The sequence below is a fragment of the Streptomyces brevispora genome, from assembly GCF_007829885.1.
Lineage (GTDB): Bacteria > Actinomycetota > Actinomycetes > Streptomycetales > Streptomycetaceae > Streptomyces > Streptomyces brevispora.
Window position 1 is genome coordinate 2,226,217 of the sequence record NZ_VIWW01000001.1, and the last position, 57,671, is coordinate 2,283,887.

Below are 57,671 nucleotides of genomic sequence, written 5' to 3' on the forward strand. Positions count from 1 at the left end.
CTTCTCGGGCACGCCCACATCGGCGTCACCGCCGGCGTCTACGCCCACGTCCGACTCCGCCTCCAACGCCAAGCCATCGACACCCTGGGCAGCGTCCTCAACCTGAGCTCCGACGGCCCCGATAACCCACCCGCCACAGCCGCCGTCCGCTGACGTTGCCGTCAGCGTTGCCGTCAAAACACCAAGGGCCCCCTCCGCAACAGAATTGCGGAGGGGGCCCTTAAATGCGCGGCTGAATGAATCTGCCTACCAGGTCCCTGCGACTAGATCATGCCGGACCTAATTAATCGAACCGCAAGGAACAAGCCGCGCGAGGAACTCGCCAAACGACTGAGCTACTCGCCGAGGGATTCGGTCTTCATCGATGTATGCGACGGCAGGTTCACCCTCGGGACCACACTCGGAATAGTCGAGCATTACGGTGTCGTGGCCTGCGGAAGGCGTATCGCAAATCACTACACCGATATCTGGATACTTCCACTCGGAGATCAAGTAGGAGCTTCCCCTGCCGGATGATGAGTCGATACCCCACGTCCCCCCGATTCCCCGAATCCCACTGATCTCGAAATGATCGTCAGCCCAGGATGTCGGAAACAGTGTGGGATAGCAGAGATTTCGCGGGGTTCCGCCGTTCCGTAGGAGCAGTACGTCGACGTAGCTGCGGGGCAGGCGGACGCCGAGATTCTCCTCCGCTCGACGAATCATGTCGTCATCGAGCGCAGGCCCCGTGTAGTAGTCGCTATCTTCGAATAGTTCTGCCATCAGAATCCTCCGGTATGCCCGGTGTCGGCATGTGCCTGCCTCTGGATGAGCTGCATAAGCCCAGGGTCCTGATGATGATGCCACGTGTAGCCCTGCGGAGTGGAAGGCAACCCTGCGGCCTGATTGGCTAGCCTGAAGTCCTTCGATCTGCTGCCGGTGAGCTGAATTCGAACATCCGGCACCTGCGGGTGTCGCCACCCAGAGAAATCCGGGAATCCATTGGCGTCGAATGGAACATTCGTCTTCGGATGGACGTCTCCGGCGAGCTTGCCGTTGCGCACCTTGGGTATCCCGCCATTGGCGCAATCGCATGTCGTCGGGTGGCCCTGAACGGCTCCACCGCAATTGTGAACGAGGATCGGAGTTGCCCCCGCCAGCACATAGTACGTGTGCAAGCCCTCGATGCTGAGGTCGTACGTCGCGAGGGTTGCAGTGTAGGCCTTGGTGTCGATCACCACCGTGGGGCCGCCGGTGTCGTTCTGGAGCTTCTGGCCGGCCTTGAGGTTGGCGGCCTGGGTCCAGGCGTTCTTGGTGGCTTCGTAGAACTGGTGGTGCTTGGTGGTCTGGATCGTCTTTCGGCCGGACTTCGTGTCAACGACGACATCGACGTAGCCACGGTCCGTCTTGGTGACGAAGACCTCCTTGACCTTGTGCTTCTCCTGCTTCTTCTTGCCCGGTTCGGCCGTCAGGACGTAGTCCCCGACCTTCACCTCGGAGATCGGCTTGGTCGTGCCGTTCGCCAGCAGCACCCCGGTCAGGCCGGTGAAGCTGTGAGGAACGCGAACGCGGCAGCTGCCACCCGGAGAGGACGGCTGGCCGTCCGGCTCCTGCTTCGCCGTCGACTTGCGGCCGAACTTGCTGGCCGCCGCGCCGAACACACCACCCGTTGCCGCGCCCACCGCCGTGGCCTTCGCCGCGCCGCTGGCGCTGCACCCTTCCTCACTGGTCACGCAGGAGACGCCGTAACCGACCGCGCCTTCCGCAGCGCCCATCGCCGCACCGTTCAGCGCCTTGCCGCCGACACCGGCGAGCAGACGGCCCACCGCACCCGACGCCGCGCCGCCGACCGCGCCGCCGAGGGCGCCGGTCACGGCTCCCACACCGACCGCTCGCTGCCTCACACAGACCAGGCAGCCGCTTCGACACGTGCGGCGGATCTCAGCCCTGGAGGCTGAGCTGCGGCGGGTGTGTGAAGTCCGCCTGGCAGAGGAAGACGTTCATGGAGCCCCAGCGGCCCACGGTGACTTGGGTGGGCGTGTTGGCGTCCATATCCTGCGACGCCGCCCGGTCCTCCGACGGAATCCAGCTGCGGCTGCCGCCGTCCCACTCCTTGCTCGCCACCGTCACCAGAAGGTCCGTCCGAGCCCCGCACGAGCAGAGCACGTCGGCGCGGCCCGTCCCGTGCCAGGATGCGAACCCTCCGGCCTTCCAGCCCGGCGCGACCGACAGATCCGACCGGTAGAGGACCGAGTCCTCGTCCAGGTCTTCCTCGTCGCCCTCCCACGCGTCGATGCGCTCCCGCAGGCCGTCCGGGAGCACCTCGATGTCCGGATGCTCGACGACCTGCTCGGGGTCGAGCGTGCACGACGCGGGCACGTATCCCTCGGAGCCGACCACTTCGGGTTCCGGCTGAACGGCCAGGACGCCACCGGCCTCGGAAGACCGGCGCCAGACCAGAGTGACAGCGGGCTCATGGCGGCCGTGATGCCCATCGAACGGGCACCACAGGATCTGAAGCAGATCGTGATCGGTCGGCCCGCCGAGGTCGAGTACGTCCCGCCGGAACAACTGGGCCACCGCAAGGAGGGGAGTCGGGTCCGTGTCTCCGAGCGAGGGGGCATGGCGCCCACGCTTGAGTGATCGGAGCAGGTCGCCCTCCTCGTCCGTGGGGCCAGGACGCTGCCCCGGAGCGGGAACCCGGCTCCACGCCTCGGCGAGGATGCGACGGCGCAGCCGCACGTCCGCCGTCCGCTCCCCGTACCCCCGCCGGTGCCGCTCCCTACAGACAGGCCACAGCTCATCCGCCGGCCAGAGGAGCAGCCCGCCCACTGAGCTGTCTCCGGCCTCTGGCGCTCCCGGGCGTGGGTGCAGTCGCGTCGCAGTGCGGCGATAAACGGCGAGGTCCGGGAAGACCCTCTCGATGTCGATCGGACGTGAGGGGGTGGTGCGGGACATACGTCTCCTTGAACGACCGGGGGACCAGAGGCTACTGCCTGTGGTCCCCCGGATTCATGCGTAGTTACGGCAGTTCGTCACCGGCCGGTTCGCACCCCCGAGGCCGGATTTTCGAACCACCCGCTGAGCTCGAACCCCCTGTTCCCGTGAGCCGAGAACTTCGGCGCGATGGGAATCGGATTTCCGCCGGGTGCGCAGACAGGTGTTGTCGAGTACTGCACCGTTTCGCCTGCCTTGACGGCTTTGCAGATCGGCCCCACGTGCGTGGCGTGCTCATGACTGTGAGGACTTCGCCGAACCGTAGAACTGAGTGCTACGGCACCGCGGCCGGCACCTGTCCCACGACACCTACCGGGAGATCATCGCGCGGCCCTGCCGAGGGCCAGGCGGCAGACGCGACGCGCGGCACTCACCGCGGCACCGTGCAGGGAGTGCTGAACGGATGGGTCCGGGCGGGGGCCGGCAGAGGGCAGCCAGTTGGTCGCTGTTTTCCACATCGTCTAGCGTTTGACGCACTGGCGAGGGCCCTCAGGAGGACGGACGATGGCACTGACCTTGGAAAACGCGATCATTCAGCTGAGCGACAGAGCATCGGCGAAACGTCGTTCGGCCGCGAAGCGACTACGTAAACTGGCGGACGAAACGGCGGGCCCTGCGCTGCTCCACTCGCTCCAAGGCGAAATCGGCGACCGCCGCACCTGGGAAACCCAGTATGAAATGATCATGGCTCTTGGGGCATGCGGTTACCGGCCCGCCGTCGGGTTCCTGGCTGAACTGGCCAAGCAACCCACGGACGACACCGCACTGCACCTGGCCCTGGGTGACTCAATCGTGAGGCTGCGAAGCCCTCAAGAAGGTTTCGCAGCCCCACTGGAATGGTGTCTGGATCGTGGAGATCCATCGCTTGTCGACGGTGCCCTGCGCGCCGTCGCTGCACTGCGCGCGGTCCTGGACGCCGGGACCGTCGACCGCGTCCTGGACTTCCTCGATCCGCTGGATCCCTATGACGGACTACGCTTCTGGGCCGCAGTAGCGGCCACAGAATGGCCCGGTGAACGAGTCCACACGTTCCTGGAGTCCTGTGTGGCAGGCCCAAGGGCGGACGTGGCCGACGCAGCGGCCACGTCCCTGGAAAGCCGGTATCAGAGCTAAAGGAGCAGCCCTGAAATCACCGTCTCCTCCGACGCCTCATGCGTCAGGTTGTGTCCTCCCACCAGGCAAGAGGCTCTCCCCGCTCGTCAAACACGTTTCCATACTCCCACTCCACCCCAGCCTCGGGAAGCGCGGCCAGGAGTGACTCGATCGCTGGAAAGCCGACCTTGACCGGAAACGTCAGAACCACGAGCGAATCGAGCTCACCATCGACCCGTCCTCCGATCTCCGTCGCTTTCTCCTTAAGAAATTCGATGACATCGCCAGGAATTCCCGCGTGAAACACTTGGACGGCGACGTTCCCACCCCGCTCGACTACCTTCGCGCTTTTGCTGCGCTCGTCGTACGCGATCACATCACCAGCTGCGATGCCCCTGAAGAATCCAGGTGACAGACAGACAAGGTAGTGACCATCGCTCACTGGGGTGACAGCCACCACTTCATCGGCAGTGGCCCCGTGCTGGGACTCCACCTTGAGTGGAATCCCAGCGAAGCTACTGCGGTTAGTCCCATCTTCTGAAGCCGGCACCACAGCCTCCTCTCTCAGCACATGACTTCCCCTTGGAGGGAGCACCTCGGTTCTGGGCGCTGCTATTGCACGCTGCGCCCTCTATACACAGGTTCTCCGGCTCCAGGTTGCCGCCCTTACTCCTGGGCACGTTGACATGGCCTATCTGGACGTTGTCCGGGTTGGTGGTTGTCATTCCGCAACGCCAGCACTGCAGAGTACCGTCACCCTCTGCCTGCGCTTTGGCAACCATCGCATCTCGAATCGAACTGGGGACGTTCTTCTTCGCCGTCGGTCCGCCACGACTCGCAGCCATCTTGCTCGGCGAAGCGACTTCTCCGTCTCGCAGCACGAACAGCGGAAGCTGACAGGCTTGTGGTGCGCCCGCGTTGTTGTTGTGAACCAGGACAGGGATTGACCCCGCCACCACGTAGTACGTGTGGAGGCCGTCGATGCTGAGGTCGTACGTCGTGCGGCTGGCGGTGTAGGCCTTGGTGTCGATCACCACCGTGGGCCCGCCGGTGTCGTTCTGGAGTTTCTGGCCGGCCTTGAGGTCGGCCGCCTGGGTCCAGGCGTCCTTGGTGGACTCGTAGAACTGGTGGTGCTTGGTGGTCTGGATCGCCTTCGGGCCGGACTTCGTGGACACGACCACGTCCACGAACTCGCGGTCCGTCTTAGTGACGATGACCGCCTTGACCTTGTGCTTCTCCTGCTTCTTCTTGCCGGGTTCGGCCGTCAGGACGTAGTCCCCGACCTTGATCTCGGAGATCGGCTTGGTCGTGGCGTTCGCCAGCAGCACCGGAGTCGCACCGGTGAAGCTGTGCGGGGTGCAGCCCTTGCGGCCGAACCTGCTCGCCGCCGCGCCGAACACCCCACCGGTCACCGCGCCCACCGCCGAGGCCTTCGCCGCGCCGGAGACGCTGCAGCCTTCCTCGCTGGTCACGCAGGAGACGCCGTAACCGACCGCGCCTTCCGCCGCGCCGCCCGCAGCGCCCATCGCCGCACCGTTCAGCGCCTTGCCGCCGACATTGGCGAGCAGACGGCCCACCGCACCCGACACCTGGGCACCGGCCGCGCCGCCGAGGGCGCCGGTCACGGCTCCCACGCCGACCGCGGTCGCGAAACCGGCCAGGGACTTGGGACCGTCGCTCAAGGCGTAGCCGACCGCGTTGGCGGCGGCACCCGCGAGGATGCCGCAACCGACCGCTCCGACACCCCACGTCGCCGCCGTGCAACCCGCGAAGACCGCCAGACCGGTGGCCACCGCCGCGATCGTCGACGCGTGTTGCTTCACGAAGTTGGCTGTCGCCTTCGCCGCCTTCTTGACGGCCTTGCCGACCTTCTTGGCAGCCTTCACCACCTTCTTCGCCACATGCACGGCGGCCTTGGCCACCTTGTGGACCGTCTTCTTGACCTGCTTGACGACCTTGTGGACGTATTTCTTCACACGCTTGTACGTGCGTTTGACGTATCTCTTGACCTTTTTGACACTGTCCGCCACATAGTGCACGGCCTTGCGCACCACATGCGTCGCCTTCTTGACGACCTTCTTGACCGCCTTCTTCACCTTCTTCGCGGCGGCCTTGACCTTCTTCGCGACCTTCTTGACGGCCGTCTTGGTCTTCTTCCAGGCCGTCTTGACGACCTTCTTGACCTTCTTCTTGACCTTCTTGATGGCCTTGTCGACGAAGCTCGGCCAGTGACCCGTCGGGTCCGTCGCCGTCATCGGGTTCTGGTCCGCGTACGCGTAACGGTTCGCGGACACCGATGTCGGCAGCGGGTTCATGCCCACCGTGTCGCGGCTGTTGAACTGGCCGGTCTCCGGCGAGTACCAGCGCGCCGCCATATTGACCTTGGCGGTCTCCGGATCCGTCCACCCCGACTGGTAGCCGAGACGGCCCACCATGCCCTCGGACTGCTCGACCTTCCCGAACGGGGAGTACGTCGTCGACCCGGACAACGCCTCGCCGCCCGCGGTGAACTGACCCACCACGTCGTCGTGGATGTCGGTCAGCGCGAGCACCGAGCCGATCGCCGACTTGATGCCGAGCAGCGAACCGTCGACGTTGCGGCTGTAGGCCGTACCGCCGTCGGACGCCACGTCGTTCCCGGCCCCGCTGTACGCGAAGTCGTACACCGAACCGCCCTGGGCATCCGTCGCCTTGAGCGTCCGGTCCAGACCGTCGTACGAGTACGTCCGATCACCCTCGCTGATCACCCGGTTGAAGGCGTCCGCCTTCACCGACGTCTGCACCCCGGCCTCGTCGGTGACCGAACTCATCGTGCCGCGCGCGGTGTACCTGTACGTGCTCTGCCCGTCCGAGGTGAGGCGGTTACGGGCGTCGTAGGTGTAGGTGTCACCGCCCACACGGGTCCGGTTGCCGGACGCGTCATAGCCGTACTGCTCGGTCGCACTCCCGTTGTTCCAGGACGACAGGCGGTTCGCCCAGTCGTAGGTGTACGTGTTCGTGCCCGCCCCGGCGACACCGGCCGTCGCCTTCGACGTCTCGTTGCCGTTCAGGTCGTAGCCGTAGGAGAACGACGCCAGCGACTTGCCGGTCGGCGAAGTCAGCCTGTCGGTGGTCAGCTGCCCCAGGGAGTCGTAGGAGAAGGCCCGTTTCCCCTTCCCCTGGCCGTAGTCGATCGACGTCACGTTGGACTCGATGTCGTACCCGTACGTCATCGACGTGCCGGACGCCCCGTCCACGGCCGTCTTCAGCCGGCCCGCCGTGTCGTACCCGAAGGTCGATGTGCCCGACGCGTCCTTGCGCGAGGTCATCGCCCCGTTGCCGTCGTAGGCGAAGGACGAGGTCCCGGACGGGCCGTTGGCGGAGAGGAGCAGACCGCGGTCGTCGTAGGAGAAGGTGTCCTTCTCCTCGCCCGCACCCGTCACCGAGGTGACCTGGTCGTCCTGGTCATAGGTGTAGGTGTGGTCGGTGGTCTCCGCCTCCGCTCCCGTGCCGTGCTGGCGGACCAGCCGGCTCCGGTCGTCGTACTCGTTGCTGACGACGGTCCCGCCCGGGGAGCGCTGCTCGCTGGGACGGCCCGCGGCGTCGTAGACCATCGTGAACGTGCGGTCCACGAGGTCCGGATGGGCCGGGGTGGACGGTTCGATCTCCTTCTCCGCCATGCCCCACGCGTTGTACGTGGTGAGGAAGGCGTTGCCGCGCCCGTCGGTGAAGCGCGTGCGGTTGCCCGCCGCGTCGTAGCCGAAGGTCGTGGTGATCGACTCGGTCGCCGAGACCGGCTGGACCGCCTTGGTGATCAGGCCCGTCGCGTCACTGGTGAGCGTGACGGTGTGGCCCCGGTAGTCGGTCACCGACGTCGGGTTGCCCGCACGGTCGTAGGTGGAGCTGCTGGTGCGCAGCACCTTGCCCGTCGCGTCCAGGTCCTTCGTGGCGGTCAGCTGGCCGTAGCCGTCGTAGGTGTTGGCGGTACTGGTGCCGTCGGCGTCCACCGACGTGAGCGGGCGGCCGTCCATGTCGTACGTGAAGCGGCTGGTGGCGCCCGCGGAGTCGGTCACCTCGGTCGTCTCGCCGAGGACGTTGTACTTGTAGGACTCGCTCACCCCGGTCGGGCTGACCGTCCGGGAGAGTTCACCTCCCGGGGCCTTGTACTCGTTGATGGAGGTGTACGCCCGCTCGGTCGGCTGGCGCACGATGTCGGTGTCCGTGACCGGGCGTCCCAGGTAGTCCCAGGTGGTCTCCTGGCGGGCGCCGCCGGGCCGTACGGCCGACAGCTGGTCGCCGTTGGCGGTGTACGTGTAGCGCGTCGTCGCCCCACCGGGTTCCCGGACCGAGGCCAGGTCGCCGAGCTGGGTGTAGGTGTACTCGGTGCGCTTGCCCAGCGGGTCGACCTCTGCGGTGACCTGACCGAGCTTGTTGTACTCGTTCCAGGTCGCCGCCGTGATCGGGGCCGAGGCGCCCGGCGGGGTGTAGTTCGGCATCGTCGTCGAGGACTCCTGGCCCTCGGCGTCGTACGCCGTCGTCACCACGTTGCCGAGCGGGTCGGAGGACTCGGTGTCCTCGCCGAACGTGTTGTAGCCGGTCATCGAGACCGGCCGCACGCTCACCGGGGTGCCGCCCCCGGTCTCACTGCTGACGGCGGGCTCGGTGACGCTGGTCTGCTGACCGGCCTCGTCGTAGCCGTAGTCGGTCGTGACACCGTTCTCGTCGGTCATCGCCAGCGGCAGGCCGCGCTGGTCCAGCTTCCAGCTGCTGGTGCGGACGGAACTGCCCGCCGCCGGCAGGGTGCCGCCCTTGAGCGCGGTCACCTGGGACGCGGTCAGCGCCTCACCGTAGACCTGAATGTCGCTGAGCGCGCCGTTGGTGTTCTCCTTGTCGGCGACCCTGCGGCCGATCTGGAGCGGGCCCGTGGCATCCCAGGGGGTGGCGAACGCCGTCGAGGTGCCGGCCTGGACGCCGTTGACGTACAAGCGGATCTGAGCCGCTTCCTGGTCGTACACACCGGTCAGATGGGTCCAGGTACCCGTGGTCACCGCGGCGGTGCCGGAGCTGGCCCGTACGATGACCGGTCCCGACATGTCCGCGCTGTGCCGGTTGAACGTCCAGCCGTACGCCGTGGAGTAGTACAGCTGGAAACCGCTGGCGGATTTCCCGGCCTGGGCCAGGAAGGTGTTGTTGGCCGCGGTGGAGTTCAGCTTGACCCACGTGGAGACGGTGAAGGAGCCGCCCGTGTTGACCACCGCGCCCTGCGTCTGGCCGTAGGCGTTCGCCGTGCCGTCGAAGACGGCGGCGCCACCGTGCTCGGTGGAGTGGGTGACTCCGCTGCCGAAGGTGACGGTCCGGTTCCCGCCGGACGAGTCAGCGGCCGAAGCGCCACTGGTCTCGGCCAGTTTCCAGCGGGCCACCGGTGCGGTGGTGCCGTCGTGGAGGGTGGATCCGGTGACGTTGCCCAGTTTGTCGTAGAGGGTGTCCTCGGTGCTGGTACGGCCGTTGGCCGGGTCGAGGTCGCTCTCCGACACGACGTTGTCGTCCGGGTCGTAGCTCACCTTCGTGGTCCGGGCGAGCCCGCCCGGGTCCAGGACCGACGACGTGGTGCGGTCGGACGCGTCCACGGTGAACGTGGAGACGGTCTGGCCATCGTTGGTGACCTGCTTGATCAGGTTGCCGGCCGCGTCGTAGGTGTTGGCCTCCTCGGTGAAGGAGAGGCCGTTGGCCGGGTCCTTGCGCGTCACCGAGGCGGCGAGCCCGTCGTCGGTGTACGTGTACGCGGTAACGTGCCCCATCGCGTCGGCGATCGACGCGAGCCTGCCAGCCGGGTCGTAGGCCCGGGACTCCTGCACGAGGGTCGTGGCCGGCGAGGGGTTCGCCGGGTCGCCCGTGTAGTTCAGCAGGTTGGTGGTGAGGGGCCTGCCCTCGCCGTCGAAGGTGTACGTGTTGACGTTGCCGGCCGGGTCGGTCTCCTTGACCTTGTTGCCGTACACGTCGTACTCGAACGACGTGGTGTCGCCGCCCGGATCGGTCCTCGACGCCATGCGGTTGTACGCGTCGTACGTGATCGAGGTGGCGCGGGACGCGTCACCTCCGGTCAGGTCGGCGACCGTCTGCGAGGAGACGTTGCCGTCGGCGTCGTACACCGTGGTCGTCCGCCCGGTGTGGACTGCGCCGGTGACCCGGTTGGTGACCGGCGGGTCGGTCTCGGTGACGACCTGGTCGTCCTTGTCGTACGTCAGCGTCGTGGTGAGACCGCCCGGCTGGGCGTCGGACACCTCCGTCCTGGTCAGCTGACGGCCGAGGCTGTCGTAGGTGCTCGTCTCCTTGGCACCGTTGGCGTCGGTCACCTCGGCGAGATCACCGCTGGCGAAGTAGGAGTACGCGGTCCTCCTGCCGCCGGGAGTGACCACTTCGGCGACCAGCCCCGCGGGCGCTTTCGCGGTGCCGCCCCCGGCCGCCGGGGTGGCGGCGGTCGTGTACGTGGTGGTGGCGGTCCGACCGCCCGGATGGCCCGGCACCGGCGGCGTCGTCACCGCGGTGAGGTTGCCCGCCGCGTCGTAGACGTAGCTGGTCAGGTAGGTGTTGTCCGCCGGCCCCGAGGAACGGCCGTCGCGCTCGGTGAGCACCAGGTCGTTGCGCGGGTCCATCGGCGGGAACGCGCTGGTCGAGTCCGGGTAGTACGTGTAGTAGTCGGTGGCGCACTTGCCGGCCGCGGTGTCCTGGCACATGGTCTGGGAGACCGTGTTGCCGCGGATGTCATGGCCGGTGACCGACCGGTTGCCGTTGGCGTCGGTCACGGTGTGCAGGAAGCCCGCCGTGTCGTAGCCGTACGTGGTCCGCTTGCCGTTGGTGTCGATCGCGGTGAGCAGCCGGTTGCCCATCTCCGCGTCGTACACGTACGTCAGCGTCTTCTCCGTGGGATCGGTGAGCTTCACCGTCCGCACCGGGGCGACGCCCGCGGAGGCCTTGTACGCGGACCAGTGCTGCTCGACCTGCTCCTCGGTGAGCCCGCCCGCGTGCGCGGCGACCTCGGCGATGGAGCCGGTGAAGTAGCTGACGTCGGCGGGGGCGTTGTTCCAGCCCTTGGCGAAGCCCGCACCGATGAAGGTCCGGGTGTTCGTCTGGTCGTTGGGCGCCCCGGTGAAGTCGGCCTGCTTGACGCCGTCCACGTACAGGGTCTGCTTGGTGCCGGTCGCGGAGAGCACCGCGTGGTGCCAGGCGTTGTTGTCGACCTTGGCCTTGGACCCGAAGTCCGTGGCGGCCGAACCGGACACGCTGTACCAGTGCCCGCGGAGCTTTCCGTCGGCACCGACGTACAGGACGGGGTTGATGGGACCACTCGCACCGGCCGCGTCGTTCACGGCCTTTGCCTGGTCGGCGACCAGCACACCGGGCTTGGCGGTCTTGAACCACAGCTCGACGGAACGGTCGCCCTTCCCGTGCCAGGACGCGTACGGGACCTCCGCGTACGAGGTGGTGCCGTTGAACTGCGCCGCCGTGACGTCACCGGCGCCGAACGGCCCCGCCACGCCCTGGGTGACGCTGTTGTACGTACCGAAGCCGGAGTGCAGTTCGTTGGCGGCCTGCGCGGCGCCCTGGGTGTCGTCCAGGCGCCAGTATCCGGCCGGGGCCGAGCCCATCACCGCTGAGCGGTAGACCTGGGACGAACCGGTGACCGTGGCCGGGTTCAGCTTCCAGGTGCCGCCGTCGCCGTCCGTGGCCTGGAGGACCAGGTCGTCCGTGGTGCCGTAGGTGACGGCGGACTGCGTCTTGCCGTTCGGCGTGGTGATCTTGTTGAGCAGACCTGCGGACCGGTTGGCCGCCTGGTACTGCGCGGTGATGACCGACGGGTCGAGCGCTTCGGTGTAGACGGCGACCTCGGCGAGCTGCCCGGTGTAGTGCCCCAGTTTGTCGGAGGCGTTCATGGCGGGCCAGCCGTCGGTGTTCACCCCGGCGCCGAAGGAGATGTAGGGCTGCTCCCAGTCGTTGATGGTGCCGGCGAGACTGCCCTGCTTGGCACCGTCGAGGTAGAGCGTCTGGGTGGTGGCCGCGCCGGTGAGGGCGACGTTGTGCCACTTGCCGTCGGTGACGGTGGCCGTGGAGGCCGTCGTGGTCATGCACCCCGGTGACATGGCGAGGCAGCCGCGGAGCTTGCCGTCCGTGCCGACGTACACGGCAGGGGTGTTCTTCTTCGTGTTCGCGACCGGGTCGGCGTCGCTGAGCGGCTTGTCCCCGTAGTAGAAGAGGACACCGCCCGCCTTCGTGGTCTTGAACCAGAGCGAAACCGTCGTGTACGAGGGCGTCGCGCCGGGGGCGCTGGGTATCTCGACGTACGACGTGGTGCCGTTGAAGGTGGCGGCCTTCTGCGTGGAGCCAGTCAACGGGCCCGTACCGCCGAGGCTCACGTTGCGGTAGAGGCCGTTGAACTTGCCCTGGTTGAGGTCGATCGTGTCGGTGGCGACCGAACCGCTGGTCTCCCCGAGCCGCCAGTACGCGAACGGGTCAGCGTCCATGACGGTGGTGCGGTAGTGGTTGCCCGTCGCATAGCCGTAGACCGTGCACTTGGTGGCGTCGGCGGGCGGACAGACCTTGGTGAGCTGGTCACCGGTGTAGCCGTAACTCCAGACCTGGGCGGTGCTCGCATCGCCCGCCTTGGCGGCGTCGGTGGTCACCGTGGCCACGTGCGGCGCGGTGGCCCCGGCCGGTGTCTGCCAGGCGAAGGCCAGCGACCGGTTGGAGGTGGTGTTGGTGACCTTGCTGAGCTTGCCGCCGGTGTAGGTGAAGGTCTCCGCACGGTTCGCGTAGTCCTTGATCGAGGAAATCGCGAACGTGCCGGCCCGTCCCGTCACCGCCTGCTGGAAGCTGTAGGCGGTGAAGTCCTTGTCGGTCAGCGTGTAACCGCCGCCCGACGCGGCCGGTGCCAGCCGTGCGTACCGGCCCATCGGCGGCACGAACGTGCCGTCGCCGTTGCGGCCGAAGGCGACCTGCTCGCCGCCCGGGTAGGTGACCACGACGCTGGTGATCGTGCCGGAGCCGTCCTTCACCTCGGCGGCCGTCATGTCGGTGACCGTCGCCCAGCCGGCGCCGAAGGCCCCGTCCGTGCGCGGGTCACGGCTGTTGTACGAGCGCTCCACGGACAGCGAGGGGCCGACGACCTCGACCTCGGCGTCGGTGTCCTCGGTGGTGTAGTTGGCATCGCTCGGGTCGAACTCGTGGCCGTCGGTGTTCTGGGCGAGGCCCGAGGTGACCGGCGGCTGCGGTACGGCGGTGGCGAAGCGGCTCGCCGAGTACATCACCGAGTCGTATCCGTCGGTGACGCTGACGTACCAGGCGTAGTTCTTGCTCCACTTGAGCTTGCCGGCGGGTATCTTCCAGCTGCTCTTGGTGATGACGCCGGAGGTGGCGACGGGCGTGGCGCTGTCGGTGTCCGCGTCGTACACCTCGAAGGCGTACGTGAGCGCCGGCATCGGCCACTTGTCGGCGTCGCTCGCGTAGACGAGCAGTTCCGGCTGGAGGGTGTTCGACTGGTGGTTCTCCGGCGGGTACTGGGCGTTGATCTGCGGCGCCTTGTTGGGCGTGTACGTCAGATCCAGCGCGGGCCTGAAGGCCGCCTTGGTGCTGTTGTCGGAGTGGAACTTCTTCCAGTGCAGCCCGTCACCGGTCGGTGCGGTCAGGGCCAGGCCGTAGTTGGCACTGCCGGTGGCGACGCCGTCGAACCATCCGGTGGACAGCTTCACCGGCATCTTCACGCCGACGTTCAGATCGTTGGTACCGCCCGCGTTGTTGCTGCAGGAGGCTCCTGGGGCGACGGTGGCGGTGCCGATCGCGGCGCCGTACGCCGGGCCGGGGTACGAGGTGACACCGGACGGGGTCCAGGACTTGGTCACCGGGCTCACCGAGAACGGCTCGGCGGTGCAGGTCGCGGACCAGATCGCGTACACGTTCAGGGTGGCGGCTGAGACCCGCTGGCCCTTGAGCGTGGTGCCCAGCGAGGAGAACTGGAGGAACGAGTTCGCCTTGTTGGTGCCGGAGTCGTAGCTGCCGACCTTGATCTGATTCTCGGTGGAGTGGTCACCGCCGATGGTGTTCTGCGCGTACGTCGAGTTGCCGGCGGCGATGGTCGGGTCGACGGTGACCGGGTAGGCCCGGGCGGGGTCGTCCAGCCAGTCGCGGTCGGCGGTCAGCCTCAGGGCGGGCCTGCCGTCGGCGGTGGTCAGTTCGTAGGTCAGGGACCGGGACATCGCTGCGTCCCCGGAGCGGGGGTCGGTCCTGGAGTCCTCCATGAAGGCGTGGGGGATGGTGGCCGTCACCTCCCCGTCCCCGTCGGTGAAGCGGACGTCGCCGTTGTCGGCGACGCTCGGGGTGAGGCCCTTGAGGTCGAGGGGGAACAGCCAGGAGTTGGGCGCGTCGGCCGACCGCAGGACCAGCCGCTCCTTGAGGCCGTCGGCGAGCGGGGAGAGCAGCAGGTCGGTGTCCGGCAGGACATCGCTGTACGTCGCCGTGTTGTCGGCGTCGACCGTGGGGGTGGCCTTCCTCGCGCCGCGCAGTGCGTACGCGATGCTGCGACCCGACCCGAAGTCGACGGAGGCCAGTTGCTGGTCGGTGGCGTCGGGCGCGAACTCGACGTCGAGCGAGTTGGCGCTCTGCCGGAGCCTGCCGTCCGCCGCGTTGCGGGTCAGTTCGGTGTCGATCGGCTTCCAGGTGCCGTCGTCGGCCTTGAAGTTGGTCCGGCTCGCGTAGTGCCGGACCGTGGTCGACCCGTCCTTGTTGACGTAGAAGTCGGAGGTGGCGGTGGACTTCTTCGCGTTCCGCTCGCTGGTCTTCGCGTCGAAGCTCTTGGCGCCGCCGGCGGCGGTGCCGGTGACAGTCGTGCCGGGGCGGTCGTCAGCCCGGCGGTAGGCGCCGAGTTCACCCTTGCCCTTGCCCGCCCGGTGACCCACGCCGAGTCGGCTGCGCGTCTGGTCGGCGGTGGCGGTGTGACTCCTGCCGCGGGCGGTGCCGCCCTGCTGCTCGGGGGTGTGCAGGGGTGACTCGTCCAGCCACTTCCAGAGACCGGACAGGGACACCTGGGGCATCGAGAGCGCCGGAAGGGACTCGCCGGTGGCGGACGCCGTCTCGGTGGTGAGCATGCACGAGAACGACACGAGTACGGCAATTGCCGTACCGCGCGCCCTGCGACGCCCGACCGGGCCCGGGGGGAACAATGATGATGGTCTTCGCCATCCAGTACGCATCGGGGCAGCTTTCTCTACACAAGACCTACATATGGCCTCGCGAGATTGCCCCACTCACTTGCACAAGATCTACTTATTCCCGAATGATCTTGTGCGATCTTTATCTCACTGTGCTCATACAGGCGTATCGCCTACTGCTGTACGGACTTGACGGCCCGACGGACAGCTTCGGCGACCTCGTCCGCCAGCCCGTCGCCCGGCGCGACCACGGTGAGGTTGCCGGCCCCACCGTCCCGGCCCCCGGTCGCGGGTCCGACGACCACGAACCGCACCCGGGGATGGCCGCTCGCCGCCTTGCGCACGGTCTCCGTCTGGGCCGGGCCGGTGGCCAGCACGACTTCGCAGTCCCGCTGGATCAGTCCGTTCAGATGCGGCAGCGCGTTCACCGCCGACTGCTCGCCCATGACCGGGACATGAGTGACCCGGATCCGCTTGTCACCGGAGGCGCGCTGCATGCCCTGCCAGACGGCGGCGGGGGTCCCGGCCGCTATGCCGTCCTCCCCGGTGAGCAGGCAGGCGTCGAAGTCGCGGTACTGCCGCGCCCTGGCGTCCGGCGGACTCGCGGCCTCGTCGCCGCCGCCGAACAGCCACGCGGAGACGACGGCGCAGACCACGAGCACCGCCCCGGCCCCCGCCCAAGCGCCCCGTCGCCCACGCAGGAGTCCCGCCGACCCGTCGAGCAACCGCCGCATCCCGGACCGGCCTCCCGGCGGCTGCGGCCTGACGCGCCGCCAGGTGCGCCGGGTCTTCACTTGACGCCCGCGGCGACAGGGCCGGACGTGCGCCGCCCGGACCCGGCGAACAGGGCGTGCGCCGCCGCCCCGAGCGTGGTGAGCAGCACCAGCAGCAGATCCGCCGCGAACTCCGCACCCCGTGTCTCGGCCGGGGTCAGGGCGGCCCAGATCACCCAGGCCACGTTGGCAGCCGTGAACCCGGCGCACACCAGCCAGTCGGAGGCCCGTCGTCGCCGCGCGGCGACGACGAGGGACGGCACGAAGGACAGCATGCCGAGCGTGACCACGGGCACCGCGGCCAGCAGGACGCGGGGCGTCGCCGCCATCACCACCGCCACCACCGAACGGGGGCCCACCTCGGCGGCCACGGGCACAGCAGACTCCACGCTCTGTTCCTTACGTGAGGGACGCGGGCGCGCCCGCCCGCAACGGCCGGGGCCGTTCGCACAGACGCCCGACGGATTCGGACGCCGTACGGTACACCGTTCCTTCACAGGTCCGACACGGCGGGCGCCCCAACCGGCGGGCTCCGCCCACCCGCGCGGTCAGCCGCCGCACAGCTCCAGCATGATCTTCTTGTCCGGTGCGGTGACCGGGAGTTGGTACTTCAGCGAGACCTGGGCGAACCGGACCGCGTACGCGCACCGGACCGGCTTGTACGGCGGCAGCCAGGTCGCGGGGCCCGAGTCGCGCTTGGCGTTGTTGGCCGGGCCGTCCACCGGGAGCAGGTTGAGCGGGTCGTTGGCGATCTGCTGCCGCTTGGCCTCGTTCCAGCGGGCGGCGCCCATCTGCCAGTCGTAGGACAGCGGCATGACGTGGTCGATCTGGACCTTGGTGGCCTGCTGCTTGCGCCACTCGATGGTCGAGCCGGTGTACGGGTCCTTGAGCGTCATGGAGGCGACCACGCAGTCGGACCCCGACCGGAACTCGACCTTCTTGCCGTCCCTGGCCAGCAGGTCGTTGCGGGTGTCGCAGCCGTTGCGGGAGAGCGGTATGCCGTCGACGGAGTCCTTCCAGGCGTACCCGAACTTGTCCCGCTTGTATCCGGTCTTCGGGCCGCGCCCCTTGGTAGCCACCTTCGCGATGATCTCCCGGGCCGCCGCCCGGTCCGCGTCGGAGGTGAGGGGCGCGAGGCCCGGCTTGGTACCGTCGGCGTTGTCCAGCGGGCTGGCACCGAAGCCGGTCACCGACTCCTTGCCCCCGTTCGCGCCGGTGCCCGGCGATTCGGCACCGGACGTGATCTGCTCGGGGTCACAGCCTGCCAGGGCCAGCACGGCGGCCATGCCGAGGGCGGGCACCATCACTCGATAAGCGCGGGAAGATATCACTCGAAGCCGTCCTGACGGGGAGAAAGCCGAACCAACTCGGGAATCCTACGGACGTCTTCCCCGCCGCGACGTGTTCATGACCTCCGTTCACCCCGGATGCGGTCCGGATCACACCTTGCCGATGCCCAGCGTCGTCTCCGACGGCAGCATCCCGGAGCCGATCACCGCCACCCACAACGGCCCCAGCAACGCGACGAGCCGCTCCCGCTCCCCGCCCCCGAGCTCCCGCCACGGGGCGGCGGCCGCCTCGTCCGTACGCCGTTCGACCTCGGCACGCAGCGCCCTGCCCGCGTTCGTCGCCATGCCGTCGCCCTTCAACAGCCCCCGCCCGAGCAGTCGCTGACGAGCCTCCTGCCACTCCTCGTCGCTCCACCCGCGGCTCGCGAACACCTCCGGCGCCGCCGCGCCGATCGCCGCGAAGGACACCAGCGACTCCACCGGGTCGAGCTCCGCGCGGGCGAGCGCCGCGAGGTGGCCGTCGCCGCGGTGCTCGCGCAGGACGGTCGCCGCCCGCCAGAGCGCGAGGTGGGGTTCGTCCGGCCAGGGCAGTGCGGCGTTGGCCGCGGCGAGCGGGCGGTCCGCCGTGTCGGCGGCCTCCGTGACGCGGCGCAGGAGCGCGACGGCCTCGGCCGTGTCCGCAGCGGCGTACGCCTCCCCCAGCAGCGTCCGGTACGTGCGGTCGACGGCCCTCGTGCGGGCCGCGAGCACGTCGGCGGGCGGGGCGACGGACCAGACGGCGGGCACGTGCTCGTCCACCATGGCCGGGCTGAAGCTGTGGAAGGTTACGGCGACCCGGGCGGCGCTCGCGTCCCCGAGCGGTGCCGCGCGCCAGGCGAAGTAGCTCGGCCAGCGCTCGTCGGTCCGGTAGCCGAGCGCGGCGGCCTCCTCGAAGGCCTCCGGCGCGTAGTAGAGAACAGGAGGACGCCGCACTCGCGGGCACGGCCGCCTGGTCCCTGGCCCACGGCTTCGCGACGCTGCTGCTGAGCGGCAACCTGGGCGGGGCGGTGGGCGACCGGGACCCGGAGGAGGTGTTCAGGTCGGTCGCGGGTCTGCTGTTCGACGCGGAGGGGCCCCACTGACCCTCACGCAAGGAGAACAGCGCCCGCCCCTCAGCGGCGGGGCCGGCCCCGCTCACTCCGCCGTGAACTCGTACTGCAGCTCGTACAGATGGCCGGCCTTCACCATGACGGTCGCCTCGATGGGCCGTTCGGCCTCGCTGTAGACGACACGCAGCGTCCGCAGAACCGGCAGTCCACCGGGCAACAGCAGCGCCTGGTACTGCTCCTGGGACGCGGGTTGCACCTCGTACGCGAACTCGCCGATGACTTCGGGGTCGATGACCACATCGTCGGCAAGACCGTATGGCTGGTCTTCAAGACCTCGACCGCGCCCGAGCCCGCGCCCTCGTGACCGCCGAATCAGCCGGCCACCGGGCGGCTCTCGCCCTCCCCGTCACCGGCCGTGCTCGCAGCCGCGTCCGGGGCCAGGGAGCGGATTCCCGGTACCGGTGAAGGCAGCAGCTCATATCGCCGGACCGTGCGCAATGCGTCCTCCCTGCGAGCTCCGCCGCCTCCGCTACCTCTGCCTACGACCCCAGGATCGTCGTCAGGAACTCCCCCGTCCACGCCAGGAGTTCGCGGCCCACGACCGGCTTGCCGCCGATCCGGCCGGCCGTCGGGCGCGGGACCAGGATCTGGTGGAGGGCCGGCTTGATGACCGTCTTCGGGTAGAGGCGCTTCAGGCGGAGCTCCTGCGACTCGCGCAACTCCACCGGGGCGAAGCGGATGTTCTGGCCCTGGAGCACGATGTCGCCGACGCCGCAGGCGCGGGCCAGCATGCGCAGGCCCGCAACCAGGAGGAGGTTCTCGACCGGTTCCGGGAGCTTGCCGTAGCGGTCGGTGAGCTCCTCGCGGACGGCCCTGATGTCGTCCTCCGAGGAGGCCGAGGCGATCGAGCGGTAGGCCTGGAGGCGGAGGCGCTCGCCGGGGGCGTAGTCGTGCGGGATGTGCGCGTCGACCGGCAGCTCGATCTTGACCTCCAGCGGCGGTTCCTCCTCCTCCGCACCGCCTTCGAGGGCGGTCCGGTAGTCGGCGACCGCCTCGCCGACCATGCGGATGTACAGATCGAAGCCGACGCCCGCGATGTGGCCGGACTGTTCGCCGCCCAGGAGGTTGCCCGCACCGCGGATCTCCAGGTCCTTCATCGCCACGTACATGCCCGCGCCCATCTCGGTGTGCTGGGCGATCGTCGCCAGGCGTTCGTGGGCCGTCTCGGTGAGCGGCTTCTCCGGCGGGTACAGGAAGTAGGCGTAGCCGCGGTCGCGGCCACGGCCCACCCGGCCGCGCAGCTGGTGGAGCTGGGAGAGGCCGAAGTTGTCGCCGCGCTCCACGATCAGGGTGTTGGCGTTGGAGATGTCGATGCCGGACTCGACGATCGTCGTGGAGACCAGGACGTCGAACTTCTTCTCCCAGAAGTCCACCACCACCTGTTCCAGGGCCTGTTCGGACATCTGGCCGTGCGCGGTGGCGATCCTCGCCTCGGGGACGATCTCACGCAGCCGGGCGGCGGCCCGGTCGATGGACTCGACGCGGTTGTGGATGTAGAACGCCTGGCCCTCGCGGAGCAGTTCGCGGCGGATGGCCGCGCCGATCTGCTTCTCCTCGTACGGGCCGACGAAGGTGAGGACCGGGTGGCGCTCCTCGGGCGGTGTGGTGATCGTCGACATCTCGCGGATGCCGGTCACCGCCATTTCGAGCGTACGGGGGATGGGCGTCGCGGACATGGTGAGGACGTCCACGTTGGCGCGGAGCTTCTTCAGCTGCTCCTTGTGCTCGACGCCGAAGCGCTGCTCCTCGTCGACGATGACCAGGCCCAGGTCCTTGAACCTCGTCTCGGAGGAGAAGAGGCGGTGGGTGCCGATGACGAGGTCGACGGAGCCCTCGCGCAGCCCTTCGAGCGTCGCCTTGGACTGGGACTCGGACTGGAAGCGGCTCAACGCCCTTACGTTGACGGGGAACTGGGCGTACCGCTCGGTGAACGTGCCGTAGTGCTGCTGGACCAGGAGGGTCGTGGGGACGAGGACGGCGACCTGCTTGCCGTCCTGGACCGCCTTGAAGGCCGCGCGGACCGCGATCTCCGTCTTGCCGTAGCCGACGTCGCCGCAGATCAGCCGGTCCATGGGGACGGACTTCTCCATGTCCTCCTTGACCTCGGCGATGGTGGTGAGCTGGTCGGGCGTCTCCGCGTACGGGAAGGCGTCCTCCAGTTCGCGCTGCCAGGGGGTGTCCGGGCCGAAGACATGGCCGGGGGCGGCCATCCGGGCCGAGTAGAGCTTGATCAGGTCGGCGGCGATCTCCTTGACGGCCTTCTTGGCGCGCGCCTTCGTCTTGGTCCAGTCGGCGCCGCCGAGCCGGTGCAGGGTGGGCGCCTCGCCGCCGACGTACTTGGTGACCTGCTCCAGCTGGTCGGTCGGGATGTAGAGCCGGTCACCGGGCTGGCCGCGCTTGGCGGGGGCGTACTCCACGAGGAGGTACTCGCGGGTGGCGCCCTGCACCGTGCGCTGCACCATCTCGACGTAGCGGCCCACACCGTGCTGTTCGTGGACGATGTAGTCGCCCGCCTCCAGCGTCAGCGGGTCGATGGTCTTGCGGCGGCGGGCCGGCATCCGGCCCAGGTCCTTGGTGGCGGTGCGCTGACCGGTCAGGTCCGTCTCGGTCAGGACGGCGATCCTGAGCTCCGCGTCGACGAAGCCGTGGTCGATGGCGCCGCAGGAGACATGGACCACGGACGGTGAGATCTCCGCCAGGTCCGCGTCGAGGCGGGCCGGGATGCCCTCGCCGCTCAGCACCTCGACGGTCCGGGCGGCGAGGCCCTGGCCCTCGGTGACGTACACCGTGCGCCAGCCGTCGGCCAGTCGGCCCTTGGTGTCGGCGAGCGCGCGGGCGGTGTCGCCCCGGTACGCCTCCGGGGCACGCATCCGGAGCTTGAGGGTGTCGCCCGCCGCGGCAGCGGCAAATGTCCGCGTGAGCTCCTCGTCCGCGGCGAACGGGGAGATCGACCACCACATCATCTCCAGCTCACGGGCCCGGTCGCGGACGTCCGCGATGCCCCGCAGCGAGGCCGCGCCGACATCGATCGGGGCCTCGCCGCCGCCCGCGGTCGCCGCCCACGACGCCTGGAGGAACTCCTGGCTGGTGGCGACCAGGTCCGCGGCCCTGGTGCGGACCCGCTCCGGGTCGCAGACCACGGTCATCGAGCCCTTGGGCAGGACGTCGATCAGCAGTTCCATGTCGTCGACGAGGACCGGGGCGAGGGACTCCATGCCCTCCACCGCGATGCCCTCGGCGATCTTGTTGAGGAGTTCGCCCAGCTCGGGGTGTCGTTCCGCGAGCGCGGCGGCCCGCTCGCGGACCTCGTCGGTCAGCAGCAGCTCACGGCAGGGCGGCGCCCACAGCCCGTGCGCGGCGATCTCCAGCGACCGCTGGTCGGCGATCTTGAAGTAGCGGATCTCCTCGACGTCGTCGCCCCAGAACTCCACCCGCAGGGGGTGCTCCTCGGTCGGCGGGAACACGTCCAGGATGCCGCCGCGCACCGCGAACTCGCCGCGCTTCTCGACCAGTTCGACCCGGGAGTAGGCGGCGGCCGCGAGCGCCTCGACCGTCTCGCCGAGATCGGCGCTCTGCCCGATCCGCAGCGCCACGGGCTCCAGGTCGCCGAGCCCCTTGACCTGCGGCTGGAGCACGGAACGCACCGGCGCGACGACGACGGAGACCGGCCCGGTCTCCGGATCGTCCTGCCGCGGGTGCGCCAGGCGCCGCAGCACGGCCAGCCGGCGGCCCACGGTGTCGGACCGCGGCGAGAGCCGCTCGTGCGGCAGGGTCTCCCAGGACGGGAACTCCGCGACCGTGTCCGGCGGCAGCAGTGTGCGCAGCGCCGCCGCCAGGTCCTCGGCCTCGCGGCCGGTCGCGGTGACGGCGAGCACGGTGCGCCCCGCGTCCCTGGCCAGCGCGGCCACGGCGAAGGGTCTGGCGGCGGGCGGGCCCACCAGGTCGATGTGCATCCGGTGGCCGTCTCCGGCGGCCTCCACCGCTTCGGACAGCGCCGGGTCACGTACGACGACATCCAGCAGACCGTGCAGGCTCATGAAGGGCTTCCGTCCGGGTAACTAGGTCAAGGTCCGGCAGCCGGCTGCTGCCAGGGGGCAACGCGAAGGGCCCGACACGTGTTGGGGGCGGTCCCGGCCTGATCCGGAAAGCACCCCCCGGGCGGGCCGGGGTGTTGTCCAGCGTACGACTCCGGTCGGACAGCCGCCCCCACGATCGGGAACGGGCGGGGCCGTACGGCGGGAATACGCCACCCGCGGACGGGGCACGAGCACTGACGCGGCGCACGTGGCAGCGGGTACGCTACCGACCCCGTGAGCTGTTGCCCGGGCAGGGCGGACGGCCCTCGTGGACCTGCTCTCGATCAACGGAAATACCCGAAATTTCGGCTGCACATGGACCAGGCAGTGGGGGTACACGTGGGCAAGAACGAGATGTCCGTACTCGGGGTCTCGGAGGCCGAGGAGGACGTCTACCGGCACTTCCTCCGCAATCCCGGCGCCGGTACCGACGGTCTGCACCTACTGCTGCACATCGACGCCCAGGCGTTACACGCCTGCGTCGCCCGGCTCCGGGAGCTCGGGCTGCTCCACCCCGAGAACCATGGCCCGGGGATTTTTCCGACAGATCCGGACACCGCGCTGGCCCGGCTGGTCGACCTGCGGCTGAATATCCTCCACCAGGAGCTGCAGCAGGTCACCCGATCACGCCACCTCATTGATGGTCTACGCGCGGAGCAGGGCGGCCGAAGACCGCCACCGGTGGGCATCGAGCAGCTGGAGGGGGCGGACCGGATACGTGACCGGATCGACGACCTCGCGTTCTTCGCCCGGGACGAGATCCTCTCCGTGGAGCCGTACACCAGGCTCTCCCCCGAGAGCATCGCCCGCTCCCGCCCCATGGACCTGCGATGTCTGCGGCGCGGCGTACGCATCCGGTCCGTCGTCGCGCGCACCGCACTGGAGGATCCGGCGACGGCCGCCCATCTGCGGGAGCTGGCCGCGCACGGCGCCGCGATCCGGGTCACGTCCGACACCACCGAGCGGCTGCTCGTGTACGACCGACGGACCGCCCTCGTCCCGCTGGACCCGCGCGACCCCTCACGGGGCGTGCTGCTCGCCCAACGCAGCGGCCTGGTCTCCAACATCGTCGCGCTCTTCGAGAAGATCTGGGACCAGTGCGTGGACCTCGCACGCGCCGACGACGAGGGCGGCGGCCCGGCGGACGCGGCTCTGTCCGGGGCCGAGCGGCGGGTGCTCGTGTCGATGTGCACCGTGGGCAAGGACGAGGCGGGCGCCCGTGAGCTGGGGGTCTCGGTACGGACCTACCGGCGTCATGTCGCCGAGCTGATACAGATGCTCGGCGCCTCGAGCCGGGCCCAGGCGGCGCTGCTGGCTCGGGAGCGCGGCTGGGTGTGACGGGGGTGGGTGCGACAGGGGCGGGTGTGACGGGGGTGGGTGCGACAGGGGCGGGCATGACAGGGGCGGTTGCGGCACGGGTGGTTGCGGCACGGGAGGGCAGCCGGTGACTGGCGCCGGCCACGCGCGGGGCGGTCGTGGCGGTGCCGTGCGACGGCCCTCACCGCTCCCCCGCACCGTCTGCCCGGCCCGCCTCCGCCCAGCCCCCCTCCGTCCGGCTCCCCCACCGCCCAGCCCGCCAGGGCCCGGTCGGCCAGGACCCCGCGTACGGTGCGGCGGACCGTGCCCCGGTCCGCCGAGGGCCTTGGGGCGATCCGCAGCATGATCCGGTCCGACGTCACGGAACGCGGTGCGCAGTCCCAGTGGGTCGGCAGCAGGCTCAGCAGGCGCAGGACGGTGGTCCCGCCGGCCGGGGCGGTGCGGTCGACGCGCACGGCCACCAGGTCGACATGGGCTAAGACCCGGCCGGAGGCATCGCCGGGTGCGTAGCCGGGGCCTTCTCCGGGGGCGTGTCCGGGGACATGGCCGCGGAGACGGTCGGGGACATGGGCGGGGGCGTCTTCGGGGACATGGCCGTGGGCCGGGTCCGTGCCGTGATCCCGCCCGGCCCCGCTCATCACCGGCCGTTCCCCTCGCCGTCCAGGATCCGCCGGGCCGCCGACGCCATCGCCGTGATCCCGGTCGGCAGCGCGGTGCGCAGGTCGGGGGCGAACTCCGGTGCGTGGTTGGCCGGTACGGGCGGTCCACCGGCTCTGGCCGCGCGCCACGGCCCGACCCCGGTGACACCGAGCATCCAGTACACCGTCGCCACCCCCTGTCCACCGAACCACGCGAAGTCCTCGGTTGCCGTGAGGGGCCCGCAGTCCGTGACCCGGTCCGGCCCGAACAGGGCCTCGTGCGCCCCGCGCACGGCGGCGGTGGCGGCGGGGTCCGGCAGCAGCGCGGGCGACCGCGAGGTGACCGTGAGGTCGGGTTCCCGCACACAGCCGGACGCGGCGGACTCGGCCCGCACGACCCGCTCCGCGGCCGCCGCCATCCGGTCGACCACCGGATCGGACAACGCCCTGATGCACAGGGAGAGTTCAGCGGTGTCCGGGATCACGTTGCCGCGTTCACCGGCATGGATCGAACCGACGGTCAGCACCGCGTGCTCGGCCGGGGACGTCTCCCGGGAGACCACCGACTGGAGCCGCATCACGGTGGCGGCCGCCGCCAGTACCGGATCGACGGTGAGGTGCGGGGTGCCCGCATGACCGCCCCTGCCGTACAGCGTGACGTCCAGCGCCGTACTGGCCGCCAGCAGCGGGGTGCGGAAGTCCGCCGCGTGCGCCAGGGTGCCGGCCGGGGCGGGCGAGGTGTGCTGGGCGAGGACGGCGTCCGGGGTGCCGAACCGTTCGTACAGCCCGTCCGCCAGCATCGCCCGCGCACCGCACAGGGTCTCCTCGGCGGGCTGGCCCACCACCAGGACGGTGCCGCGCCACGCGGAGCGCGTACGGGCCAGCTCGGCCACCGCGCCGCCGGCCGCCGCGAGGTGGAGGTCGTGGCCGCAGGCGTGCATCACACCGGGCACGGTGCTCGCGTAGGCCAGGCCGGTCCGCTCGGTCACCGGGAGGGCGTCGAGCTCGGCACGGATCATCACGGTGGGACCCTCGCCGTTGCGCAGCACACCGACGACACCGTGGCCGCCACCGACCCCTCGGGTGACGGTGCAGCCGCTCGCCTCCAGCCGGGCCGCGAACCGGTCCGCGGTGCGCAGTTCGGCCCCGGAGAGCTCGGGGTGGGCGTGCACGTCGAGACAGAACTCCAGCGCGGGGCGCAGCACCTCACGGGAGACGGCCGGGGGCCGGGGCGGGGCGGGGGTCTCCTTCACACGGGCTGGCACAGGGGCTCGCCTCTTCCGCTCAGTGGGTCTCGGTACCGAGCCTGCGCCGCCTCCGCGGCGTGAGTCCGGTGTTCCGCTGTCACCGGGTGCCAGCGGGGTGACAGCGAAACCGCGGCCGATCTGACAGCGGCCGGGGCTGGAATGCCATCAGCGCAGGGGAACGGTGCCGGAACAGCCGGTCCGCCCCCATGAACCCGAGGAGACCATCATGGCCCCCAAGACCGAGCTCGCCACCCTCGCCGACGAGATCCTGGAGCTGGAGTCGGAGACCTTCGAGATCTCGGACTACTCGGACGCCGCGGAGGTCGTGCTCGCCGGCTCCACGTCCTGCTCCTCGACGTCGACCTGCTCCAGCACCACCAGCACCACCTCCTGCTGCGCCTGATCCACGCCCGGCCGGTACGCACGGCGGCAGCCCCCTCGCGAACTGTGCGCGAGGGGGCTGTCGCATGCCGGGCCGGCGCCGTCCCGCCTCCCCCCGATGTCACGGGAAGGGGTGCGGCACGCGCTTGACCGCGGCCTCCGGCAGTTCGTCCGCGCGTCGGCCGGCCGCTTGCAGCGCGGTCCGCAGCCGGGGCATCAGCAACGCCCGCTGCCGTGTCCAGCCGAAGTCGAGCGGCAGCAGGCCGGGCACGATCGTGGCGACGGTGTGCAGACCCATCCGGCGCTGCTCGGGGGTGGTCTGGTCGACGGCGATGACATCGTGCCCGGCGGCGACGAGCCCGTCCCGCAGCAGGTTCAGATCGTCCAGCAGGTCCCCGGTGCGCGGTCGCCGCGCCTGCCAGTCGGCGAAGGTCGCGTCCAGGGTCCGTACACCGACGGGCTCCAGGTACTCCCTGGCATGAGGGGACATCGCGGGCAGGCCGTACAGCTGGGCGTGGTCCTTCAGCTGACGCACCCGGGTGAAGTCGGCTGACATGGCGGTGAGTTCGTCGTAGCGCTCGGCCACCTGGTAGGGCAGGTGCGGGATGTACGTGAGCACTTCGGACAGGGCCGACTCGACGGCTCCCTCCGGGTCGAATCCGGCCGCCGCGGCGAACGACAGCGTTCCCGGGCCGCCGTCCCGGCGCACGGCGAGCGCGGTGACGACGGGGATGTCGAGGTCCATCCGGGTGTCGAAGGCGTGGACGTCGTAGCCCTGGAGCCCGGCCCGGTCGATCATGCTGCGAACTGCGGCGGAGCGGCAGGTGGTGAGGTCGATCGCGGTCAGCGGGGTGCGGCCGTACCAGGCGAGGAGGAAGGCGTCCCGCTCGATGAGTTCGAGGAGCCCGAACAGAATCGCCTCCTGCAGACTGCCGCCGGTGGCACAGCCGTTGGAGCACTCGAAGACGAAGTTGTCGGCCTCGACGCCGGCGCTGTAGTGGGCCAGTCTGGCGGGTACGAGGACGGGGCGGTCCGTGCGCAGGGAGTGGGCCCACACCCACGGGATGGGCCGGTCCGGGTCGAACGGGGAGACCATCGGGTCGTCCGCGTAGGTCCGCGGGGCGTAGAAGCCGCAGTCGGCGGGGTTCAGCGCCCGGTCCGCGAGGTTGGTCCAGCTGTCGACCACGGGTGAGGTGCCGCGTCGGCGCGTGGTGCCCGCGTACCGTTCCAGACCCTCCAGGTGGGCGAGGACGCGGCTGGTGGCGTAGCTGTTGGCCTGGCCGCTCCACGTCACGTCGTTGAGTCCGGCGTAGCCGCGCACGAAGTGCGTACCGGCGACCGGGGCGGTGGTGGTGGACGTCGGGTTGATCCAGGTGTCGGCTCCGAGGGCGCCGCACACCGGGTTGGCGAGCGCGGCCGTCGGCAGCGCGTAGGAGGAGAGGGAGCGCAGCCGGTAGCCGTCCGGGTCGGGTTTGGGCGCCGGGCCCAGCGTCATCCGGGCCGCCTCGGCGGTGTCCGGGACCTCGTGGACGCAGTGCGGGCACAGGGGTTCGGGCAGCAGGGGGAAGGTGGCGGTGGCCAGGGTCGCCAGGTCGATCCGGGTGACCCGGGGCAGCGCCCGGTCGGCGGGGGACGCCTCCGGGGTGTCGTGGCCGCCGCCCAGGACCGCGCGGTAGACGGCCCAGGCCGCGTCGACGGTGTACCCGGTGAGCACCGGCCAGTGGGTGGCGCCGCGCGGTGCGCGGCCGAGTTCCAGCGCCTCGCGCTCGGAGCGGCTGCGCAGCCGCTGCCAGCGCATGGCGAGGCACTGCCCGCAGGCGGTCGCGGTGCCGTCGCCGCCCCAGGGGCCGATGAGCACGGCCCGCGAGGTGAGCTGGACGTTGGCGGCCGGGCGGCTGTCCGCGTACGGGTCGGGGAGGCCGTGACCGAGGGTGTCGGCGGCGCCCAGCGGGACGACGAGAGGGGCGGGGAGCGTTCCGGTCGCGGTCAACCGCGCGTACCTGGCAGTCAGTTCGTGCTGAAGTCCGGTGCGGGCCGACTCCAGTGGGCTCTCCCCGGGCAGCGGGCGGGCGGCGGCCGGTGTGGTGGCGGTAGCGGTGGCTGTGTTCATGACTTGTCGCTCCAGCGGAAGGTCCTCGCCGCGATCACGCACAGGACGACGGCGAATCCGGCCAGCACCGCGCAGGACAGTGCGATGTCGCCGGTGGTGCCGTCGCCGGTGAGTGCTCCGGAGATCCCGTCGTTGAGGTAGCGCAGCGGCAGGACGTACGACAGGTTCTGCATCCAGGTCGGCATGGAGTCCAGCGGGAAGAACGAGCCCGACAGGAACGCCATCGGAACCATCAGGCAGTTGGCCACGGCGGCGACCGCCTCCGGTGTGCTCGCGCTGCTGCCGACGATGACCCCTATCGCGAGGAAGGCCGTGATGCCGATGACCAGGACCGGCAGGACGAGCGGCCAGCGGCCGGCCGGCTGGAGGCCGAACACCGGCAGCAGGGAGACCGAGACGAAGAGCACGGCCTGCACGGCCCCGATGCCGATCGCCAGGACGTAGCGGGAGGCGAGGATGGCGGAGAGCGGGGTCGGGGTCATCCGGATGAGGCGCAGGACGTCGTCGCGCCGCCACTGCATGAGGGTGAAGCCGACGCTGAAGACGGCCGCGTTCCCGATGCCCCAGGACAGCACGCCGGGGGCGATGTAGTTGATGTACGGCCTGCCGCTCTCCTCGACCGTCTGGCCGTGGAAGATCAGGCCGAAGACCACCAGGAAGACGAGCGGGAAGGCGAACGTGAAGAACAGGGTGGTCTTGTCGCGTGTACAGGCCCGGTATCCGGCCGTGGTCAGCGCCGCGTATGCGCTCATCGGGGTCTCCGTATCGCTGGGAGCGGGGGTGGTGGGGACGGGGGTGGCGGAAGTCGGACGGGACCCCGCGAGCCGGGTGTGGTCCGAACGAGGGGGAACTGCGGACGGGGTCTAAGGGCTGTCCCGTCATCCCTGATGGATCAGCGCACGGCGTCAGATGCGGTGCATCGCAAGGCGGAGGGGCGTCCGCATACTGGATGTATTCGGGCGTTCCGACAACGCGGCGAGGTGCCGTAGCTGTCGTCGTGCGCCCGCCAGGGATGACGGGACAGCCCTTAGGGCTGGGGCGGGCCGTTGTTCGCGCCCGTGAGCGTCAGATAGACGTCCTCAAGGCTCGCCGTGCGTGTCTGTACGCCCTGGAGACCGATCAGCTGGTCGATCGTGGAGAGCACCCGGCCCGATTCGAGGGTCTCCAGCACGAGTGCGTCGGGTTCCTCGGTGACCCGGTCGACGCCGTCGATCTCGCGGGCCCGGGCGGCGTCCAGCCGGCCCGGCGGGATCAGCAGCCGGGTGGTGGGGTTCGAGCCGGCGATGAGCCGGGCCGGGCTGTCCAGGGCGGCGATGGAACCGTCGACGATGATGGCGACGCGGTCGCAGAGCGCCTCGGCCTCGTCCAGGTGGTGGGTGGTGTAGATGATGGTGCGGCCCTCCCCCTTGAGTTCGCGCAGCACGTGCCACAGATCCCGTCGGGCCTGCGGGTCGAGGGCGGCGGTCGGCTCGTCGAGGAAGATCAGTTCCGGTTCGTGGACCAGTGCGGAGGCGATCGCGAGCCGCTGGCGCCGGCCGCCGGACAGGTCGCCGACCCGGGTGTCGCCGTGTTCGGTGAGGCCGACGGAGGCCAGGGCGCGTTCGGCCGCCGCGTCGTCCGTCCGGTACAGCGCCGCCACCGTGCGCAGGTGCTCGCGGGCGGTGAGCCTGACGAAGAACGCCGAGCTCTGGGTCTGTACGCCGAGCCGGGGCAGCAGCGCGGCGTTGCGCGGCCAGGGGCTGCCGCCGAGGACGTTCACGGTCCCGGAGTCGGCCTTGCGCTGGCCCTCCATGATCTCCACGAGTGTGGTCTTGCCCGCCCCGTTGGGGCCGACCAGGCCGAAGAACTCGCCGCACGGCACGGTGAGCGACACCCCGTCGACGGCATGGGTGTCGCCGTACCGCTTGTGCACACCGTCGAGGACGACGGCGGCCGGGTGGTCGCGGTCCGGGCCGGGCTGGGCTCCGGAGGCGGTGGACGGGGCGGTGCGGGTCATGGGCTTCTCCTTGTCCGCCGCTGATCGGCGGGTCGGGCGGCGGTCAGGCGGGGAGCAGGTGGACAACGGCCGCGACGACGGCGGCGAGGACCAGGACGAGGGCGAGTACCGCGCACGTCCCGTAGCCGAGATACGCGGTCCGGGCGCGCCGCGGATAACCGGCGGCGGCCGGGTCGCGGCGTGCGGCCAGGCGCAGATACGTGACGGTCGAGGCGGCCAGTTCGGTGGCCCCGCACAGCTGGCCGGCGATCCGGTAGCCGTCGAGCGGCGGAAGGGGCACCAGCATGGCGAGTGCCTGGGCGCTGCCGAGGAGCAGCAGCGCGCCGAACGCGTCGTGCGTGGGGTCGTCGAGGGGGGCGAACAGCCACAGGGCGCAGAACGGCAGCAGGAACAGCAGGTTCATCACCGCTCCGGCGAGCGCGGTGTTGATGCGCTGCCGGCGGGAGCCCAGGTACAGGTAGTTGTCCACAGTGCAGTACATGATGAGCACGGGGAAGCGCCAACGCAGGCCGATCTCGGCGACCTTGCCGCCGTTGTGCCGGGCGACCACGGCGTGGGCCAGTTCGTGCAGGGCGGTGCTGAACCAGAGCAGTGTGGCGAGTCCGGTCAGCAGCACCGGATTGGTGAAGACCTCGCGGGTGGCCTGGAGGAGTTCGCCCGCCCGCAGGGCGATGACCGCCTCCATCGCCACGAGGGCCGTGAGCAGCGGCACCATCCATCCCGGGGCGAGGAGGAAGCCCACGGCCCGGTGCAGCCGGGCCGCGGTGGCGTCCGCGTCGGCGACCAGCCGGATGCTGCCGCGCAGGACGCCTCGTCGGGGCGTCGCGGACGCGGACGGTCCGGGGCCGCCCGCGGCTTCGGCGGACGTCCGGGCGGGGGCCCCGGTCAGCAGGCCGCGGGTGCCGAGCATCCGGAGGATCTGCTGCCAGCGGGTGTGGTCGAGCCGGCGGCCGTAGGCCTGCGCGTACGCCTCGCCGATCTCCCCGAGGGTGTGCTCGCCGTCCATCCGGGCGATGAGGAAGTGCTCCTTGGGGCCGACCTTGAAGGAGCTGTCGCTGTCGGTGTCCTTGATCAGGTGCACCGTCGCGGCGCCGTGCAGCAGCGCATCGCTGAGCAGGACTCCGGGCCGCAGTGCGGGCCGGTACGCGGCGAGGGCGTCGGCGCCGGGCGCCGCGGCACTCATCCGGACTCCCGCAGGGCGCGGCCGAGCACGTGCGAGAGGTAGGCCTCGTCCCTGATCGTCACATGCAGCCGATTGTTGGTCATGTGCATGTACGGGGAGAGGAGCATCGGCAGCGCGGCCGACGGGGCGGTGACCCGCTCCTCGCCGTCGCCGTCGCCCTCTCCGTCGCGTGACGGGAACACCAGATCGCCGTCGCGGGCCAGCGCGACCACCCGCTCCCGGAGTTCGGCGCAGTGCTCGGCCCATCCCGCGAGGAAGCCGGGCAGCCGGGCGGCGCCGCCCTCGCCCGCCGTGGCGGCGCGGACGCGGTCGAAGCGGGAGGCGAGGCCGGCGGCCATCGAGGCGTAGTTGCTGTCGTACTCGTCACTGCCGATGAAGCCGGTCCCGGGGAACGCCCGGTGCCAGAACTCGTAGTAGCTGTCGAGGTAGTCGGCCAGCTTCTGCCGGTCGGGCAGGAAGGTCGCCGACATCACCATCATCAACTGGGCGGAGGTGCCCAGCAGTACGGTCCGCAGGTGCAGGTTCTTCGACCGGAAGGCGTCGATGACCAGGTCGCTGGAGTGCCGGAAGTGCCATTCGGCCAGCTCGATCCCGGCCGGGCCACCGTACTTGGCGTACTCCGGTTCGTACCTCTCGTCACTGCGCGAGTTGTTGGGGCGCAGGTTCATCCGGCCCCGGTCGTCCATGTACGCGCCGCGTTCGGCGCCGGGGAACTCGATGTCGAACAGGGCGTTGTAGAACTCGTTGAGGAACCCCGAGTCCACTTCGTACAGGGCGGGGCGTTCGGTCAGGAACGCGTCGAGGGCCTCCTCCGTGCGGCGCCGGACCTCTGCCTCGGCCTCCGGGCAGGAGGGCCTGATCCGCAGCCTCACGTGCGGACCCTCCAGCCAGTAGTTGATGAAGAAGTACCCCGCGAGCAGCCCGTCGGCCTCCAGTGCGGCGATCAGGGGGCGGATGCAGTGCGTGAGCATGGGGCGGGGGTTGGCGGCGTAGAAGATGTGGGTGGCCTGCCAGGCTCCCGCCCGGCGGGTGTCCGCGGGGGCGGGGCCGGTGAGGGCTGAGCTCATGGGTGGTTCCTCTCTCGGGCGGGGGCGAGGGTCTCCAGCGCGAGCTCGGCGACGTGGTGGCCGTGGGCGGAGACGGTGTGCAGGGAGTCCTCGTCGGGCAGCATTTCCCGGAACACGACCCGCGCCCCGGGGTTCTTGACCAGCGCCTCGAACGCCGCCAGCGAAAGCGGGCTGTCGAAGTCCAGGTAGCTCGGCTTGGCCCCGGTCGCCCCGCGCGCCCCGCCGTCCGAGACGGTGACGAACACCCGGTCCGGCAGGGCGTGGGCGCGGCGGAACGCGTGCCAGTCCAGGAACCACGCGTCGTCCGCCGTCCCGGGCCCGCGCAGCGGCAGGGCCGTGGCGGGCGCGGTCCAGCTGCGCCGGCTGAGCACCACGCTGCCGTGCCGGACACGCGGCCTGCTGGTCACCCCGTCGACGGGGGCGCCCTCGGGGACGCCGCCCCAGACGTGGAGCGGGGACATCGAGGTCGGTGAGAGCAGCAGCAGGGTGCGGGGCAGTTCGGGCAGCGCGAGCGGGACGAGGTAGCCGAGGTAGACCGGGATGACCTCCTTGTCCAGGCGGGTGGAGCGCAGCGTGAGCCGGTCGGTGTCCGGGTCGTGGACGAGGTACAGGTCGTCCAGGTGGATGCGGCGGTCCGGGGGCAGGGTGCCGCGCTCGCCGGGGCAGACGATCTCGTACCCGGTGAGCCGGCCGTGCAGGTTGAGGTTGCTGGTGACGGGTCCCCCGGTGACCTCGGCGAGGACGGCGCCCTCGGGCACGAGGGGTGTGGTGGCGTCGAGGAGTTGCTCGTCCAGGCCGTCGAAGAGATGGGTGAACCGGCTGAACGGGAAGGACACCCCGCCGTAGGAACGGTTCAGGACGACCAGCGGATCGACGGGCCGGTCCACGATCTGCACATGGTGCGTGAGCGGGGTGAAGTCGGTTGCCAGCGGTTCGAGTTCGGCGGCGACCTCGGCGAGGAAGCCCTCGTCGATCCGGATCTCGTCCGGGACCGGGCCCGGGGCCGACGTGGTGGCCGCCCACAGGGCGCGCATCCGCTCGACGAAGGCCAGCCGGGCCGTGTCGAGGGCCTTGAGCTGCGGCAGGGAGAGCCAGTTCTCCTCGGGTACGTAGTTCCCGTCCTCGTCGAACGTGGTGTGCTTCGAGGTGAACGAGATGTACTGGTCGAAGAAGTCCTCGTGGAAGTCGTGGACGAGTTTCAGCAGGTCGTCGCAGCGCCCGCCCTGCCCGTAGCGGGCGAGGAAGAACCCCCTGAACGTGACGCGCTGCGGCAGCGTGAGGTCGAAGGCGGGCAGGACGCGCTCCACGGCGCCGAGCGGACCGGCGGCCAGCCGCTCCCAGTCCGGGGCGGACAGCCGGGCCGTGTGCCCGGCCGCCGCGTCCTCGTAGAGCAGGGTCTGCGGGACCTTCGCCGCGGCGGCCCCGAGCTCCTCCTCCTGGAGGGTGCGCAGCGAGGTGCGCACCTCGTCGAGCAGTGCCCGCCGCCCGGCCGGGTCCGCGTCCGCGAACCGGTCGATGCAGGACATCGGGGTGTCCAGGCGTGCGGCCAGCCGGTCCGCCCAGGGGCGGCCGAGCCCTCGCAGGGAGGACTGGAAGGCGCCCAGCGGGTCGGTGTCGTGGACCTCGGTGCGCAGGCACGGGACCTGCACCATGCCGAGGTCCAGGAGTGCCTTGAGGTACTGGGCGCACTCCTCGTCACCGGCCCCCCGGTCCGCGGCCAGCCAGCTCACCAGCTCGCCGTAGCGCAGGGTGCCGTGCTCCTCGAACATGGCGAGGAGCCGTTCCAGGGTGCCGCTGCGGTGGAGGAAGAACAGCCGGTCCTTCACCGCGTCGAAGGTGACGGCGGTGTCCTCGTCGCCCTGGGTGACCCAGCGGCGCACATAGCGGACCCGGTCGTCGTCGCGGCCCCAGCCGGAGGCCGGGGCGACCGGCAGGTCGGCCCGGCGCACCGGATCGGCGATCACCGCTTCGGCGAGCCGGCCGACGGCCACCACGTTGAGCCGGATGCGCCCGCTCCAGACGTCGTCGACCCGGACACCGAGCCCGCCGCCGTCCGCGTCCGGTTCACCGAGGGTGCCAAGTGCCACCCCGGTGAACGTGGAGAAGGGGCTGGTCTTGCAGGCCGTGCGGTACACGTAGGAGAGCAGCGAGCGTTCGATCTTGCGCTGCTTGCGGTCGGGGTTCGGGACGCCGCCGTTTCTTGTGTACGCGTCGAGCTGGGCGTCCAGCGTGGGTGACGCCAGCAGCAGCCCGTTGCGCAGCCGCTCCTCGCCCGCGGTCCGGCGCAGCGCCTCGCGGGCCCGGCCGGTCTCCTCGGCGAGCAGCCCGGCGCCGGCGGCCCGGTGCTCGTCCAGCCGCCGCCGGGTGGTCAGCCAGTCGGCCAGTGCCGCGGCCGCTGCCGGGTCGAGGCCCCGCACCACGGCGAGGGCCCGCTCGGCGGCGTCGGGGCGGGGCAGCCGGTTGTTGAAGACGTCGCGGCGCAGCTTGAGCAGCGTCCGGCGCAGCGCCTCGTCCTCGGTGCCGCCGACCAGGCCGTGGATCAGGTCGCCGAGCGCCTCGCCCCCGGCCCGCAACCGCTCGGTGGAGACGAGGAGTTCATCGGCCCAGCGGCGGCTCTCCGGGCAGCGCAGCGCCTGCACGCTCTCCACCGGCAGTCCGGCGACCCGCAGCATGAAGCGGGGCCGGGTGACGGCGGTGGGTGGGTTGTCCGGGGTCATTTCGGGGCTTCCCCTTCCGGTTGCGGGCATCGTCGAAGGTGGTGGGGCTCGCGGCCTCCCCGTGGGGCGGCCGTCAGGCGATCTCGTACCGGAAGTCGGCCGGGGCGGGCCGCTCGTTGCCGATCATCATGATCAGCAGCGGTGCCTCACCCGTCGCCTCGAGTCCGAGCTCCTCGGCGTACGAGAGGTTGTCGAAGCCGAGCGCCACCCCGCAGCCGGTGTGCACGGCGGACGCGGCGGTGTACACGGTCTGGGCGATCGCGCCGACGATGGCGTTGACCAGGCGGTATCCCCGGTCGCCGACGGCGTCGAGCACGGCGTGGGTACGGACGGTGGGCACCAGGACGGCGCCCGCCTGTTCCAGGTTGTAGTTCGTCAGGAAGTAGTTGCGCTGGAGGAACTCGCCGGGCCGGCCCGCCTTCACCAGGCGCAGGCTGTGTGCCTCGGGGTCGTACTCGTACGCCCCGGGGGTGAGCGACTCGACATGGCTGACGAACGCGTAGAGCTTCGCCAGCCGCTGCCCGCCGTCGTCCCCGCCGATCCGCGAACCGGCCGCGGCGGCTGCCAGGCAGGACGCCAACTGGCCTGCGGTCAGCGGGTGCTGGGCATCGAAGCGGCCGAAGCTGCTGCGCCGGTCGCGCAGGGCGGTGCGCACGTCGGTGCCGAGCGGCCCGGCAGGCGGCAGCGCCACCTCGGGGCGGGTCCGGTCCACGGGGTTCGCCGCCGCGGGGGCGAGGTCCGCAGGGGCCGGCCGGTCCGCGGCGTGCCCGGCGGTGACCGCCTGCATCCGGCGCAGCGCGTCGAAGGTGAGCACGGTGCGCGACCGCTCCTGGTCCCGGTGGCGTACGGAGGCCTCGGCGGGCGGGGCGGGGACCGGCTCCCGGCGGGGGCCGGTGCCCGCCCACTTCAGCGGGACGACGGCGAAGAGGCCCTCCTCCTGCGTGTCCACGCCGAGCAGCCGCCCGAGCCGCTCCTCGTCGAACCAGAGCGCGGGCTCGACGGACAGCCCCCGGGCGCCCGCCCACATCCGCCAGGTCTGGAGGCACGCGCCGAGGTCCATGGACACGGCGTGGAAGGAGAAGTTGTTGTACTTGAAGGCGTTCTGCCAGTACTTGATGCCCAGGACCAGGTACTGGTCGGTGTCCGGCCCCGGCGCGCCGTCCCCGAGCGCGGCCCGCACCTCGTGCGACACCTCGCCGGTCAGCAGCCGCTGCATGGCGTGGTGGCGGGTGGAGTAGTAGTGCACGCCCGGCGGTACGGGCCCGCTCGCCCCGGACACCCAGTACACGCTGACCGGGTAGAGGCCGCCGCCGGAGGCGGAGCCCCGGGACCAGTTGGCGAGCGGGTAGTGCGGCAGGGCGCTCAGGTCGGTGTTGGCCTGGACGCCGAGCCTGCGGCCGGTCAGCCCGTACGAGTCACGGAGCATTCCGGAGAGCGCCGGAAGGTCGAACTCCCCGTCCCTGGCGGCGTCCTGGTCCAGGCCGCGGTCGAGCGAGGCGTCGGCCGGGTAGCCGGACGCGGGCAGCGGCATGCTGTCGACGCCCGGGTAGTGCTTGCCCTTGCGCGGGCCGTCCGCCCAGTTCGGCACGTAGTCCACCGGCTCCATCGGGACCCGGTTTCGCTGGAGGATCGCGTCGGCGTATTCATGGGCGTACCCCATGGCAGGCTCCTTGGTCACGGGTGACGGATCACGGGAAGGGGTGAGGGGCGAGGTTGAGTTCGGCGTCGGTGAGTTCGCCCGGACGCAGCCCGGCCGCACCCAGCGCGGTACGCAGCCTCGGCATGTCCAGCGCCCGCTGCCGCGTCCAGCCGAAGTCGATCGGCAGCAGCCCCGGCACGATGACGGAGACCGTGGTCAGGCCCAGTTCACGCTGTTCCGGCATGGTCTGGTCGACGACGATCACGTCGAAGCCGGCGGCGGTGACCGCGTCCACGCAACTCGCCAGGTCCTCCCGCAGGTCGTCGGAGACGGGGGGCACGGAGCCGTCCCCGTACAGCTCGGCGAAGGACCGGGCGGGCGGGCGCGGCGCTCCCGGTTCGCCGATCAGGAAGTGGGCGTGGCTGCCCATCTCGGGGATTCCGTAGGCCAGCGGGTGGTCGTGCAGCGCCTCGACCCGCCCGAAGTCGTCGGCCATGGCGCGCAGCCGGGGCAGCTCGCGCTCGGTGCGGCGCCGGAGGTTCACGGCGTCGGTGGCGATCTCGCAGAGCGCACCGGCCAGCGCCGCCTCCGGGTCGAGTCCGGCGCCCGCGCCGAAGCACATCCGGCCGAGGCCGCCGTCGGGCCGCACCGCGACACCGGTGACGACGGGGACGGGGAAGGAGATCCGGGTGTCGAAGAAGCGGGCCTCGTAGCCGTACATCTCCAGCCGGTCGACCATCTGCCGGGTGGCCGGTCGGCGGCTGGTGCGCGGATCGATCTCGGGCAGGGCGGCCCGCCCGTACCAGGTCAGCAGGAACGCGTCGCGTTCGATGACCTCCATCAGGCCGAAGTAGACGGCCTCCTCCAGGCAGCCGCCCGAGGCGCAGCCGTTGGAGCTCTCCTGCACGAAGCGGTTCTCCAGGCCGGGTGCGTGGTAGTACGTGAGGACTTCCGGGACCAGGACCGGGTGGTTGTCGCGCAGCGAGTAGCCGTGCACCCACGGGATCTCGCGGTCCGGGGTGAACGGCGGGACGTGCGGGTTGGCGCGGTGGAAGGCGTCGGAGTACAGCCCGCAGACGCGCGGGTCGAGGGCCCGCTCACCACGATCGCGCAGCGCGTCCAGCGAACCGCGGGTCTGTGCGCGCTTGGCCCGGGAACGCATGCCCGCGTACCGCTCCAGGCCTTCGAGCACCCCGATCCGCATGCTCTCGGCGAAGGTGTCGGCGTGACCGCCCCAGTACGTCTCGCGCAGGTACTCGCCCGAGCGCATGGAGAAGCAGCCGATGGTGGCCGAGGTCGACGTCGAGGAGACGTCCTGCACGACGGAGGGGCCGAGCGAGCCGCAGACGGGGTTGGCGTACGGCTCGACGGGCAGTTCGTACGTCTCGATGTCGCGGACCCGGAAAGTGCCGGGCCGGGCCTTGGGGGCGGGCCGCAGGGTGAGCACGGCGGCCTCGGCCGTGTCCGGTTCGACGTGTCCGCAGCGCGGGCACTCCGGGTCGGGCACGAGCGGGTAGTGCCGGACCGTCAGGGTCTCCAGGTCCACCAGGTGCACGGCGGGGAAGGCGCCGGTGTCCGGTCCGTCCCCGGCGGTTCTGGCGGCGACGAGGCCCGCGAGGGTGTGGGCGGCGAACGGTGTGATGTAGGGGGATTCCCCGGCCGCCCTGGTGCCGGAGCCGAGCTCCAGGGCCTCGCGCAGTGCGACGGACCGGACGGCCTGCCAGCGCCGTTCGAGGCAGTGGGCACAGGGCTGCGGGCCGCTCCCACGTGCGGTCGTGAACGGGCCGACGACGGCGTGCCTGCCGTAGAAGCGGACGGGCACGGCGGCGGTGGTGTCGGGGGCGGGGCCGGCCGGGGCGGCCCCGGGCGCGAACGCGTCGCGTACGCCGAGCGGCGCGACGTCCAGCGGCGGCGGTGTGCCGTGCCGGCTCAGCGCGTCGTGCAGGAGCTCCGTGAGCAGGCGCGCGGACTCCTGCGCCGGGCCGGCGGCACGCACGGGCGTCTCAACGGGCATCGGGGGCTCCCGCGCCGTCCACCGTGAGCAGCACCCTGGCCGTGGCGATGCCGGCCGCCGCGAGGTCCGCCGGGGTGGTGTCCACGTACAGCGCGTCGCGTCCGGCGCGCCGCAGCCGCTCCAGCACCGCGTCGAACGTGGTCTCCGGCCCGCCCGCCGTGACCGGGGCGCCGGTCACCGCGACGGCCGCGGCGGCGAGATCGCGGACCAGCGGGTCGCCCAGGTCCACGACGCCCGCCGGGTCCTCGGCGGCCAGCTGCGCCTGCCCCAGGAGATCCCGCAGCGCCGCGCAGACCGCCGCCCGGCGCGAGAGGCCCGCACCGATCGCCCAACGCCCGTGCCCCGAGGGTCCGTCGGCCTCACGGGCCAGCACCGCGTGGGCCGAGGTGCGCTCCGCCTCACCGAGGTCGAGCAGTTCCACCGCGAGGTCCAGGTTGGCCGCGGACTTCAGCAGGAACACCAGCTCCGGGTCCTCCCCGTCGGCGGCGACCGGGCTGACGGCCGTGCCGCCGCGGACCGCCCGCAGCAGCGCGTCGTGCGCCAGGGCCGACATCAGGCCGGTGCCCGCGGCCTCCCGCGCACCGGGGCCGGCGCCCGATCCGGCGGAGGTCGCGAGGTGCACCCGGTGGTGGTTGCGCGCCCCGAAGGTCCGCACCGCCTCGGCGGGCACCCGCACGGGCTCCTTGGTGAGCAGCGAGGTCGCGACGGTCCAGGCGGCCGGGGTCGCGCCGCTGCCGCCGAAGGTGGTGAACGCCTCGGGACCCAGCACCCGGTCCGCCCCGGCCCGCGTGTCCGTCGACCCGGCCGGCGGGACCACGTGCTCGACGTACGCGGCCGCGGCGGCGTACAGCGCCCGCATCCGCGCACCGGCCAGATGGTGCACGTCGAAGGCGGCGACCAGCCGCCGCACCCCCGCACCGAGCGCCACCTCGACCCGGCTGACCTTCAGCGGGGTCTGGGTCAGCGCCTCGTCGTCGTACCGGCTGAAGACCCCGGTGTACGGGCGGACCAGCGCCGTGCTGATCCGGTTCAGCTCCTCGACCATCGCCTCCGCGTCCCGGGCCGTCTCGACCGTCGCGGTGACCGGCAGCGCCAGTGCGTCCGGCAGTGCGGCGGGCGGCTGCCCGGTGTCGAGCGCGGCGCAGCGGACGCAGCGCGGGTGGGGCCGCACGGGTTCGGCCCGCACGTCCAGCGAGGCCAGGTCCTGGACCAGTACCTGGCCGTCGGTCTCGGCGGGCAGCGCGCCGGTGGCGATGCGGAAGATCTCGTAGCCGATGAGGTTGCCGACCATCGCGGCGACCGGACCGGACACCCGGTCGCCGGACTCCGGGGTGGCGCCCGCGGCCTCACCCCACAGCGCGGCGGCGTCGGCGGCGGACACGTTGCCGCCGAGCCGCAGCACCGCGCAGGACCAGCAGCCGGTGGAGCCGGTGGTGGCGAGCGGGCCGACGACCACGCGCTCGCCGAACATCCAGGCGGGTATCAGGGTGCGGCCCCCGGGTATCCCGGCGGCCAGCAGCCGGTGGGTGCGCGCTCCGGCCCCGGTGCCGGTCACCACGACGACGTCGTACCCGTCGAGCGCGTCCCAGCCCGCTCCGGCACCGGCGTCGAGGCGGTCGGCCCGCGCCCCGGCCCGCGCCGCCTCGGCCGTGATCTCGTCGGACTCCGTCATCGTGCCGATCCGCGCGCACCCGTTGCGCAGCAGGCTCAGCGCGCACCAGTGGGCGATCTCGTCGTCGCCGAGCACGGCGACCCGGGTGGCACGGAAGCGGGCGAAGCGTTCGGGTGCGCCGTCGGCGTAGTGGTCGACGTACGCGATCTGCGCCGCGAACCGTTCCGCGGCGGCCTCGTCCGGCACCGGGTCCGCCGCGCCCGGCGGCTCGGGCACGTCACGGGCGAAGCCGCGCTCGTACAGCGTCTTGACCAGTTCGGCGGCCATCGCGCGCTGGGCCGGTCCGAACCCGGCGCAGAGTTCGGCGAGCCGGTGGTGGCCGGTCAGGTGCGGGACGACGAGGGTGGCGAAGCGGTAGGCGGTGCGGCCGGTCAGGTGGAAGCCGCCGTCGGCGTTGTGGAAGAGCACCCCGCCGGGGGTCTCGGTGAACAGCACGTCCCGTCGGATGCGCGGCCGGGTCTCGGCGAGCGCGTCGAACGTACCGGTCCCGGCCGGGCCGGCAACGGCGTTCGAGGGTGCGGCAATCGGGGTGTTCGCGGCCATGGGGTCACACCTTCTCTGTGCGGCGGATGTGTTCCGGGGCGGTTCTGCGTACATAGCTGCGGAGCAGTTCATGGACCCGGTACGGGCCCGGCGGGCCGTCCTCCAGCAGTCCGGCGTCGGCCAGCTGTTCCAGGACCGTCTCGGTCACGGCCGGGCTGTCTTCGGGGGCGAAGGTGTCCCCCGGCGCCGCCGCGACCCGCTGGAACGCCTCGGACAGCCGGGGTCCCAGCCGGTTCAGCGCGCCGTCGAGCAGGGCCCGCACGGAGATGTCCGGCGAGTCCGTCAGGGTGAGCCGGGCCAGCGGGTCCTCGCCCAGCCAGCCGACGGCGTCGGCGAGCCGCAGCCCCGGCCGGGTCAGCAGCCGGGCCGTCAGGATCCGCAGGGCGAAGGGGAAGTGCCCGCACAGCCGGGCGAGGCGGTGCGCCGCGTCCGGTTCCTCCTCGACCCGCTCGGCACCGAGCACCGACAGCAGCAGGGCGTACGACTCCGCCTCGGTGAAGGCGGTGAGCCGGTGCACCCATCCGCCGTGGGTGGCGATGAGCCCGGCGAGCCCCATCCGGCTGGTCGTGATCACGGCCCCCTGCGCGCCGGCGATCGCGGGCAGCAGCGGGCGCACCTGATCGGCGTCGACCACGTCGTCCAGGACCAGCAGGACGCGTTCGCCGTCCGGCCCGGCCCGCAAGGCGTCGGACACCTCCGCGGCGATGTCGTCGGACCGGCGCGCCCCGCCGTCCGGACGGGTCATCGGCACCAGCCACCGGCCGCCGGGGAAGGCGTCCCGCACGAGGTGCGCCACATGGTGCGCGAGCGCCGACTTGCCGATGCCGGGCGGCCCCGACACCAGGACGGTGAGCGGGTGCGGGGCCTCTTCGCCGGGTTCGGCGGGGGCGGTGAGCCGGGCCACCATGGCGGCGGTCTCGGCCTCCCGGCCGGTGAAGTTGGGCACGGCGGGCACCGGACCGGCACCGCGGTCGGTGGCTGCCCCGGCCTCGGCGGTGCGCACCGGGGCGGCGGCCGGGCCGTGCCCCGTGCCGAGGTCCTCACCCCGCAGGATCGCCAGCTCCAGCTGCTGGAGGGCGGGCGACGGGTCGACTCCCAGCTCGTCCAGCAGGAACGCCTTGACCCTGCGGTACTCGGCAAGGGCCTGCGACTGGCGCCCCGTTCGGTAAAGGGCCTCGATCAACTGCTCGTGGAGCCGTTCGTTCTCCGGGTACGCCCGGGTGGCGGACCAGAGTTCGACCAGCGCCTCCCCGCAGCGTCCCAGCCGCAGCAGCAGATCGCAGACCCGCTCCACGCTGCGCAGCCGCTCCTCCGCCAGGCGGGGGACCTCGTCCCGGTGCAGCACGTCGGAGCGCACATTAGTCAGCAGCGAGCCCTGCCAGAGCGACAGCGCGTCCTTCAGGGTGCTGAGCTCCGCGTCCGGGTCGTCCGACAGGGTCACCGCCCGGCGCACCTGGTCCCGGAAGCCGAGCAGGTCCAGCGTGTGCGGCGCGGCGGTGATCCGGTAGCCGCCGGGCACGGCCTCGATCACCGTCCCGGTCACACCGTGCCGGGTGAAGAGCCGGCGCAGCCGCAGTACACAGGTCTGCAGGGCGGCCTTGGCGGTGACGGGCTGTTCCTCGCCCCACACGGCCCGCTGGAGGTATTCGGCGGAGACCACGGTGTTGGCGTGCAGCAGCAGCGCGGCCAGCAGGACGGTCGGCTTCGACGGCTGGAGCACCACGGCCTCGTGGCCGTCCGCGAGGGTCAGCGGCCCGAGCAGCTGGAACCGCATCACGGCCGCCTACTCCCAGCCGTTGGCCGGCTCGTGCTCCCGGCCGGGCACGACGGGAACGGGGGCTGCGGAAACGGGGGCCGCGGAAGTGCGGGCCGCGAGAAAGGCCGCGGGGTGTGCGGCACCGTCCGGCTGCCGCGAAAGCGAGGACCTGGACACGATTCCCTCCGGCGGTTGCGTACGGCCGGGGGTTCCCGGCAGCACGACGATGCCAGCGGGCAGCGGGAAGGGGTCCGTGCCGCCGTGTCAGCTTGCTGCACGGCCGCGGCAGCTTCGTGCAGCCCGCTCGAAGAGGCGCGGGGGTACGTCCCGTCCGCCCCCGGTACGTCCCTGATGCGTCCCCGATGCGTCCCTGGTACGCATCGCTGCGCACCTCGTACGCACCGGTGGGAGGGCGGCTGTGCGCGGGTGTCCGCGGACACGGATCCGGCCCCGGGGCGTTTGGAGGAACGTCCCGGGGCCGGAGGTGTTTCAGTCTACGGTGAGCGCCGCCTCACCCGTCCGTGGCGATGGCGTTCAGGACGTTCATCCGGCCGGCCCGGAACGCCGGGACCAGCGCGGCGAACAGTCCGACGAAGGCCGAGGCGACGAAGACCGTGATGATGGTCGGCCACGGGATCTCCAGGACGCCGAAGCCCTCCAGGGCCAGCAGCTTCTGGGCCGAGGTGCCCCAGCCCATTCCGAGGCCGAGGCCGAGCAGCGCGCCGAACAGGGCGATGACCACGGACTCCAGCCTGATCATCCGGCGCAGCTGGCGGCGGGAGAGGCCGATGGCGCGCATCAGGCCGATCTCGCGGGTCCGCTCGACGACCGAGAGGGCCAGGGTGTTCACGACTCCGAGGACCGCGACGATGATCGCCAGGGCGAGCAGGCCGTACACGATGTTCAGGAGCTGGCCGATCTGGTCCTTCAGGCTCTGCTTGAAGTCGGCCTGGTTCTGCACCTTGTACTGCGGGTACGGGGCGAGTGAGCTCTTGAGGGCGGCGTACGCCTCCTTCTCCTTGCCGTCCCGCGCCTTGGCGAACATGATCAGGTTCTTGGGCATCTTGTCGGCGGGGACGTACCGCTGGGCCGTCGTGGTGTTCATGTACATGGAGCCCTGGTCCACGCTCGTGTCGTCCGAGGTGATCGCGGCGACCTTCAGCTTCGCCGTGGCACCCGCCTTGAACGCGACGGTGATCGTGTCACCGACCTTGATCCCGTGCGCGGTGGCGTAGCCGTCGCCGACCGACATCGCGTCCTTGCCGTAGGCCGCGGGCAGGTCACCGGCGACGGTCTCGCGCCGCAGGTCCTGCGGGTACGTCGGGTCGGCGGCGGTGACGTGCTGGTCCGTCGTCGAACCGTCGGGGTTGGTGAGCTTCGCGCCGAGGACCTTGTAGTTCGTGACGTGTTCGATGCCGGGTGCGGTCGTCAGCGCCTCGGCGGCCTGCGGGACGATCAGCTGGCCGTTGGACGACTGCATGATGAAGTCCGCGCCCACCGACTTGTCCAGCTCGTCGGTGGCCGAGGCGACCATCGAGGAGCCCACCACCGAGAGGCAGGCCACCAGCGCGAGGCCGATCATCAGCGCCGCACCGGTCGCTCCGGTGCGCCGCGGGTTGCGCAGCGCGTTGCGCTCCGCCAGCCGGCCGACCGGGCCGAACAGCCGCAGTACGATGACGCTGAGGGCCCGCACCACGACACCGGCGAGCAGCGGGCCGATCACGATGAAGCCGATGAGGGTGAGGACCACGCCCAGGCCGAGGAAGAGCGAGCCGTCGCTCGCCTTGTCCGCCTGCGCGGTCGCCCACAGGGCCGCCGCGCCCGATCCGGTGAGGACCAGGCCGATTCCGGCCCTGAGCCAACCCGACTTGGCGTCCGCCGGGGTCCCGGAGTCGCGCAGGGCGGCCATCGGGGAGACCTTGCCGGCCCGGCGGGCCGGCAGGTACGCGGCGAGCACGGTCACGACGATGCCGAGCGCGAGCCCGATCACCGGGGTAGTCCAGGCGACGGTGAGGTCCTGGGTGGACAGCTCCATGCCGACGGCGCCCATGACCTTCATCAGCCCGACGGCGAGGCCGACCCCGGCGGCGACGCCGAGGAGGGATCCGACGATGCCCAGGAGCACCGCCTCCAGCAGCACGGACCGGTTGACCTGCTTGCGGCTGGAGCCGATGGCCCGCATCAGGCCGATCTCGCGGGTGCGCTGGGCGACCAGCATCGAGAAGGTGTTGACGATCAGGAAGATGCCGACGAGGAAGGCGATCCCGGCGAAGCCGAGCATCGCGTACTTCATGACGTCGAGGAACGAGCCCATGGAGTCCTTGTTGGCGTCCGCGGCCTCCTGCTGGGTCTGGAGCTTGTACGCGGCCGAGCCGTCCAGGGCGGTGGCGACGTTCCGCTTCAACGTGCCGTCGTCGACACCGGGTTCGGCGGTGACGGAGACATGGGTGAAGACGTCGGGGCGGCCGAGCAGCTTCTGCTGGGCGGTGGCCGTGTCGAGGTAGACGATCGCGGCGCCCGGGTTGGTGACCTTGAAGGCGGCGATGCCGCTGATCCTCGCCCTGATGTCGCCGGTGACGGCGATGGTGCGCAGCTCGTCGCCGATCTTCAGGTGGTGCTTCTCGGCGGTGTCGGCGTCGATCATCACCTCGGTCGGGCCGCGCGGGGCGTGGCCGGAGGTGATCTCCATCGAGCGCAGGTCGTTGTTCGTCCAGTTGCCGGCGATCGTCGGGGCTCCGGTCTCGGAGCCCATGTTCTTGTTGTGGCTGTCGACGACGGTGACGGCCATGCTGGAGACGGCGCCCTCGGCGTCCTTCACCCCGTCGGCCTTGGCGACCCGGGCGACGACGGAGGCGGGCAGCGATTCGGGCTTGCCGTTCTGCGGGGTTTCGTCGGTCCTGGCGGACTTCGGGATGACGGTGACATCGGCCGAGGTCGCGGCGAAGAGCTTGTCGAACGTGGTGTTCATCGTGTCGGTGAAGACGAGCGTGCCGCACACGAACGCCACCGACAGCAGGACGGCGACGGCGGAGAGCGCCATCCGGCCCTTGTGCGCGAAGAAGTTGCGCATCGAGGTCTTCCAGACGGTCATGAGGTCCGCCCGCGCGCGTCGAAGTCCTTCATCCGGTCGAGCACCTGGTCGGCGGTCGGGTTGAGCATCTCGTCGACGATGCGGCCGTCCGCGAGGTACAGCACCCGGTCCGCGTAGGAGGCGGCGACCGGGTCGTGGGTGACCATGACGATGGTCTGGCCCAGCTCGTCGACGGACTTGCGCAGGAAGTCGAGCACCTCGGCGCCGGCCCGTGAGTCCAGGTTCCCGGTCGGCTCGTCACCGAAGATGATCTCCGGCTGGCCGGCGAGCGCCCGCGCCACCGCGACGCGCTGCTGCTGGCCGCCGGAGAGCTCGGTCGGCCGGTGCTTGAGCCGGTCGGAGAGGCCCACGGTCTCCACGACCTGCCGCAGCCAGGCGGCGTCCGGCTTGCGGCCCGCGATGTCCATCGGCAGCGTGATGTTCTCCAGCGCGTTGAGCGTCGGCAGGAGGTTGAACGCCTGGAAGATGAACCCGATGCGGTCGCGCCGGAGTTGGGTGAGCTTCTTGTCCTTGAGGCCGGTGATCTCGGTCTCGGCGAGGTGGATCTGGCCGGACGTCACGGTGTCCAGGCCGGCCAGGCAGTGCATCAGTGTCGACTTGCCGGAGCCGGACGGGCCCATGATGGCCGTGAACTGGCCGCGGGCGATGTCCACGTCGACGTGGTCGAGCGCGACGACCCGGGTCTCCCCCGCCCCGTACGCCTTGACGACCTGCCGCGCTCGCGCAGCAACAGCCGTACGCCTTCCAGTGCCCCCGTGCCTGGGAATGGTTACAGCCGTTGTCACGGTTTATCTCCTATGTCCGTCAGCGCCTTGTTGTCGCTGCTCGCTCTGAGTCTGCTGGTTGGAGGGGGTCCGGCGCGCTGGTGCCCAGCGCAGTCTTCGGGTGGGGTTTTCCCCACCCCGCCTCCTGCGGTCAGCCGCAATCGCGGTGCGTTCGCGCCGCTCTCGCAGTGCGTTCGCGTCGCATGAACCACGCTACGGAGAGGGCGGGGCCGGAGCGTCCTCCGCCGGGAGGAACGGCCCCTGGACAGAAGTAAGGAGCCACCCCTAGGGGTCTGATACCTGGGGCGGAGGGGTCTCTCAGGGACTGCACCCAGGGGTCCACGTCGCCGGGTGGAGCGGCACGGCGCTGCGGACGCGGGCGGGGCATCGGCGCCGGGGGCGGCGTCCGGCCGGTCCTGCCCGTCCTCCCGCGCCCGTCGTGGCGCGCGGCAGGCGCCGGGGCGGCGGGCCCCGGTCACCCGGCTACGAGTGGTCCGGCAGCCGGGCCCAGAACCGGTTGACGATGTCGTCGATGTAGCTGCGTCCGTCCTCGCCGGAGGCGGTGGCGCCGCCGGCCCGGCTGAGGGTGGCGGCCATGAGGGCCTGGTACTCGTGCTGCATGGCGTTCAAGGGGTCCCGCAGCTCACGGCGGTCCATGGAGAGGAGCTTCGCGATGGCGCGGACGTGCGCCTGCCAGCGGGTGGAGACGGCTTCGGTGAGGAGTCGGGCGAGTTCGTCCTCGAGCCCGGTGATCGCGATGTAGTCGCGTGGGGGCAGGCCCAGGAGGCTGCCGAGTCTGAGGGACTGCCCTTGGTCACCGGTCCACTGACCGGTTTCCTCCATCGCGTGGTAGGCGGCGATGTTCAGGCCGGTGCCGCGTGCGACGTCCTCGGGGGAGATACCGCGGGCGATGCGGTGTTCGCGCAAGGTACCGGGCCTGCCCATGAGTTCACTGGGGTGACACCACAGGGCGCCGGCCAGGGCGATGAGTTCGTTCGCGCTCGGCAGATGGGTGCCGCGTTCCCATGCGGCGACGTGTTCGGGGGCGATGTAGGACATGTCGAAGGAGGCCCGCATGGCGTAGGCGACGTGACCGGGGGCCATCCCGAGCTTTTCGCGCAGGGCGCGGGCCGCGCGTGCGTTGAAGGGGAGTGGTGGATGCACGCGCAGAGAGTAGGGGGGCTGTCACCGGAAAATCCATGGTCACTGTCGCCTGTCTCACGGTTTGGCGCGATAGGTCGCCGGTGATTCCGTAGGAACCGACAGAGGACTATTGGAATCGTCAACTACCCCTCAAGGCAGTGCGGTTGCCAACCAGATCCCTCCGCGTATGATCCGCTCGCAAGGTGCCCTCCGCACGTTTGCGCGAATGCCTGTCACCCGCTTCAGGCGGCACCCGGTCACACCCTTCTATTTCACTGCAGGCCCAGGAGAAACAGTCATGCACCCCAGTGAGACCAGCGCGACCGACGTGCCGCCCACCGGATCCGGCAGCCCTCTCGACCGGTTCTTCCGCATCAGCGAACGCGGATCGACCTACGGACGGGAGATACGCGGCGGGTTCGCCACCTTCTTCACCATGGCGTACATCCTCGTGCTCAACCCGATCATCCTCGGCGGCGCCGAGGACAAGTTCGGCAAGCAGCTGGACAGCGTCCAACTGGTCACCGCCACAGCCCTGGTGGCCGCGGTGATGACGTTGATCATGGGTGTGGGCGGCAATCTTCCGCTCGCCCTGGCCGCAGGCCTGGGCATCAACGCCGTCGTCGCCTTCCAGGTCGCCCCCATGATGGGCTGGGACGACGCGATGGGCCTCATCGTGCTCGAAGGTCTGCTGATCTGCGTCCTGGTGATGACAGGCCTGCGCGAGGCGATCATGCACGCCATCCCGCAACCCCTCAAGCAGGCCATCAGCGTCGGCATCGGCCTGTTCATCGCCTTCATCGGCTTCGTGGACTCCGGGTTCGTCACCCGCATCCCGGACGCCGCGAACTCCACCGTGCCCGTTCAGCTCGGCACCGGCACGCTCACCGGCTGGCCCATGTTCGTCTTCTGCTTTGGCGTGCTCATGACAATAGTGCTCCTCGCCCGCAAGGTGAAGGGCGCCATTCTCATCAGCATCGTCCTGATGACCGTCCTCGCCGTCGTCATCAACGAGTTCGCCGACATCAAGTCCTGGGGCCTGACCTCGCCCGCGCTGCCCGACAAGCCCGTCGCCGCACCCGACTTCGGACTGCTGGGCAAGTTCGACCTGTTCGGCTCGTTCGGACAGGTCAGCGTCCTGACCGTCGTCCTGCTCGTCTTCACCCTCGTCCTGTCCGACTTCTTCGACACGATGGGCACCGTCGTCGGTGTCACCGCCGAAGCCGGACTCCTCGACGAGCAGGGCCAGGTGCCCGGTCTGGGCCGCGTCCTGCTCATCGACGGCGTGGCCGCCGTCGCCGGTGGCGCCTCCTCCTCGTCGTCGGCCACCACCTACATCGAATCCGCCGCCGGGGTCGGCGAGGGCGCCCGCACCGGTTTCGCCAACCTCATCACCGGCGGCCTGTTCGCGCTCGCGCTCTTCCTCACGCCCGTGCTGACCATCGTGCCCCTCCAGGCCGCGTCCCCCGCGCTCGTCGTGGTCGGGTTCCTGATGATGACCCAGGTCAAGCACATCGACTGGGACCGCTACGAAGTCGCCATCCCGGCCTTCCTCACCATCGTCGTGATGCCGTTCACCTACTCCATCACCAACGGCATCGGGGCCGGCTTCGTCGCCTACGTGATCATCAAGGCGTGCCTGGGCAAGGCCCGCGAAGTCCACTGGCTGCTCTGGGGCACCACGGCGCTCTTCTTCGTCTACTTCGTCATCGACCCTCTGGAGCAGGTCCTCGGCCTCAAGTAGCCACGGGGCAAACGCGACCGGGGTGGCCTCGTCCGCACTCGACGAGACCACCCCGGGGGCTGCGCGCACAGGGACGCGCGCCGGGATCAGCTCCTGGCCGCGGCCACCTCCGGCGAGGCGGCCTCGTCGGCCTTCTCACCGGTGGCGGCGGACCCGCGAACGGCCGGGATGAACGCCGCGATCACCACCGCGACGACGGCGACACCGCAACCGAACAACAGGCCGGTACGGAACCCGGCCTCGGAGGTGAGGGTGAAGCCACCCGCCTCCGTGGTCATCTGCGAGAGGACCGCGCCGATCACGGCGGCGCCGATCGAGGTGCCGAGCGCGCGCATCAGGGTGTTGAACCCGTTGGCGGCGGCCGTCTCGGACGCCGGGACCGCGCTCATGATCAGGGCGGGCATCGCCCCGTAGGCGAGGCCGACACCGCTGCTGCTGACCATGAGGAACAGCATCAGGCCCCAGGCGGAGCCCATCAGGACAACGCCCAGTCCGTAGGCCGCGGCGATGACCAGCACACCGCAGATCAGCGTGAACTTCGGGCCGCGGGCGTCGGTGAGCTTCCCGCCGAACGGGGAGACCAGCATCATCATGATGCCGCCGGGGGCCATCCACAGACCCGCCGCGAGCATGGACTGGCCCAGGCCGTAGCCGGTGGCCTCGGGGAACTGCAGCAGCTGCGGCGCGATCAGCATCCCGGCGTACATGCCGAAGCCGACGAAGAGCGACGCGATGTTGGTGATGAGCACCCGCGGGCGGGCCGTGGTGCGCAGGTCGACCAGCGGGTCCTTGGTCCGCAGTTCCCAGAACCCCCAGCCGATGAGCACCACGACGGCGGCGACGAACAGTCCGAGCGTCGTCGTGGAGGTCCAGCCCCACTCGGCGCCCTTGGAGACGGCGAGGAGCAGGCAGACCAGACCGACGGCCAGGCCGAGGGCGCCGGGCACGTCGAAACGCTGCCCCTTGGCGCCGGCCGGGACGTCCGGGATCAGGAACCAGATCAGCGCGGAGATGGCGAGGGCCAGCACGGCGGAGCCCCAGAACAGCACCCGCCAGCTCGCGTACTGGGCGACCGCCGAGGCGATCGGCAGGCCGAGGGCGCCGCCGATGCCGAGCGAGGCGCTGACCAGGGCGATGGAGGAGCTCAGCTTCTCCTTCGGCACCACGTCACGCAGCAGAGCGATGCCGAGCGGCACCATGCCCATGCCCATCCCCTGCAGACCGCGCCCGATGATCATGGGGACGACGGTGGACGCGAGGGCGCACACCACGGAACCGACGAACAGCGGCACCGCGCACACGAGCAGCATCCGGCGCTTGCCCAGCAGGTCACCCAGCCGTCCCGATACCGGCACGCACACCGCAGAGACCAGCAGGGTGACGGTGATCACCCAAGTGGCGTTGGAGGAAGTCGTGTTGAGGAGCTGCGGCAGCTCCGCGATGAGCGGGGTGACCAGGGTCTGCATGACCGCCGCCACGGTGCCGGCGAAGGCGAGCGTGGCGACCACACCGCCCGTTCTGGCTGACGGATGGGGGGCATCCATGAAGAGGAACTCCTTGGGGTCGTTGTCTCGTCCGCCGAATAGCGATGTGCATCGTACACGCCGAATGTGTCGTACACACCACATGGCTTGTGCACGCTGCATGAGAGCATGAGCCGGCGTTCAAGACCCCACGTGCAACCGATCCCGGCGCAGGAGCAGGAGGCCGCAGACATGGCCAGGCCCACGGACGAAGTGGAGTACGAGCAGATGCTGCTCGCGCGACACGATCTCGCGCACCACCGGGGCGGGCGGCACAAGTACGCCCTCATGGAGCGGAGCGCCTACATCCTGCTGAGTCGCATCCGGATCCAGGGGCCCATGTCCAACGGCGAACTGAGCGAGGCCTTCGGTCTCGACGCCTCCACCCTCAACCGCCAGACAGCCGCGGTGACACGAGCCGGACTGGCCGAACGCATCCCGGATCCCGGGGGCGGCATGGCCCGTAAATTCCGCATCACCGACAAGGGCGCCAAGCTCCTCGACCAAGAGCGCGAACGCGTCGTGCGCTCCCTCGACCAGATCATGAACGACTGGCCGGACGAGGACATCGCCGCCTTCGCCGGTTACCTCAAGCGCTTCAACAGCGGCATCGAGCACCTGTCCAAGCGCCCCTGGCCGCGCCCCTGACCCCGCGCGACCGACCGCGCCCCTGACCCCGCGCGACCGACCGCGCCCCTGCCCCCGGCCGGCCCACCACAAGCACGCATCCCGGGCCCCGGGCCCGCCCCCGCGCAACCGACCGCGACGCCCGCACTCCCGACCGCGACGCCCGCTCGGCCCCCCGGTCCCCATCAGCCTCCGGTTCCCCTCGCTCCCCCGGTCCCCCTCAGCCCCTGATCCTCCTCAGTCCTCCGCAGTCCCGGCCCGGCCGGTGAGCGCCGCCAGCGAATTACGGACATGCGCCATGTGCGCCTGTACCTCCTCGCGGCCCTCCTCGTGCTCGCGGAGAATCCGCTCCGTCTCCCGCGCCACCCGCTCCTCGCGCACCCGGGCGGCCGCGATCAGCTCCGCGCCCCGTGCCTCGGCGTCCTCCTGGCCGTGCCGCGCGGCCTCCGCCGTCTCGGCCAGTGCCCGGCGTGCCTCGGCCAGTACGGCCTCCGCCCGCCCGGTGAGCTCCGTGAGCTCCGCGGACTGCGCCGACTCCGCGTCCGCGAGCCCCCGCTCGGCGCTCTTCCACCGCTCGGCGTGCTCCTGCTTCTGGTGCGCCAGCACGCTCGCCGTACGACTGCGGGTCGCCTCCAGCGCGGCGTCCGCCTCCTCGCGGGTCGCCGACGCCTCCAACCGGGCCGCGGTCAGCGCCTCGCCGGCCGACCCCTCGGCCTCGGTCAGCAGTTGCTCGGCCCGGGCCGACGCGGCCGCCCGCATCGCCTCCGCGTCCGCACGGGCCGACTCGCGCAACGCCCGCGCCGCCTCGTCCACCGCGTCCCGCACGGACTGCGCATCCTCCAGCGCGGCACCCCGCACGGACTCCGCCTCCCCCTGGGCGAGCGCCAGGATCTCCTGCGCCCGCTCCCCCAGCGACGCGTAGTCCTGCGGCGCCAGCACGGCGACGGCCTCGTCCAGCCGCGCCGACTCCGCGATCAGCTCCTCCAACCGCGCCGTCAGCCGCGCCACCTGCTCCTGGGCCTCGTCCCGCTCGGCGGACAGCGCGGCCACCGCGCGGTCCACCTGCTCCGGACGGTAGCCACGTCCGCGCACCCCGACGAAGCCGTGCGCGGACACCGGTGCAGAACTCATCCTTGACGCCTCTTTCCGACTCTCCGACCCGATCCGACCATCGAGCAATACGTCAAGGATGCGGCAATTGGCTGAGAAGTCGGAATCCTTTCGATGCTTTCCGGACGGAAGCGACGGGCGTCACAGACGGCAAAGGCGTGGCGCCCCACCCCCCAGCAGGGGACGGGGCGCCACGCCCAATGAAGTGCTACGACGGGCCGAACGATCAGATCAGGCCGTCCCACATCTGCTCCAGCAGCACCGACCACCAGCTCTCCGGCGACGCGAGCGACGCCGGGTCCAGTGCGACGAGCTGGGCCTGGAAGTCGACCGTCCAGCGGCCGGCCTGCTCCGGGTTGAGCCCGTACCGAAGCCGCCACATCCGGCCCAGCAGGGCCATCGAACGGGTGAACTCCGGCAGCCCGGTGTTCACGAACTGCGGCGGCACCGGCTGCCCGCCGGGACCCGCCTCCACCGGCACGGCCACGATGTTCGCCGTCCCGTACTGGACACAGATCGCCCGGCCGAAGTCCGAACCCATCACGAGGTACGACCCCGCGTCGGGCGCGGGCTGCACCTGGCGCTGCACGGCCAGCTCGGCCAGCGTCGGCACCACCGGCTGCCCCGGCTGCGCCCAGAAGAACGGCCCGAAGTCGGCCGGCAGCCCCGCCCACACCAGGGTCCGCGCCACGACATCCGGCACCCCCTGCCGGGAGACCGCGCGCTGGTCGAAGCGCAGAATGCCCTGCGGACCGAAGGTCTGCAGCAGCTCCTCCGCCATGGCCTCCGGCGGCACCGGCATCGCGGGCGGTATCTGGGGCAGCGGCGCCCGCACCGGCGCCGGACGCGCCGGACCGTCCGCGACCTGGTGCAGCTCGCCCTGGTGGGTGAGCAGATGCTGCATGCCCTGCTGCCGGCTCGCGTGATCGGTGCCGTACGGGGCGACGCTGGTGATCCGCACCTGCGGCCAGGTCTCCCGGATCATCCGGGCACAGTAACCACCCGGCAGCTCGCAGGACTCCAGCTCCGTGTGCAGCTCGATGACCTGCTGCGGCGGCACGTTCATGGCCCGCAGCTCGTGCAGCATCTGCCACTCCGGGTGCGGGGTCCCGGGCGCCGAACGGCGGATCAGCCGCTGCTCGCTGCCATCGGGTCCGCGGTAGCGCAGCACGGCCTGGTAGCCGGGGCCGACGGTCGGCTGACCGGCGGGCGCCTGCGGATACCCGTACGCCGGCGGCGGTACGGCGCCGGGGGCGCCGCCCATCGGCGCACCGGGCGGACCCGGCGGCTGCGGCGCGGACGGGCCCATCCGGGCCGGACCGGCGAGCACCGTCGCGGCATGGTGCACACCGCCACCGGGGGGCGGCGTGGCACCGGGAGGGCCAGGCGGCTGCGGGGCCGGCGGCCCCATCTGGCCGGGACCCGCGAGCATCGTCGCCGCGTGATGCGCACCGCCACCGGGGGGCGGCGTGGAACCGGGAGGGCCGGGCGGGCCGGGAGGCTGCGGGGCACCCGGGAAACCGGGAGGGCCAGGAGGACCGGGCGGCTGCGGAGCCGGCGGGCCGACCTGTCCGGGGGGCGCGAACATCGTGGCCGCCTGGTGCACGTCGCCACCGGGCGAGGGCGGACCGGGCGGCATCGGCGCACCCGGCGGGCCGGGCGGCCGGGGTGCGCCGGGCGGGCCCGGGTGCGGGGCGAGCTGCGTCGGCATGTACCCGCCCGCCGGGGCGCCGGGCGCACCCGGTCCCGAGGGCGGCGGCACCGGCGCACCCGGAATGCCGGGGGCACCGGGCGGCGGCGGAGTCGTCGAGCCCCCTCCGCGCGCGCCCCGCGGCGAGACGGGGGCCTTGCTGGTGGCCTCCTGCGAGATGTCCCCGGAACCTGACCCGCCGGGGCGGCCGGGGGCACCGGGCGCACCGGGCGCACCCGGAACCGGAGCCCCCGGACCCTGCGGGTCGAAACCGGGCACGATCGCCGTCCGGGGCAACTGGCTGCCCCCGGACATCAGCGCGGTCGGTGCATCGGCCGACACCACCCTGGGCGGCGCGCCCTCGTCGTCCGCACCCGAGAGCGGCGGCGCGAACACCGTGGCCGGCATCCCCACCCCCTCGGCGTCGGAGTCGGCGTTGGTATCGGTCCCCGCCCACGGCGTGGCCCCGACCGGCGGCTGCGGCGCGGACGCCGGAACCCCCTCGTACGCGGTGGGCTCGTAGGCGCCCGGCCCGTCCGGCCGGGGAGCAGAAGAAACGGGAGAAGGGGGAGCAGGGGCGGCGGGCGTCCGCGGCGGCACCGGCTCCCCGGCGCGTTCCGCCCGCCGGTCCGGAATACCCAGCTTGTCCGCCGCCTCCTGGAGCCACTCCGGCGGGCTCAACAGGAACGACGTCTGATTCAGATCGATGCGCTGCGGCGGCTCCGGGGCAGCCTGCGCCACATCCGGAGCGCTGTACTCCTCCTCGTACCGCCGGATCACCTCACCGACCGGCAGCCCCGGCCACAACGTCGCCTCACCGCTGTCCCGGGCGATCACCAGCCGCTGTCGGCCACCGTCCGAGACCGGACCCTCGGCCCGGTCCTCGGCCCACACCACAAAACCCAGCTCGAACTCACGTACCCGCACCTCGCGGTGCTGATACGCCGCAACGTCACCGTTGACCCACTCGTCCGCGCGCTCCTGCGCCTGCGCAAAGGTCACCATCGCGCTCACCCCTCCACCGGGACCGCGCGCGCGAAGCCGCCGTCCACCATCAGGTTCGCCACCGTCTCCAGCTCCGGCGGATTACCCGCGAGACGCTGCAGAAAGGCATCGAAATCCGCACCGCACGGCAACAGCAGCCGGTCCACCCGCTCCTGGACACTCCAGCCGTCCCGGTCCCGCGCGTCGTCGTACGCGCAGAACCAGACCGAACCGATGGCCTGGCCCCGGACCTTCACCGCGAGGATGCCGCCCTGGACGAAACCGACCCCCAGGTAGTCCTTGGTCAGATGGTCCCGCAGGCACTTGTTGACGTACACCAGGTCGTTCACGGCGGCTTCCTCGCGCACCGTGAAGAACGGCTGGTCGACCAGGAGACCCAGCTCCGCGTCGAGCGCCGCACCGACCGGGGCCGAACCGCCGGCCGCCTTCAGGAACGAACGGTACGCACCGGGCAGCCGGTAACCGAGGTCCTCCTCGACGCCCTGGACCTGCTGCTCGCTCACCGCCACGGCCCCCTTCGGGAGCCGGAAGTGCGCGGGCCGCGTCTCCTGGAGCGGGCGCGTTCCCCGCTTGTCCTGGTCCACCGCGGTCGTCGCCAGCCCGCCGTGATGCCGCAACAGCGCCTTCACCTCGACCGGAACCAGCTCCATCCGCCGGCCGCCCGGCACGTGGTGCCAGGTCCAGCCGTGCGGGGTGGCCACCGCCGGAATCGTGTCCCACAGCTCATGGCCGGTGGCCGCCAGTGCCGCGTTCGCCGACACGTAGTCCGTGAGCCGCAGTTCATCGACGCCGAAGCCCTGCGGGGGCTCGGCGATCTCGGCGGCGGCGCGCGCGTACGGCGCGAACTCCGGACAGCCGTTCCCGTCCATGCGCACACCTCTGGGGTGGCGGGACGCCCGGACCGGATCCGGGAAGTGCACGAGCTGCCCGGCGTAGGCCCCGTTCGGTGGCGCGGCTTGCTGCCCGAGCCGGCCTGTCGTCATGGCGGTTGCCCCCTGCTGCGTCTGACTGACTGATGAGGACCGACCTGCCCATGGGGGGCGGTCCCGGCACAGCCTATGCGGTGCCGCAAGACCGGGCCCCGCCCATCCGGCCCCCCGGCCACTTCCGTCACGAACCGTCACAACGCTGGTCCGGATGAGCGACGGCGAGGCCGCTCCCGCGCGACACGCACACACATTTCCCTGACCCAGCTTTCACACGACCCGACACATTTGGCAGGCTGTCACCCGCATACACGGGGGCGTGCACATTCCACAGCGGCCGCTGCGGGCACGGGAGGGACACAGCACCATGCACACCGCACACTCTGCACACACCGTCACATCCGGGGACCCACGACTCAGCTGGAGCAGCACCGAAACCAGTCACGCACCCCGACTGACCCACCGCCGCGACGGCATCCTGCCCGCGGTGGCCGCAGCGCTGTCCGTACGCGGCGAGACGCTCACCTGCACCGCGGGCAAGGGCGACCAGCCACCCGTACTGCACCACCTCGTCCAGGACTTCCTCGACACCCTCACCAGCGGCCAGCGGGAACGCTTCACCGGCCGCTGCCCCGAAGCGATACTGCTCTCCAGGCACCTCACCGCCACCGAGACCGGCCGCTCCAAGCGGGCCCAGCGCAAGCCCCTCACCAACGGCGAGGCCCGCCGCGCGCTCAAGCACGCCCGGCTCACCGCACGCCGCATCCGCGAGGACGGCGACCCCCTGCACGGCAGCTACGCACCGCCCTGCCGCTCCTGCTCGGTGATGCTCGCCCACTTCGGCGTACGTCCCGTCGACCTCACCACGACCGGAGCGGCGACCACCACCGCCGAGAAGGGCTGAACGCGCCCCCATGGCCGACCGAAACGACCTCCCCGAACAGGCGGGCCCGGCGAACCACGACCGCCACGCCGCCACCCGCTTCCCCGCCGCCGTCGACGCCGCCCTGCGCACCGCCGGCTGGCAGCCCGGCCGCTGGGACATCCGCCAGGCCGAGGAGTGGGCCGACGCGCTGCGCCTGCACGCGTCGCCGGCCGGCCACCAGCACGCCGTCTTCCCGGCAGCCGTGGAGGCCTGGGCCGAATTCGGCGGCCTGCACATCACCGCGGCCGCGCCCGGCCGCCAGATCGCACCGGCGGCGGTACGGATCGACCCCCTGCGCGGACTGCACCTGGC

36 protein-coding genes and 2 pseudogenes (2 of these 38 only partly in view) are annotated in these 57,671 nt (G+C 71.2%); 9 read left to right on the forward strand and 29 right to left on the reverse strand.

Features of this window, described 5'->3' with window-relative positions:
- Positions 1–153, forward strand: partial view of a tyrosine-type recombinase/integrase gene (locus FHX80_RS10240; protein WP_145763913.1) — the end only. Its footprint begins 1,134 nt before the window's first position; only the last 153 of its 1,287 coding nucleotides appear in the window; its start codon lies beyond the left edge, outside the window; the stop codon is at positions 151–153.
- 126 nt (positions 154–279) lie between these two features.
- On the opposite strand, the gene FHX80_RS10245 is transcribed toward FHX80_RS10240, so the two are convergent.
- The 3 genes from FHX80_RS10245 to FHX80_RS10255 form a co-directional block, all read right to left on the reverse strand.
- A complete protein-coding gene (locus FHX80_RS10245; RefSeq protein WP_145763914.1) occupies positions 280–762 on the reverse strand; it encodes an SMI1/KNR4 family protein in 483 nt (160 codons plus the stop codon).
- Positions 762–1,853: an HNH endonuclease gene (locus FHX80_RS35135; protein WP_208764618.1), complete on the reverse strand. Its 1,092-nt coding sequence runs from the start codon at positions 1,851–1,853 to the stop codon at positions 762–764. Before FHX80_RS35135 ends, FHX80_RS10245 begins: the two co-directional genes overlap by 1 nt.
- 67 nt (positions 1,854–1,920) lie before the next feature.
- Positions 1,921–2,721 carry a hypothetical protein gene (locus tag FHX80_RS10255; protein WP_307797805.1) on the reverse strand — a complete coding sequence of 267 codons (801 nt, stop codon included), beginning with the start codon at positions 2,719–2,721 and terminating at the stop codon, positions 1,921–1,923.
- A gap of 759 nt (positions 2,722–3,480) precedes the next feature.
- Between FHX80_RS10255 and FHX80_RS10260 the strand changes: the two genes are divergently transcribed.
- Positions 3,481–4,089, forward strand: a complete 609-nt coding sequence (locus FHX80_RS10260) for a HEAT repeat domain-containing protein (protein ID WP_145763916.1) — start codon at positions 3,481–3,483, stop codon at positions 4,087–4,089.
- Between the two features lie 43 nt (positions 4,090–4,132).
- On the opposite strand, the gene FHX80_RS10265 is transcribed toward FHX80_RS10260, so the two are convergent.
- The 6 genes from FHX80_RS10265 to FHX80_RS10290 form a co-directional block, all read right to left on the reverse strand.
- Positions 4,133–4,639 carry a DUF4265 domain-containing protein gene (locus FHX80_RS10265; RefSeq protein ID WP_167523390.1) on the reverse strand — a complete coding sequence of 169 codons (507 nt, stop codon included), beginning with the start codon at positions 4,637–4,639 and terminating at the stop codon, positions 4,133–4,135.
- Entirely contained in the window at positions 4,593–15,182 is a 10,590-nt protein-coding gene (locus tag FHX80_RS10270; protein ID WP_244318200.1) for a LamG-like jellyroll fold domain-containing protein, read from the reverse strand. Before FHX80_RS10270 ends, FHX80_RS10265 begins: the two co-directional genes overlap by 47 nt.
- A 236-nt stretch (positions 15,183–15,418) precedes the next feature.
- Positions 15,419–15,979 carry a BMP family ABC transporter substrate-binding protein gene (locus FHX80_RS10275; RefSeq protein ID WP_244318201.1) on the reverse strand — a complete coding sequence of 187 codons (561 nt, stop codon included), beginning with the start codon at positions 15,977–15,979 and terminating at the stop codon, positions 15,419–15,421.
- Between the two features lie 56 nt (positions 15,980–16,035).
- On the reverse strand, positions 16,036–16,407 hold the full coding sequence (locus FHX80_RS10280; RefSeq protein WP_145763919.1) for a hypothetical protein: 372 nt from the start codon (positions 16,405–16,407) through the stop codon (positions 16,036–16,038).
- 159 nt (positions 16,408–16,566) lie between these two features.
- Positions 16,567–17,322: an HNH endonuclease family protein gene (locus FHX80_RS10285; RefSeq protein WP_208764619.1), complete on the reverse strand. Its 756-nt coding sequence runs from the start codon at positions 17,320–17,322 to the stop codon at positions 16,567–16,569.
- A 135-nt stretch (positions 17,323–17,457) separates the two neighbouring features.
- Positions 17,458–18,279: an SCO6745 family protein gene (locus tag FHX80_RS10290; RefSeq protein ID WP_145763921.1), complete on the reverse strand. Its 822-nt coding sequence runs from the start codon at positions 18,277–18,279 to the stop codon at positions 17,458–17,460.
- Between FHX80_RS10290 and FHX80_RS36560 the strand changes: the two are divergent.
- Positions 18,276–18,428 (forward strand): annotated as a pseudogene (locus FHX80_RS36560) (TetR family transcriptional regulator); the annotation flags it as partial. The gene FHX80_RS10290 and the pseudogene FHX80_RS36560 overlap by 4 nt on opposite strands.
- A gap of 52 nt (positions 18,429–18,480) precedes the next feature.
- Here the strand turns inward: FHX80_RS36560 and FHX80_RS10300 are convergent.
- A pseudogene (locus FHX80_RS10300) lies at positions 18,481–18,639 on the reverse strand (GntR family transcriptional regulator); the annotation flags it as partial.
- A 295-nt stretch (positions 18,640–18,934) separates the two neighbouring features.
- Positions 18,935–22,492, reverse strand: a complete 3,558-nt coding sequence (gene mfd / locus FHX80_RS10310) for a transcription-repair coupling factor (protein ID WP_145763922.1) — start codon at positions 22,490–22,492, stop codon at positions 18,935–18,937.
- 378 nt (positions 22,493–22,870) lie between these two features.
- Between mfd and FHX80_RS10315 the strand changes: the two genes are divergently transcribed.
- Complete coding sequence (locus FHX80_RS10315) at positions 22,871–23,869, forward strand: helix-turn-helix transcriptional regulator (RefSeq protein WP_145763923.1); 999 nt, start codon at positions 22,871–22,873, stop codon at positions 23,867–23,869.
- 616 nt (positions 23,870–24,485) lie between these two features.
- Here FHX80_RS10315 and FHX80_RS10325 read toward each other — a convergent pair.
- Positions 24,486–25,751, reverse strand: a complete 1,266-nt coding sequence (locus FHX80_RS10325; protein ID WP_208764620.1) for an amidohydrolase — start codon at positions 25,749–25,751, stop codon at positions 24,486–24,488.
- Between the two features lie 208 nt (positions 25,752–25,959).
- On the opposite strand from FHX80_RS10325, the gene FHX80_RS10330 reads away from it, so the two are divergent.
- A complete protein-coding gene (locus FHX80_RS10330) occupies positions 25,960–26,136 on the forward strand; it encodes a thiazolylpeptide-type bacteriocin (protein ID WP_073790073.1) in 177 nt (58 codons plus the stop codon).
- Between the two features lie 99 nt (positions 26,137–26,235).
- Here the strand turns inward: FHX80_RS10330 and FHX80_RS10335 are convergent, their stop codons facing one another.
- The 13 genes from FHX80_RS10335 to FHX80_RS10395 all read right to left on the reverse strand — a co-directional run bounded on the left by FHX80_RS10335 (position 26,236) and on the right by FHX80_RS10395 (position 47,830).
- A complete protein-coding gene (locus FHX80_RS10335; RefSeq protein ID WP_145763924.1) occupies positions 26,236–28,224 on the reverse strand; it encodes a TOMM precursor leader peptide-binding protein in 1,989 nt (662 codons plus the stop codon).
- Positions 28,221–28,976 (reverse strand): ABC transporter permease, encoded by a 756-nt coding sequence (locus tag FHX80_RS10340; RefSeq protein WP_145763925.1) that lies wholly within the window; start codon positions 28,974–28,976, stop codon positions 28,221–28,223. Before FHX80_RS10340 ends, FHX80_RS10335 begins: the two co-directional genes overlap by 4 nt.
- Positions 28,977–29,251: 275 nt before the next feature.
- The gene (locus tag FHX80_RS10345) at positions 29,252–30,220 is read right to left on the reverse strand and encodes an ABC transporter ATP-binding protein (protein WP_145763926.1); all 969 of its coding nucleotides are present in this window, start codon (positions 30,218–30,220) and stop codon (positions 29,252–29,254) included.
- Between the two features lie 43 nt (positions 30,221–30,263).
- Positions 30,264–31,403: a M50 family metallopeptidase gene (locus tag FHX80_RS10350; protein ID WP_145763927.1), complete on the reverse strand. Its 1,140-nt coding sequence runs from the start codon at positions 31,401–31,403 to the stop codon at positions 30,264–30,266.
- Positions 31,400–32,470, reverse strand: a complete 1,071-nt coding sequence (locus tag FHX80_RS10355; RefSeq protein WP_145763928.1) for a lantibiotic dehydratase C-terminal domain-containing protein — start codon at positions 32,468–32,470, stop codon at positions 31,400–31,402. The genes FHX80_RS10350 and FHX80_RS10355 overlap by 4 nt, the downstream gene beginning before the upstream one ends.
- Positions 32,467–35,187 carry a lantibiotic dehydratase gene (locus tag FHX80_RS10360; RefSeq protein ID WP_145763929.1) on the reverse strand — a complete coding sequence of 907 codons (2,721 nt, stop codon included), beginning with the start codon at positions 35,185–35,187 and terminating at the stop codon, positions 32,467–32,469. Before FHX80_RS10360 ends, FHX80_RS10355 begins: the two co-directional genes overlap by 4 nt.
- Positions 35,188–35,260: 73 nt before the next feature.
- Positions 35,261–36,847 (reverse strand): nitroreductase family protein, encoded by a 1,587-nt coding sequence (locus FHX80_RS10365; RefSeq protein WP_145763930.1) that lies wholly within the window; start codon positions 36,845–36,847, stop codon positions 35,261–35,263.
- Positions 36,848–36,875: 28 nt separating this feature from the next.
- Positions 36,876–38,840, reverse strand: coding sequence for a TOMM precursor leader peptide-binding protein (locus FHX80_RS10370; RefSeq protein WP_145763931.1), 1,965 nt, complete (start codon positions 38,838–38,840; stop codon positions 36,876–36,878).
- Positions 38,830–41,055 (reverse strand): TOMM precursor leader peptide-binding protein, encoded by a 2,226-nt coding sequence (locus tag FHX80_RS10375; RefSeq protein ID WP_145763932.1) that lies wholly within the window; start codon positions 41,053–41,055, stop codon positions 38,830–38,832. The genes FHX80_RS10370 and FHX80_RS10375 overlap by 11 nt, the downstream gene beginning before the upstream one ends.
- Positions 41,056–41,059: 4 nt before the next feature.
- Positions 41,060–42,829: an AfsR/SARP family transcriptional regulator gene (locus FHX80_RS10380; RefSeq protein WP_145767197.1), complete on the reverse strand. Its 1,770-nt coding sequence runs from the start codon at positions 42,827–42,829 to the stop codon at positions 41,060–41,062.
- 493 nt (positions 42,830–43,322) lie between these two features.
- Positions 43,323–45,902 (reverse strand): ABC transporter permease, encoded by a 2,580-nt coding sequence (locus FHX80_RS10385; protein ID WP_145763933.1) that lies wholly within the window; start codon positions 45,900–45,902, stop codon positions 43,323–43,325.
- Positions 45,899–46,687, reverse strand: a complete 789-nt coding sequence (locus tag FHX80_RS10390; protein ID WP_145763934.1) for an ABC transporter ATP-binding protein — start codon at positions 46,685–46,687, stop codon at positions 45,899–45,901. Before FHX80_RS10390 ends, FHX80_RS10385 begins: the two co-directional genes overlap by 4 nt.
- Positions 46,688–47,149: 462 nt before the next feature.
- The gene (locus tag FHX80_RS10395) at positions 47,150–47,830 is read right to left on the reverse strand and encodes a helix-turn-helix domain-containing protein (RefSeq protein ID WP_167523391.1); all 681 of its coding nucleotides are present in this window, start codon (positions 47,828–47,830) and stop codon (positions 47,150–47,152) included.
- A 277-nt stretch (positions 47,831–48,107) separates the two neighbouring features.
- Here FHX80_RS10395 and FHX80_RS10400 point away from each other — a divergent pair, with 277 nt between their 5' ends.
- Entirely contained in the window at positions 48,108–49,553 is a 1,446-nt protein-coding gene (locus tag FHX80_RS10400) for an NCS2 family permease (protein ID WP_145763935.1), read from the forward strand.
- Between the two features lie 86 nt (positions 49,554–49,639).
- Here the strand turns inward: FHX80_RS10400 and FHX80_RS10405 are convergent, their stop codons facing one another.
- On the reverse strand, positions 49,640–51,097 hold the full coding sequence (locus FHX80_RS10405) for an MFS transporter (RefSeq protein ID WP_145763936.1): 1,458 nt from the start codon (positions 51,095–51,097) through the stop codon (positions 49,640–49,642).
- A gap of 171 nt (positions 51,098–51,268) precedes the next feature.
- Here FHX80_RS10405 and FHX80_RS10410 point away from each other — a divergent pair, with 171 nt between their 5' ends.
- A complete protein-coding gene (locus FHX80_RS10410) occupies positions 51,269–51,724 on the forward strand; it encodes a MarR family winged helix-turn-helix transcriptional regulator (protein ID WP_145763937.1) in 456 nt (151 codons plus the stop codon).
- 216 nt (positions 51,725–51,940) lie between these two features.
- Here FHX80_RS10410 and FHX80_RS10415 read toward each other — a convergent pair whose 3' ends face one another.
- The 3 genes from FHX80_RS10415 to FHX80_RS10425 all read right to left on the reverse strand — a co-directional run bounded on the left by FHX80_RS10415 (position 51,941) and on the right by FHX80_RS10425 (position 56,491).
- The gene (locus FHX80_RS10415) at positions 51,941–52,834 is read right to left on the reverse strand and encodes a coiled-coil domain-containing protein (RefSeq protein ID WP_208764621.1); all 894 of its coding nucleotides are present in this window, start codon (positions 52,832–52,834) and stop codon (positions 51,941–51,943) included.
- A gap of 205 nt (positions 52,835–53,039) precedes the next feature.
- Complete coding sequence (locus tag FHX80_RS10420; RefSeq protein WP_145763938.1) at positions 53,040–55,508, reverse strand: SUKH-4 family immunity protein; 2,469 nt, start codon at positions 55,506–55,508, stop codon at positions 53,040–53,042.
- A gap of 5 nt (positions 55,509–55,513) precedes the next feature.
- A complete protein-coding gene (locus tag FHX80_RS10425; RefSeq protein WP_145763939.1) occupies positions 55,514–56,491 on the reverse strand; it encodes an SMI1/KNR4 family protein in 978 nt (325 codons plus the stop codon).
- Positions 56,492–56,801: 310 nt separating this feature from the next.
- On the opposite strand from FHX80_RS10425, the gene FHX80_RS10430 reads away from it, so the two are divergent.
- Both FHX80_RS10430 and FHX80_RS10435 read left to right on the forward strand, forming a co-directional pair.
- Positions 56,802–57,338 (forward strand): YwqJ-related putative deaminase, encoded by a 537-nt coding sequence (locus FHX80_RS10430; protein ID WP_145763940.1) that lies wholly within the window; start codon positions 56,802–56,804, stop codon positions 57,336–57,338.
- Between the two features lie 10 nt (positions 57,339–57,348).
- Positions 57,349–57,671, forward strand: partial view of an SUKH-3 domain-containing protein gene (locus FHX80_RS10435; RefSeq protein ID WP_145763941.1) — the 5' portion only. Its footprint extends 211 nt past the window's final position; the window shows 323 of its 534 coding nt (coding positions 1–323); it begins with the start codon at positions 57,349–57,351; its stop codon lies beyond the right edge, outside the window.

Excerpts from the sequence above, each read along its gene's own strand:
- FHX80_RS10400 (WP_145763935.1), top strand. The coding sequence starts at position 48,108 with ATGCACCCCAGTGAGACCAGCGCGACCGACGTGCCGCCCACCGGATCC.
- FHX80_RS10430 (WP_145763940.1), top strand. The coding sequence starts at position 56,802 with ATGCACACCGCACACTCTGCACACACCGTCACATCCGGGGACCCACGA.
- FHX80_RS10260 (WP_145763916.1), top strand. The coding sequence starts at position 3,481 with ATGGCACTGACCTTGGAAAACGCGATCATTCAGCTGAGCGACAGAGCA.
- FHX80_RS10330 (WP_073790073.1), top strand. The coding sequence starts at position 25,960 with ATGGCCCCCAAGACCGAGCTCGCCACCCTCGCCGACGAGATCCTGGAG.
- FHX80_RS10405 (WP_145763936.1), bottom strand. The coding sequence starts at position 51,097 with ATGGATGCCCCCCATCCGTCAGCCAGAACGGGCGGTGTGGTCGCCACG.
- FHX80_RS10285 (WP_208764619.1), bottom strand. The coding sequence starts at position 17,322 with ATGGTGCCCGCCCTCGGCATGGCCGCCGTGCTGGCCCTGGCAGGCTGT.
- FHX80_RS10375 (WP_145763932.1), bottom strand. The coding sequence starts at position 41,055 with ATGGCCGCGAACACCCCGATTGCCGCACCCTCGAACGCCGTTGCCGGC.
- FHX80_RS10335 (WP_145763924.1), bottom strand. The coding sequence starts at position 28,224 with ATGAACACAGCCACCGCTACCGCCACCACACCGGCCGCCGCCCGCCCG.
- mfd (WP_145763922.1), bottom strand. The coding sequence starts at position 22,492 with ATGAGCCTGCACGGTCTGCTGGATGTCGTCGTACGTGACCCGGCGCTG.
- FHX80_RS10340 (WP_145763925.1), bottom strand. The coding sequence starts at position 28,976 with ATGAGCGCATACGCGGCGCTGACCACGGCCGGATACCGGGCCTGTACA.
- FHX80_RS10345 (WP_145763926.1), bottom strand. The coding sequence starts at position 30,220 with ATGACCCGCACCGCCCCGTCCACCGCCTCCGGAGCCCAGCCCGGCCCG.
- FHX80_RS10275 (WP_244318201.1), bottom strand. The coding sequence starts at position 15,979 with ATGCGGCGGTTGCTCGACGGGTCGGCGGGACTCCTGCGTGGGCGACGG.
- FHX80_RS10370 (WP_145763931.1), bottom strand. The coding sequence starts at position 38,840 with ATGCCCGTTGAGACGCCCGTGCGTGCCGCCGGCCCGGCGCAGGAGTCC.
- FHX80_RS10380 (WP_145767197.1), bottom strand. The coding sequence starts at position 42,829 with ATGCGGTTCCAGCTGCTCGGGCCGCTGACCCTCGCGGACGGCCACGAG.
- FHX80_RS10410 (WP_145763937.1), top strand. The coding sequence starts at position 51,269 with ATGGCCAGGCCCACGGACGAAGTGGAGTACGAGCAGATGCTGCTCGCG.
- FHX80_RS10245 (WP_145763914.1), bottom strand. The coding sequence starts at position 762 with ATGGCAGAACTATTCGAAGATAGCGACTACTACACGGGGCCTGCGCTC.
- FHX80_RS10360 (WP_145763929.1), bottom strand. The coding sequence starts at position 35,187 with ATGACCCCGGACAACCCACCCACCGCCGTCACCCGGCCCCGCTTCATG.
- FHX80_RS10270 (WP_244318200.1), bottom strand. The coding sequence starts at position 15,182 with ATGCTCACCACCGAGACGGCGTCCGCCACCGGCGAGTCCCTTCCGGCG.
- FHX80_RS10350 (WP_145763927.1), bottom strand. The coding sequence starts at position 31,403 with ATGAGTGCCGCGGCGCCCGGCGCCGACGCCCTCGCCGCGTACCGGCCC.
- FHX80_RS10415 (WP_208764621.1), bottom strand. The coding sequence starts at position 52,834 with ATGAGTTCTGCACCGGTGTCCGCGCACGGCTTCGTCGGGGTGCGCGGA.
- FHX80_RS10355 (WP_145763928.1), bottom strand. The coding sequence starts at position 32,470 with ATGAGCTCAGCCCTCACCGGCCCCGCCCCCGCGGACACCCGCCGGGCG.
- FHX80_RS10385 (WP_145763933.1), bottom strand. The coding sequence starts at position 45,902 with ATGACCGTCTGGAAGACCTCGATGCGCAACTTCTTCGCGCACAAGGGC.
- FHX80_RS10365 (WP_145763930.1), bottom strand. The coding sequence starts at position 36,847 with ATGGGGTACGCCCATGAATACGCCGACGCGATCCTCCAGCGAAACCGG.
- FHX80_RS10425 (WP_145763939.1), bottom strand. The coding sequence starts at position 56,491 with ATGACGACAGGCCGGCTCGGGCAGCAAGCCGCGCCACCGAACGGGGCC.
- FHX80_RS10420 (WP_145763938.1), bottom strand. The coding sequence starts at position 55,508 with ATGGTGACCTTTGCGCAGGCGCAGGAGCGCGCGGACGAGTGGGTCAAC.